Source organism: Moritella sp. F3, from assembly GCF_015082335.1.
Classification (GTDB): Bacteria; Pseudomonadota; Gammaproteobacteria; order Enterobacterales; family Moritellaceae; genus Moritella.
Genome location: NZ_BLRL01000001.1, coordinates 288358 through 346028 on the forward strand (window position 1 = coordinate 288358; position 57671 = coordinate 346028).

Here is a 57671-nt window from a genome sequence, read left to right on the forward strand (position 1 = left end):
GTAAAGCACCACCGACAATGTTAATCACTTTAGGCATGAAGCCAATATGGTACAACGCCGAGATTAACGCCGAGAAGAACACGATAATACCCAATACATTAATCGCAAAAACAAAAGTACCTTCGACTAAACTACCAAATAAAAATGAGATACCTTCTTGGCCATAATCAATTACATTCGATACACCAGCACTGAAACTGTTTAACGCTTCTTTGCCTGCTGGAAAATATAATACGATAAAAGCAAACGTGATCTGCAATGTAAACGCGAGTGAGACTGTTCTAAGGGGGATATTACGGCGATCATTAGAGAAGAAATACGCCGTTAATAGGATCACTATTATGCCTAAAATAGATATCATGGAACAAACCTGTTGGATGCTTAAAATTATAAAGACGCATATTGTAATCTGCGCCATTTTTACAGCAAGTCCAGTAAGTTACCTGCTTGTTACAATTAAATTAAGCCTGTGTCAGCTGATAGCTAGATAGTTGTTTTATAACGTTTCTATAATCATATTTAGGGCATTATTTCCATATGGAAAAGATATTTCCCCATGAAAAGATAAGTTGTTGAGATTAAATGGTGATCTGCGACTTTAATTTTTGATCCCAGTATGAAGGTTGACCAATATATTCTTTAAAAAAGGCGATTGCTGCGCTGATCTTCTTCGGTAAATGCTTACGACTCGGGTATACAGCATAAAAACGCATAGCCTGACTCGCCTGCCATTCCGGTAACAGTTGTATTAACTTACCCGTTCTAAACTCATCGGTAAGTAAATACGTCGCCAGGTAAGCAATGCCCCACCCCGATATTGCCGCATCGCGGATCGCTTCAGCTAGATCAACACGGTAATCACCATTTACATTAATGTATACCGCCTCATTACCTTGCTTAAATGACCATAAGCCATAGTTACGTTCACGACTTTGGTAGATAAGACAGTTATGCTGTTCCAGTTCTTGTGGATGTAATGGCGCACTATGATGCATCAGGTAATCTGGCGATGCCGCAACAACAAAACGGGTATCCGCTAAATGCTGGGCAACGTAACCTTCTGGAATATCTTCAATGTTGGTTAACCAAAGATCTAAACCATCATCAATCATATTGGTTTTATAATCGAACAGGCTCACTTCAACATGCAGGTCTGGATGTAACTTTCTAAATTGCTCAATCGCGGGAATGATATGAATCGTGCCAAACGATTGCGATACGCCTAACCGCAGAATACCGCTGACTTCATCTTGCAAATTAGCCATCATCACATCTGCGTCTTGCACACTACTAACCACGTCAGCGCAATAACGCGCAAATTGTTGCCCGGCATCCGTTAGCGTGAAACTGCGGGTGGATCGTTGCACCAACTTAACGTTTAAATCTGCTTCTAAGCATTTAAGGTGTTTGCTGACATGGGAAACCGACACACTGAGTGTATGTGCTGCAGCAGTAAAACTACCGGTTTGTACCAAGGTATGAAAGAGTGCCATTTGGCTAGCGCGATCTTGAATCAATGAAAAGTACCTAGTAACGTCCTGTCCGTGTGACTACGTAATAATAATTATCGTTATGGATGTTTAATTGCCGCCAGTGTATAGAAAAACGGGTATGCAATAAAGCACTAAGCCAAGGCGGCATTAAACTGCTGGCTTAGCATGCGATTCAACCACGCTTTATGCTTGTAAAAACAGCTGTATAAGTAGTACAGATGCATCCACACATGATTATTATCAACTAACTAATACACCAATTATAAGATAATATATCGTATATTACTCTACAGAGAATTTTAACATGGAAAAAACGTGGTTAAAAAATTACCCAAGCGATGTGCCTGAGTTCATTGATATATCCCAATATGACAGCATTTTAGATATCGTCGAACAAAGCTGCGAGAAACACGCTGATTCAATCGCCTTTTTAAATATGGGCGCAACGCTAACCTTTCGTCAACTAGAACAACAAAGCCGAGCTTTTGCGGCTTACTTACAGCACGACCTGAAGATGCAGCCAGGCGATCGCTGCGCTATTATGATGCCAAATTTATTACAGTACCCTATTGCGCTATTTGGCATACTGCGTGCGGGCTTAATTGCCGTTAATGTTAATCCGTTATACACCCAACGGGAATTACAGCATCAATTAACTGATTCTGGCGCAAAGATGATTATCGCCATTAGTAACTTTGGTGCCAACCTCGAAAAAGTCTTACCACAAACCAGCATCGAACACGTCATCATGACTAACATAGGCGACCAATTACAGCAGCCTAAACGTACTATGGTTAATTTCGCCGTAAAATACGTGAAAAAAATGGTCCCTCATTTTAATATTGAAAACGCAATATCCATGCGAAAAGTACTTACAGCAGGGCGAAAGTTAATTTATAGTCGCCCAAACTGTAAACCAGAGGACATTGCCTACCTACAATACACAGGCGGCACGACAGGCGTAGCTAAAGGCGCGATGTTAACCCACCGCAATATTGTTGCTAACGTATTGCAAGTTTACGGACAATTCTCGCCTCGCACCTTGTTGTCAAAAGACCATGTGGTGACACCGTTACCGCTTTATCATATCTTTGCCAACTCAGTCAGCTTGATGTTTATCATGATGATCGGTGGTCGTAATTTATTAATTACTAACCCAAGAGATATGGATGGCTTTATCAAAGAGCTAAAAGGCTACCCTTTCACTATCTTCTTCGGCTTAAACACCTTGTTCAGCGGCATGTTAAAGAATGAAAAATTCCGTGCATTAGATTTCAGTCATGCGCGCTTCACCATCGCTGGCGGCATGTCGACCCAAGAAGATGTAGCGAAAGAATGGCAAGAAGTCACTGGCATGCCCGTTGTTGAAGGTTATGGATTAACAGAATGCTCGCCAGTTGTATGCAGTGGTATTCACACCCAGCAAGCATATACTGCCGGTATTGGCGTACCGCTACCATCAACAGAAATGCGGGTGGTGAATGATGATAAGCAAGCATTGGATATCAACATTGTAGGTGAGTTACAAGTACGCGGCCCACAAGTGATGTCTGGTTATTGGAAACAAACACAAGCCACAGCTGAATCGATTGATGCCGACGGCTGGTTCTCAACTGGTGATATGGCCCGTATGGATAAAGATGGCTGTTTCTTTATTGTCGATCGTAAAAAAGACATGATCCTAGTATCTGGCTTTAATGTATATTCGGTCGAAATTGAAGAAGTGCTGCGATTACATCCTGATATCGAAGAAGCCGCAGTCCTAGGTCTTCCACATCAAGTAACAGGCGAACAAGTTAAAGCCTTCATCTGTAGCAGCAATAAAGCGCTAACGAGCAAAGATGTGCAAACTCATTGCCGCCGTTATTTGACTGCTTATAAAGTGCCACGTGATATTGAATTTCGTGATGATCTACCTAAAAGCCCTGTAGGAAAAGTACTTAAACGTGAGTTGTTACCGCCAGCACCTACAGCAGTGTAAATGCAACTAAAACAACAGTATAAATATAACTAAAACAACAAGCACGACTGTTAATACGCGAGTATTTACTGTTGTGCTTGCAACTGAATTACCGCGAATTGATAATCCACCAGCTAAAAATCTGCGAGAATGTCATTGAGCTTTTCCATAAAAATAGGCTGTTTAAGAATGTCAGCATGCTGAGCTTCAAAGCCATGAATTTGCGTCGCTTCCCGCTGTAGTGATTGTGACAACTGGCTATTCAATGGCACAACCCCATCACCATCTTCCCCAGGCAGATAAGAAAACACTAAATGATACGGTATTGTATCTGGCCAAGGCCAACTATGAACACGTTTTACGTAGGCACTATCTCGCGCAACATCGATCCAGGCTTGGAGCACTATGGGGGAATTTTTGACCCCCTTCGCTGCACTTTCCATACCATATAGCGGGCTATTAACCGTCACCACAAATTTCACATCGTAAGGCGCCGCTGATTGCTGTTTCTTCATTACGTAAGAGCGGATCATCAAGCCGCCCATACTATGAGCAATGATCCCCAATTGTTTAAATTGGTATTGATGGGACAACTGTTGCAGCGCTTCGAGCAGATAATCACTGACTAAATCTAAGTTAACACCACTGGGGTAATAAAGTATCCAAGGCTGGTATTTGTGCTGGTCAATACTCGCGACTATGTCAACAAACTCAGCACTCGAACCACCCATACCATGAACGAATAACAAGGGTATTTTATTCTCATCGTATTCTTGCAATAGCAATAAACCACCGCCGACTTGTTCGACAAAATCAAATGGGCGCCATAATCCCATGGAGGCAAAATCACGCCCGAACATAGCATCGTCTAGCGACACAACTCGGCCTATATTTTTAGTATTCTTGCCTAACTGTTTCATCACATCAATGTTAGGCCGTAAAGTTATCGGTCCTTTAATCACTAGTCGCGGCACTGAAACTTCTTCATCTACCGCAACAACTACGAATGTAGGTTCACCTTGGTCTTGACCGTAATAATTGACCCAGTCACCAGCAACATATTCACCATCGTTTTTAATAGCGCGATTAGCGGTACTATTATAAGAAACCGTTCCATCAGTATTGTTACCATCAATAAAGGCCGCAACACTGTAAGTCCCAGGCTGTACAGTAAATAAGTATTGCCCGTTAGACTGAACAGTGTTTTTATCGATCAGTTTGATGACCGCGTTTTCACGTCGGTATAAGTGCACATAAATGGGGGCGTTGGATTCACCTTGCACGCTGACTTCACCAGTAATATTGCCTGTCGAAGCCAGTGCATCTGACTGCCTACTTATCTCTTGCAAACTGCATGCAGGCAACGTAAGTACAGCCCACATTAGCGCCAGTGAGGACAACAATTTAGGATGTTGTATACACTTTCGCATCACATACTCCGATTTAAATTAGGTAACTACTTACTAAATAGAGACCATCATCCACTTTAAATCAATAATATAAGTGAATTAAATTACGGTTTGTGAGTTAAAATTGCACGCACAAAACTGCGAGTATTGGCATTATGATCAGACATAAACTCAGCCAGTAAATTAGTCATCTGAGTAATGCCCTCTTCACCGTGCTGCTCACGGATCATCTCCACAATCATGTCAATTTCTTTACTACCATCCACTTCAAAGCTTGGATCACTCACAAGCTGCTCAGGTACCCAACGCTCTAGATAATCCGCTAGTTTATCTGATTTGTCATATGAGTTTTTCGCAAACACTTCAACGAATGTATTATCAGTGTATTCGACGACCGCAGTCTCTTTCGTCAACGCTTTAAATAGCGCACTACTAAAATCATTATTCTCATAGGCTTGTTTGGTGATAATTTCTTGGAACTCTTCTAATACCAAATGGCGGTTGGACAACAACTGGATCGCATCAATCTTCGCTTGCGGATAACCCATCATGTCTTTCGCATTGGTCCATAAGCTCGATGCCGTACTCACACCCGGCTGTAAAGTCGAATGGTATGACTGGGCAATATCACCAACGTAATGCATGCCCCAACCCATAAAGCGCCACCCCCAATAATCATGACCAGTACTGAACGCATACTCAGACAACGCTTTATACATGTGAACACGGTAATCAGGGAAAGTATCACGCAAGAACGGGGCTAGCGTGAATAACACACTTGATTCATAGTAGAACCCCATGTGGAACGGTGCTTGTGTGCTGTACTCTAATGCCGGATTGCCGAAAGCTTGGTTACCAAAACCATACATTTTACCAAACTCAGTATTGCTGTCTTCAAACAAGCCAATATCAAGGCCATGATCAGGGTCGTCATTAGCCGATACTAATACTTCAATTGGCGTCACCATTTCACCACTTTTCACTTCAACAAAGGTGATAGCGTTGTAATGGTCAAGATTGCTAAATACAGCAACTTCAGCGGCATCTAATCGACGGCGACCTTGCTTATCTTGCCCCGGTAATAATTGCACGTATGGATTAATACGTGAATTGGGATTAATCCGAATAGCGTGAATGAAACTTTGCAATAATGCAGTATCGCTAGCGTTAAACGCTAAGGCATCAGGGCGCGGCTTATAATACGCAAAGTTTTCACGCAACCAGTTTTCATTACTGGCTAACAATTTTTCTAATCCTTGCGCCTCTGCAGTCACAAACTCCGCTAAAGTTTCAACCTTAATCGGTGCTTGATCTGCCACTTCAGGCATGGTGTTTAATATTGGAAAAGTGATGAGACTGTGTTCAGACCAGGCATTGGCGTTACTCACCAGCATAGTGCTACACAAGAGTGCAGCTAAAGTGGTTTTAAATAAAGTAGGGGTAAACATAACATTCCTTTGAAATCGTCTATTGATATTAAGATGGTTACAGATATTAAGATTGCAGATCAACATTCAACTCCATTGGGACATAACGGATGCTATTGATGCTCAGTTCTTCTGAAGTAGCCTTAAAGCCGACTTTTTGATAGAAGCCCAGTGCATAAATCGACGCTTTGACATGAATTAAACTTGCGCCACTCAGGGTTTTCATTTCATTGACCAGTCGTTTCGCAATACCGAAACCATGGTATGGCGTTTTAACATAAAGATGGCCAAGATAGTTATTATCACGCCAACCGATATACCCGACAATCTCGTTACCCACACTTACCTTAACGAGTGAGTAAACTTGGGGATCCTTGATTTTATCGATATCAGATTTAAACGCAATTCGAATGGCGTCTTTGCCCTCGGAATTAAGTAAAGGGACGACGTGTTCTTCATTGACTGACTCACCTAATGCAATAATGGCATTCAGATCTTTGTCTGTCGCACTGGCAAAAATAAATTCCATTTCGTCTCCACATATATAACGTTTAAATTGTCATCGCATTTCGGCTCAAACGCAACACTGCGCCTTTAAATCGAGCGTACTTTCAAATAATCTTGAATCATCAATTTTATCAAGCATTTCAATGCTCGGCAAACATTCGTCATCGACATAGTCGGCAAAGTCACCATCGGGATCAAATACTAAAATATCCAACGCTAATCTATCCATACCATACAGGCCACGGTGGATCATATCAGCAGAGAACACCAACAAATCACCTGCGGCTAAACCAATAACCTTACCGCCTGCGATACTGTCACAACTCACTTTACCGTTAATCTCCTGGCGTACATTAAATTCTTCTTCGTTATCCCAACGCTTATGCGTGCCGGGGATGAGCTCCATGCCGAGTTCATCAAATAAAGGTACGCGAAGATGGACGACTTGCGTCTCTTGAACGGCTATCTTTTGCTGCTCAACTCCAAAGTCATATTGACAATCACGATGCCAGAAATCTCTTTGTTTTGGATTTACAGGGTTAAAGAATAGCTGAGTATTCATGAATGCAGCATTTTCAGGTATCACCGATTCGACAGCATCCATCATTTTTTTACCACTGATGAAGTTGAAAAGCTTGAGTCGATCATCGCACTCTAAGTAGTCAATGCCGGTAATGACTGAAGAATTGAACGCTTCAGAGCGATAAAATTGTATGTTGTCCTCTTTCCAAGCCTCATGAAATCTCAATACTACTTCTCTCAGTGCTGAGATCTCTGCTGCACTGAAGTAATTTCTAATGACAAAGTAACCTTGCTCATCATATTCGCTGTTTAACTGCGTTTGCTTTAACACCCATTACCTCTGTTTATTATCACCGCTCGACTGTCCATGGATTCAATCGAGTTCGTTGTGTGTTCGTTTTATAAGAATAAATTCCATTTTTTCTCCAGTCCGTTCTAATGTATTAGTTACACCAGAACTTGTCGTGTGCTCTTGATGTAGTGATGGATCTGCCCTTCGACTTTAACGTCAATCATTTCTGCTGGTCGGCGCTCATTCGGGCAAGGCATTCTTGGCGTAGTGCCAAACAGTCGGCAGATCAATGGACGTTCTTCATAGACAGTGCAGCCTTTAGGGCCAAGGTGTACGCAATTATATTCATTTAATGCGACCTCATGCTCTGCATCCGTTTTGTACGGCAGGCGCGACATTTCTTCTGCAGACGTTGTCACTGGCCCACAACAATCATGGCAACCAGGTGTACATTCAAACGTCGGGATCTGCTTTCGCAGTCGAGCGAGATCTTGTTTATTATTGTTTTGTAAAAATAATTTTATTTGTTCGTATTCCGAATCCATTATAGCTCTCAACCTAACGCCACTCGAAGATGACAATGCCTGTAAATATGCTGCATATCTTAACATTTGTAATCGCTGCCCGCTTTGATTTCATAACGGAATAAATGCTGATTTCATCATTTCCAGCAGTAACTTCTTCATTTAAGTATATTTCACACCACCAACTCTAAATAACCGACACAAATTCGAATAAGCAGAACTCTGCTAGACTCATTGGTACCGTATAGAGACCTATTTACGAGCAAACTCAAGGAAGGAATTCAACGATGAAACCATTAAAGCCTTACATCGACCTAATGGCCACACCGACGGCAATGTTCGCGGTGTGGTTAAGAATATTGGCGGTATCTTAGATCAAATAGCCGACGACACTATAGTCGTACCAGGGCATGGCGCTATATCGAATAAGAAACAACTGATTGCGTTTAGAGACATTTTAGTCGGTACCACCAGCGAAGTTGAAATGATGATGACGCAAAAAATGAGCCTTGAAGCGATTCAAGAAAAGGGTTTGAGTGACCAATGGAAAATCTGGGGAAAAGGATTTTTAAATGAAAAAGTATGGATCAGTATCGTCCACAGCAGTTTGACGAAGGATGCAGCTAAGTAGTCGTTAATAAATAATAGTTAATAAATAGACACCTGTTATAGAAAGCCATTAAACCCAATGTTAATGGCTTTCACTTCCCATGTAATCCATTGAATTAATACTACCTATCCGCAGGGTGATTGACCCCATCATTAGTGACAACATCACCTAAATCAAATGGATTGACACCTTCCAAACAAGCTATATTAAAACCATATTCATTGGGATTTGAACGTCGCTGATGATGCGTATAAATACCACAATGAGAACAAAAATAATGTTTAGCTGTAGCCGTATTAAATTCATATAATTTTAGATATTCATTGCCTTTTACAATGCGAATACCGTCTAAATTAACAGAACCAACTATAGCTCCTTTACGGCGACATATAGAGCAATCACAACGGCGCGGATTTTCGATACCATTCGGCAGTGATAATTCAAGTTCAACAGAGCCGCAATGGCAAGTTGCTTTATGTCTAGGTTGGATCTTCGTATTCCCGACTTGCTTCAACATACTTTAAAGTCCCTTTTTTACGAACAAAATTGAAAAATAGCTGTCTCACCCGCGATGAATTCTTAAAGAAATTAAGAAATACATAAACCAAATGAAACATTACTTAAAGCGGTACTAACATAACATGAAGAAATTAAGTCTTACTATCACAATTTTCGTCCTTGCTATGCTGACGGGTTGCTCATCCACATTGACAACTGGCTCACCTAAAACGATAGCGTATTCAAAATCTCACGACCTTGTTGGTGATGCGTCTTGGTATGGCAGTAAATATCATGGCAAGCGAACGGCTAGCGGTGAGACATACAATATGAGGGCGTACACTGCTGCGCATAAAACCCTGCCATTTGGTACTGTCGTAAGGGTGACAAATACAGTCAATAACAAGTCTGTGGATGTAAAAATTAATGATAGAGGGCCATTTGTTCGAGGCAGAGTAATAGACCTATCTCAAAAGGCATTTGAACAGATAGGCAATACCCATAAAGGTGTCGTGCCAGTCAGAATAGACATACTGGACGATAGTAATACTTTTAGATACAAGCACTAGAAAGACATTCTTCACTGCATAGCGATAGATGCAATGCAGTGAATAGAAGTCATGTGATGTTACACGTTACTTTACTGTAATCCTTACTGCTCTTGCTTTTCTTCAGTTCGATTCAGGCAGCGGCCCCTTGGTTCATTGCCCTCATGCAGTACAACATCGGTATGCAAAAACTCAGCTGCATCTGCAGACTCTTTCACTTTCTTAGCACTGCGTGCTAGCATTTCGGCTTCAAATGTATTTAACACACTTGCCCGCACGCCTGCATCACGCCATTTCGATAAGGGTCTACATTCTTTGGTAATTTCTCTTGCGAGAGACAACGCATCAAGCAACGCTTGGTTTGCGCCCTGCCCTTTGAATGGACTCATCGGGTGAGCAGCATCACCGATTAGTGTTGCGTTAGTGCCTTTCTCTAATAGCTCAGCTTTGAGTAGCGCTCGATCATACACAGGATAACCAGAAACCAGTGAGTCAGGTGTCGCCGTTAATATCTCTGGAATAGGAGCATGCCACTGACAACGACGGATCGCATCTTCTTTCAATGCTTTAGGGCCTTGCGCACTTAGCGTCTTAGCGTCATCTTCTAACATTGGAAAGCTAAGCTGCCACATAACCGAATCCGCGTCATAAGGCATAATATAGATACGTTCATGGCCGTTAGCCGTTTGGAACACTGTTGCAGAGTCTAGCAGAGTGCGATCAAGTGTCTCATCATCAACTAAGCTTTGGATCGCCGACAAAGGACAAATACCTAGAATAGCGATACAACCTAAATAGTTAAGTGGTGATGCTTCATCACCCACCAGCAATTTACGTACCGAACTACGGATACCATCCGCGCCAACGACAAGATCAGCATGGGCGTGCTTTATCTCACCATCAACTTGAAAACTTAAATCAACACCTTCAGCCGCAGATTGTTTAAAATCAACCAACTGATGTCCCCATTCTACAGAATCGTGCCCACCTAATTGCTCAAGCAGCGCTAAACGTAAAGACTGTCTAGCGATATGCACGTTAGTACGTTTTGGTAGCTTTCTCTCGTCTGACGGTACCCACTTTCGGATCCCCCATTCGCCAATCACTTTGCCGTCGGTGGTGTGCACCACATGCCGAGTTGAAACAATACCATCCTCTAACGAAACGACACCCAAACCTTCAATCGCTCGGCTCGCTTGTTGTAACGTCAGTCCATAACCTTGAGAGCGGGCTTCAAAGCCGCTATCACGTTCATAAAGGGTAAAGGGAATTCCACGGTGTAAACAAGCAACAGCCAGCGCCACACCTCCGATACCGCCACCAATAATAGCGACATGTGGGTAATTTTTTGTATCTGGACCGTTTTCAGTAACAGGTTGAATAGCAGAACGGAGCAGGCCAGAACCTTTACAGTTAGAACATGCATCAAGGTGTGGTTTAGGTCGAACAGGCGCAATACCTTCGCTGTTATTCTTTTCAAATTGTTCCAACTCACGCTGATAGCTAAGTCTTACTTTCTTACGCAGACGCTTACTAACTTTACCGCGTCCCTGACAATTTGAACAAATGTGCCACTGGTTATCTTCAATTTTCAACTTTGCTACCTGCCCTGTGTTTAACCCGCTTAAGGATAATCGTTAAGCGGTGATTATAACGATCATTGCGGCCAATGGCTGTTTAACTGGAGGAAATTTGGATTTTTATTGATGCAGTCTGTATTTGCGGCGGTTTTGAGGTGAGGGGCGGATGAAGATTAACCGGTATAAACATCTCCAGTTCATCTTTATTTGATCACAATAGACTTAAGGTAAACCAACATCCCTGTTGAGTTATTGCTATAGATTCGTTAACAACTCTCCGTCGTGTTGAGCATTTTAATCAATGTAGCTGGCATACCACCAACAAGAGTATCAGGGGCTACATCTTTAGTAACCACTGAACCCGCAGCAATAATAGAACGAGCGCCAATAGTAACACCCTGACAAATAACAACATTGCCGCCAATCCAAACATCATCTTGTACAACAATTGGTAAGCACTGCACTTCCCATTTTCTGCGTTGTTGGTAATTAAGTGAGTGTGTTGGTGTATAAAACTGTGTGCTAGGGCCAATTAATACATTATTACCTATTGTTATAGGAGCATTATCTAGCATAGTAACGCCCATATTGATAAACGTATCATTACCTATTGAAATGGTTTTGCCGTATTCACATAAGAAAGGAGAACATACAACACTGTTCTCACCTATATGATTCAATAACTCTGCAACATAAGGTTTAGCCGCTTTAAACTGGCGTTGATTAATATTTTGCAGCAAATCAAACGCAGTATTTCTCAGCAGATCAAACTCTAGACTATCAGCATCATATTCAATACCTAAGCACATCTTTTCAAATTCACTCATTTCATTCCTAATAGATTTTTTATGAATACCAAAGTATCAATATCATCCATTTCACCTTCAAAGTATTGATATAGGACAATTAAACATTATCTACTTGGCAATTATTTTTATTCACAGTTATTTATACAGGGTTTCAACATACTTATGAGTTGGCTCTTCAAGAAGGTCTTGAGGATGATCACCTCCGAATGTTAACCACTTACTTTACCTGAATATGTAGTGTTACCAATTTCTGATTTTGTTTTAGTGTCATAAGTAATAATTTGAATTTCTACTTTATCAGATTTTCCAGACCACTCTGTTGCCCTATCTTCCCAATGTAAAATAATCGGTTCTACATAATAGCCATATTTACTAGCGACGATATGACAAGCTTTACTATTATGACCTGTCATAGTTTTGTGGTTAATAACCAAAGATAAACCTAAGGTACTGACTGTAGTAAAGTATGTTGATGTACTTCGTCTAGGTTAACAATGCTCTTAAGCAATACATTTACTGTCAATTCAATACTATCATTTGGGTTTTGAGTGACTTGAAAGTACCCGCCTTCGCGAGATAGCTGATGTACTTCTAATTGACGAGTTTCTAATTGCTCTGTTAACAGCTTGCTTGACCAATATGGCACCAATGAACATTGAGCAGATCCTGTCGCAATATCTTCATCAATGCCAATTTTAGGAGCGAAGAATCTGAGTACATAACCAGTATCACCTTTCTGCGCAGTCACTATCACTGCATGGTAATCATCGATTCCCTTAATGACTGAAAAGTCAGGCTTGAAGTTACGAACTTGGTCCTCATCCTCAAGTACTAAAATCAAATCTCTGGTTGCAAAAACATCGATAGGATCTAGACCAAGTCGCTTTCCACAAGCATCACCATAACAATTACCATCTAAGTCAAGACTCGGCTCAGCAGTCCAACTCGGCATAACCATTGAATAACCATCGGCTAATTTTTTGACGGTAATTATTCCATGCTGACTATGCAGTTTAACGTCTAATGCATGCTCTGGTGTTATTTCAAAAATAGCCGCCGCAGCCGCTAAACTGCCATGGCCACATAAGTCGATTTCGACGTTACCAGCAAACCAACGAATAGCATAACCCTGCTCGGTAGCAACAATAAACGATGTCACCGGTTGGCCTAAATCTTTAGATAACACCTGTAATTCCATGTCTGACAACCAGGTTGTCAACTTGACTACAGCAGCTGGATTACCCTGCGCGTGTTCACCTGTAAATACATTTAATATATATGCTTTATTCACTGATCATCCTTAAAGGGTTAACGCTGATGTATGAGGATTAGTATTGCTCGCCGCTATTTAACAGAATCAACATTCTGATTATTTAGTTTAATCATTGCAAACCCAGTTGCGAATGGTTATTATTAGCAACTAATTGTTTAACGATATGATATATAGGTCAATCATGAAGTGTTGTAAAGATTCGATAATGAAAAAAGTAAATAGAACCTGGCTTGAAAAAATGTTTTACAGCAGCGTTTATAAATGCACTAACTGTAATAGATTGGTTAAGCTTAAATAAAGTAATACATTTATTATAATCGATTCTGATTTTGCCAATAATCATACAGGCCACTAATATCAGATGAGCACATGAAACTCATTGCCCCTTTAATTTGCTCATCACTCCACTGCCACCATTTCATTTCTAATAACTGGACAATTTCACTTTCAGTAAAACGATAACGAATGTGTTTTGCTGGGTTTGAACCAACAATGGAATAAGGTGCTACATCCTTGGTTACAACAGCACGACTTGCGATAATAGCACCGTCACCTATTGTGACACCACTCATGATCATCGCTTCAGTACCTATCCAAACATCATTACCAATGACAGTATCACCTGATCGTTCAAAACCATCTTTAGCGTCAGAGAAGTTTTCATTATCCTGGTAAAAAAATGGGAAGGTACTAACCCAATTATTTTGATGCCCTTGATTACCGGCCATCATAAACACAGCGCCCGAACCAATTGAGCAATAACTCCCAATAATTAACTGATCAATATCAGTTCTATCGGGCAGTAAATAACGCGCGCAATCATCAAAACTATGATTATGGTAGTAGCCAGAATAGTAGCTGTGCTCTCCCACAATAATATTCGGGTTTGTTACTTGTTCTTTCAATGATTTACCCACAAAAGGGCTTTCAAAATAATTATTCAACTTAAACTCTCTTTTAAGTTTATGACTAACGCTACAACACACGGTCGATAGCGTCAGCAAAACAGTTTGGAATAGACTTTGTCACCGCAAAATCTCTTTTCTTATAGAACCTCTCGGTGTTCTATGGTTTATTACTAAGCACTACTTTCTTGAAGGCTCATACTTTTCATACATTGGTAATGTCGCATCTAGTTCCTCCCAGTTTCCTTTCGATGTAATGAAATTATGGGAAATTGGTCGCTCTATGATATCGCTATCAATCACACCTAAACGTATTCTTAGTTTGTCAGGCTTAGCGGAATTTGAGCTATAGATTGGAGAGCCGCACGTAGCACAGAAGTACTTTCGTTTTCCTTCACTGCTCTCATAGTATTTAAGTACATTCTTAATATCGGTAATTTCAAGTTCAGACGCATTCACAAATCCATTTGTAGCATAGGCACTCCCACTTGATTTACGACAACGTGAACAATGACAATAAATCGGATCTGAAATTGCACCATTCAATTCAAACTGAATAGATCCGCACAAACAACTTCCATTATACATCTCAAGTCCTTAATATTAAAAATATTAGAGTGAAAATCTAATTAGTTACGCCATACCCACGTAACCATCTGTTGATTGAATCCGACGACACCAATTTTGAATTTCAGGGTAACGGGTTAAATCAAAACCACCTTCATCAGCGACATGGGTATAAGCATAAAGAGAAATATCAGCAATCGTCATTTCATCACCCACTAAATACTGAGTTTTAGCTAATTGGTTTTCCATTAGTTGCAGCGCTTTGTTGCCGCCCTCTTGAAGTGAGGCGTATTCATCCATCCTTGCTTTAGGCATGTCTAAATATTTTTGAATAAAACGGGCGACAGCAATAAAAGGTTCATGGCTATATTGTTCGAAGAAAAGCCATTCGTACACTTTCGCTTTCACGTAAATATCGGTTGGCAGCAAAGGTGTGTTCTCGGCAAAATAACCTAAGATTGCGTTCGATTCACATAGAAAACGGCCGTCATCTAATTCTACCGCTGGAATTTTTCCGTTTGGATTTTTAGACAGGAACACAGCTGTTTTCGTTTCACCCGCTAAAATGTTCACCTCAACCCAGTCATGTTCAATACTTAAAAATGATAATAACATCTTCACTTTTAAGCAGTTGCCTGATTGTAAGTCACCATATACTTTCATTTTGCCTTCCTTGACGATTCGGTTCACGATTACATGAATATTAAACTTCGATATTCAATTCTGATATTAAACGTTAATAGTACCTTTCAGGTATAGTACCCCTTGACCAGATACAATGACATGCTGATTTGTCACCTGACACTTTAAAATACCACCTCGGCGAGAGGCCTGGTATGCCAACAAGTCAGTCTTGTTCAATTTATCAGCCCAATAAGGCGCTAAGCCCGCATGAATAGAACCTGTAACAGGATCTTCATCGCCGCCGTTGGCTGGCCAGAAATAACGCGAAATGAAATCGTATTGAGTCGAGGTCGATGTAACGACTACATCATAAGGGGCAAGTTGTTTCAGCTGTGCTGAATCATAACTAACATCCAATACATCTTGTTCACTATTTAAAATGGCAAAGTAAGCCTGCCTATTTCTCAGCACCAGCTTTGGTGTTTTCGAAAGCCCTAAAAGCAGTTGCGCTGGTATCTCTAGAATAGGCTCTGGCATTTGAACAGGGAAAGTCATTTCTATTTCATTGTCCTGATTCAGCACGACCTTTAACCTACCGACTTCAGCGGTAATAAACTCAATTTCGTTTTTAACACCAAATTCATGAAATAGCACAAAAGCAGACGCTAATGTCGCATGACCACAGAAATCAATTTCTGTCAGCGGTGAGAACCAACGGATCTCGTACTTATTCCCTTCTACCTGTTTTACAAACGCCGTTTCTGATAGGTTGTTCTCTATCGCAATACTTTGCATCAATTCCGCGGTTAGCCAATTATCCACTGGAATAACGGCGGCTGAATTACCTTTGAACTGTTGATCTGTAAACGCATCAACGACAAATATATCCATTTTCAATGTATGAACTCCCTTTGCTTTTTTATAGGCGATCTACTTGTTAATAACTTAAACAGATTTCATCACCCGACAAGGGTTACCAACTGCAACGCTATTATCTGGGATGTCACGGGTGACAACACTGCCAGCACCAATAACACAGTTATCACCAATGGTGATACCTGGTAAAATAGACACATTACCACCAACCCAAACATCATTGCCGATGGTTATCGCAGAACCGTATTCCGTTTTTTGGCGTTCAATCGGATCCAGTGGATGTGTACCTGTCGAAATCATGACATGAGGACCAAACAAGACATTATTCCCTATCGTCACTTTGCATACATCAATAATGGTTAAATTGTGATTGGCATAAAAATCATTTCCGATTTCAATGTTATAACCATAATCGCAAAAGAAGTTAGGTTCCATATGAGCGGCACCTTTTATGGATAATAGCCCTTTCAAAATAACCATTCTTTCATCTAATTTAACCGGATCATGCATGTTAAACTGATGACAAATAGACTTAGCTTTCATCCTATCTTTTAACAGTGTCTCTTCCCATGCATCATATGGTAGACCTGCAAGCATTTTCTCTTTTTCTGTCACCGTCATTTCTCTCTTTAAAAAGTATTCGAATTGAATTTCTGTAACCACGCTTTCACCACTAACCGCACTTCAGGACCTACTACTATGCCCATATGTGAAACTTCAGGTAACAGTTCAACTTTAACTGATGTATATGGTGACATGACAGACTCAAACTGCTCCGCAATAAACGCATCATCACACTCACCGACAGCGACAAGAACCGGTTGTTTGATCGCAGCAAGGTCTTTTTTATAATGTCGCGGGACGTAGGCGGTATTAAGCCGATGAGAATACAATAAGGTTTCTGTACCATCTTGTGCTGATGCAGGCATATTGAATTCGATAGCAGTCAGATGATCAAACCGATGGATCCCCATCATATTGAACATGCTTAACCCGATAATACGAGCAGTATGTACATGAGCCCAACCGCCCGAATTAGTGCGCATCGTTGGGGCATTATATTTTAGGAAAGGCGATAACAATAAATATGCATCGATTTTCTCGGCATAACGACTGCCAGCAAAACGTATCGCCAATCCACCGCCGGATGAATGGCCACCAAGGATCAGTTTACTATTGGGATGACGATCTTGAATATGGATAAGGAAATCAGCTAAATCATCTTCTAATTGATCGATATAGTCGACATCTCCTCGCCGTTCAGGCGTCAGGCCATGCCCGCGTAAATCAGGCGTATAGACTGCGGCTAGCCCGTCATCACTGATGGACTTAGCTAAAGGCAATAAATACTGGCTATGCCAACCTGAGCCATGCAGTAAAATAAGCACCGTATCAGCACCAGCTGGATAGTGTCGATAGATTATCTCTTTACCATCCCTTGCTTTACAGCTTTGTCGTGGTGGTAAACATGTGTAATCAACGACATAAAGTTCATTAAAATTCAGACTGCTGTTATCCAAATCACGCGATTTTCGTTTACCAAAAAAAATCAATAAGGCGGCAATACTCAATTGAATCGCCACCGGAATGATCACAAAGTAAATAACCGTTAAAAACACTGTCTGCATAGCCATCGGCGCCCTCTTTATAAACTGATATCAGACCATACTGCAAATTCATTACCGCTGGGCTCTAAAAAATGGAAACGACGGCCACCAGGAAAGGTAAATATAGGCTTAATAATCTCACCACCCGACTGCTCGACTTTTAAAAGTGTCGCCTCGATATTATTGCTATAAAAAACTAATAACGCCGCACCATTGCTTGTTAATGAAGATTGCGCTGACTTGAAAAAGCCACCATTAAGACCTGCGCCAGAAAATGCGCTGTATTCAGATCCAAAATCTTCAAACGACCACCCGAAACAAGCCGTGAAAAATGCTTTTGTAGCAGGAATATCACTAGCGGAAAATTCGACATAATTCAATTTTTCATGTTCGTGCATATACTATCTCCTATATTCTCATCCGATACTATCTCCCATGACATGGCTTATAAGGTCAGGAAGCCCTTCGGTGTTAGTGTTAGCCTGAGACTAAGTTATAGCCCTTTCGACAATTGCTCTGCAATGAATTTCTGTTGTTGAAAATAGCGGTACACCTTTATGTTCAGGCGAAGCTAATAGTATTGGTATTTCTGTACAACCTAAGATCACACCTTGAGCCTTCATGTCGATGAGATCTTCAATGACGGATAGAAAGCCCTGTTTTGTGTCGGCACTGAATTCATTTCGTACCAACTCTGAGATTATTTTCTGGTGAATGTATTTTCTTGATGTTTTCTCTGGAACAACAGCTTCAATACCATAGGCTTGCAAGGTCATTTTGTAGAAATTCGTTTCCATGGTTTTCTGTACGCCAATAAGACCAACGCTATCCAGCCCCATCGCTTGAATGGACTTTGCTGTTGCGTCTCTGATATCAACAATGTCCACATCATACTTAGCTGTGATGGTGTCCATAAAACGATGCAAACCATTTGCACATAACGCGACGACTTCAGCGCCACCAGCAACAAGAACCCCGACAGCGTCAATGATCATGTTTTCACACAATTGTTCTGTCGGATCTTTATCCTGATTATCAAGAAACGCCCCTTCATCAAGGCTTTCGATTAGAACATGCGCGCTGCGGTGCCCACCGAGCTTTTCATTTGTGAATGTATTAATTAACTTATAATACTCAAGTGTCGATACCCAACCCAGTCCACCGACAAGTCCTATTTTTTTCAATTTCGTAATTCCTTTTAGCTACAGCGTAATGATGCGTTAGGTATAAATGGCCTCAAAGTGTGTCCTGACAGAATCTAAATAGATAACCATCAGGGGTTTGAACGATAAATTGCTGTTGAACCGCTATCTTATTACCACATTCATATGACTTAGATTCTAAGTGTAAATATATCGCATCCAAAGCGAGTGATTTAACACTGCGATATAAAGTCTCGATATTTTCAACATCCCACTGGAAATTAATACCACGTCCTAATGGAGCCTCAAGCTTATCGGAGATCCACTTACGGCTCTCACCATTAATACCTTCAAGCATCAAATCAACACCATCGAGCGTGAGATAAGCAAACTCTTCTTCTGGGCGTTCGTATTTTATAGCGAAGCCCAATACAGTAACAAAAAATGATTTGCTCACATTGATATCGAAACAGTAAAGCTCTGGTACTACTCGTAACGTCATCATTCCCCCTATTCAGACTAGCTTGCTACTAGGTAAGTAACGTGTGCCACACTTAAATTAAACTAGTTGAAGCACGATTTTTCGAGTCTATCGGGATATTTTTAGAGAGCAACGTCACTTGGCAGGAAGTGTGTCGTGCATATTTTATTTCCATCAGGATCACGTAAATATGCAAGGTACAATTGGCGTTCTCCAGTTCCACGTACGCCTGGTGGTTGCTCTATCGAAACACCACCATTTGCTAAACCGATTCGATGCCATTCATTGACGATTTCAGGGCTATCGGCCAAGAAACCAATTGTCATCCCATTGCCATGGCTTGCCTCTTCACCATCGATTGGCTTAGTTAATCCCAGCACACCTGTTGGGGTGAAATACATACAACGCCCTTTTTCATCAACGACGCCTTCGTTGTAATTAAGCACTTTCATAATGGCATCATAAAATGCTTTTGAGCGAGCTACATCATTCGAACCGATCATTATATGGCTAAACATACACTTCCTTTTTTGACTACTTTGTAAAACGTTGCTTAATATGAACGGTAAGAAGAAAAACAAGACGCCTATGGTTTGCGTCGTTCATAATGAATTACACATCTTTGACCTACCAGTGATACTAACCAACAGCATCACTATTGAATAATATCTTATTTTATTTATCTTTATGAACAACACTTTATCAACTTAATACAGCAAGGTAAACGAACGATAGGGATTAAAACCAAATTGATAATTTACGGTATCAGGGTCAGAAACAGTCATCTTGAATACGTCTTAAATATGTTAAAGCATTCTGTTAGAATAATAGGTTATTGATTAAAGAATACTGAGTCAGCATGTCAGAGTTTAAAGAATTTTCACTTTTAGAGTCAATTATTGACCGCGTTAGTCTTAAAGGCTATAAACAGCCCACACCAATCCAAAAAGAATGTATCCCTGCGCTTATTAATGGGCATGATCTTCTGGGTATAGCGCAAACGGGAACAGGAAAAACGGCGGCCTTTTCACTGCCTATTATCAATAATTTTGGCCGCAATAAAATAGATGTCAAAGCTAAGAGCACGCGTTCACTCATACTTACTCCCACGAGAGAGCTTGCTTCGCAAATAATGCAAAACATTGATGACTACGCTGATGGTTTAGGGCTTAAAACTAAAGTTGTTTATGGTGGTGTAGGAAGACAAACTCAAGTTGACTCTATCGCGCTTGGACTTGATATTTTAGTGGCGACCCCAGGCAGGTTATTGGATTTAATTAAAACCGGCGATATTAATTTTAATGCGTTAGAAGTATTCGTATTAGATGAAGCAGACACAATGCTTGATATGGGGTTCTTTAAGGATGTTCAACGCATCATATCTAAACTGCCAAAACACCGACAAACACTCTTGTTTTCAGCAACTATGCCTGCTGAAATAGAAATACTTGCACAGGCAATTTTAACGGAACCAACAAAGGTTCAAATTGCGGCAGAAACGGTGACTATCGATTTGATTAATCAAAGTGTATACCATCTTGAAAAATCGAATAAAGTACCTTTGCTGTTTGATATCCTGAAACAATCTGATTATAAAAAAGTGCTAATCTTTTGTAAAACAAAGCCAGGCGCTGACATCATAGTTCAAGCTCTAGAAGAAGCATCCATCACTGCAGCTAGCCTTCACAGTGGTAAAACACAAGCAGCGAGAGAAGAAGCGTTACAACAGTTTAAAGATGCTCATTTAAGAGTACTAGTGGCTACTGATGTTGCTGCTCGTGGCATTGACGTTGATAATATTACTTTAGTCATTAACTATAACCTACCTGAAGATCCAAGAAACTACATACACCGTATAGGGCGAACTGCGCGTGCAGGGAAAAGTGGCATGGCCATTTCATTTGCTGTCAAAAATGATATCGAGCTATTAAAGAGTATTGAAAAAAGCATTGGGCAAGCTATACCTGTTATTACAGAACAGCTTTTCCATAAAGAATTTGCAGCAGCGCCTAAAAAAGCCAAAAAAAAGGTTAAAAAAAGAAATAGAAGATAAGGATGTAAATATAGCGATAAACGCGCGTTCAGTACTTAATACTTGTCACCATAAATATTAACTACTGAACGCCCTGTTGTATTTATATGCCTAATATTAAATTTTACTCCCAAATCATTGGCTTGCTAGCAGCGAAAAAACGTTAAGCCTGATAATCAAAAACAATGATATCTTCGATTAATGGTCTAAAAACGTCTTTCAACGCTTCGTGTTCAGGATGTGGAAGATAATTTTGCCTGCCATTTTCATCAGTAAATGTCATTAATACTGAATGTGTATACCCTTTATTTTTACCTTCAGGGCTATCATTTACACCCCACTCTACTGAAACTACACCCTCAACTTTCTCAGGCATAGATTCAAATAAGGATTTCAACTTCACTATTTCAGATACTTCTGAGTACTCTTTGAATTTTATAAGTAAAACATGTCTAATCATTCATTCCCTCCTAGCAACTAATACCCCATTAAAGGGGAATTACTGGTTATATGCCGTAATCTCGCTCTACTTTTGATATACGCACTTTAAAAGACTCATACCAAGACTTACGTCCAGTTTTTTGAGCTTCTAAATGCTCAGAGTTTGCTTTCCACCTTTTAATTGAATCAAGATCAGCCCAGTAAGAAACAGTTATACCTACATCTTCTCTTGCTGACTCCACACCCAAAAATCCAGATTGTTGTGCTGCTAGCACAGTCATTCTATTGGCCATTTCACCATAGCCATTTTCACCTTCTGTTCGTGTAGATGTGAATATGACAGCATAATATGGTGGTTTAGGCGTATCAGCGATAACGGACATTGGTGCTCCTAGGTATATAGACATAATGACTCCTCACGAGAGTTAGTTTTTATTGGCATGAACCTCTGTGTTTTACTTGACGTCGGGAGTCATACTAACGCCGTCTTAAATGCTTTATTATGCGCGTACTAATTGGTGACGCATTTCTATTAATTGATGCTCACCAACAACTTCTACTTCTTGGATAAATTCAAAACCAAATCTTTCATAGTAGCTTCGCAAATAGCCGTGAGCATGAATTTCTATAGATCTTACACCTTTCTGATTAGCATGTTCCATTAATGCTTTCACTACAACTGAGGCAATACCACAACCTCGATAAGCATCAAGCACTGCAACTCTAGCCATGACCGAAGAACCATCAGTATTAGTAACCAAGCGAGCAGTTGCTACAGGTCGCTCAACTTCCATAACAAGGGCGTGTTCTGACACACTATCTAGACCGTCAAGATCCAACTCACTTGGAATATTTTGCTCGACAGTAAATACTTGATAACGAATAGCTTGGGCCTTTTCTATGAGCTCAGCGGACTTTCCAATAGTAACTTCCATGCCAACTTCCTTTAAACACATAACGATTCAATAAGGGATAAGCTAACGCAATACCTAAGCAATTGCAGCCACCTTAAACACTAAAACCCACACATACTAAAATGCCACCGTTGCGAATCCCTCTTAAACAACTTGCTACGTGCGTGGCTCATGAGGGCTTAGAACTTTCAGATATATCACCCAACGACTTTAAAGCTGATAAAGTACAGACTATTTTCTGTTGGATAGATCTTACGTAAGATCCATTTGAGTATAAAAACAAATGGTAGATTCTCAGCTTTTGCATGCATTCTATGTAGTTGATCAAACTCCACATACTCAATACCAAGTATTTCTAGCTTACAAATCTTTCGATTGTCTTCATGAGCAAAAGCCTCCACTACCTGCCCAACAGAGTAATGACTCTCTAATTCATCACGAATCGTTGCAGTCTTTTTACCTGATAGGATTTGACGCTCCATCCTTGCAAAAAATGTGATTTTATCCAATGAATTACGCCTACTTTCTTACTGATTAGTCCAAGTACACAACGCCTTATTCAGAGGCAAAAAATAGTTGGTTAAAATAAGCGACGCAGGAGCAAAAACCAACTGTTTTTGTCCTGTTGAATTGACTTGTTATGCATTATCTCCGCTTATACATCAGACCAAATGAACCTTTTGACCAAGACTCTGAAAAGTAATCTCCCACTTTTAATGATTCAAAATGTTTCTTTGAAACGTCAAGTTTAGTTGGTTCATTTGAATGAGTTGTCTGAATATAAACATAGTAACTCATACCACCCTTAGTACTTTCATATGTGTCTAGCTCCACAACTTCACCAGTTAGTTGAACTTGTTGCTGATCGCCAACCATTGCGTTTAAACCCATAACATAGCCACCACTTATCAAAATAAGCATTGCGGCAATAATTGACGTCCACAATAAACCTTTTATTTTTCCCGCTTTCCGACGGTATTCAGGGACTTTACATAGGTAAACGTAGAAGCAAAGTATACCGATTGGAAAAGATAAGTATTTAAATGCCCAAATAAATGATTCGTTAAGGATTGTGTCGTACATAAATGTTGGAACAACACCAACTAAGATATATACAAGAAAAACCCAATCACCATATTTTTTAAGATAATACTCCACGCTACATCCATAATTCATAACGCCTCACTAAAAGGCAAATAATAGTTGGTTAAAATAAGCGACGAAGGAGCAAAAACCAACTGTTATTTGTCCTTTTGAGTGACTTGTTATGTTTGTGACAACTGATACTCATAAAAATCTGTTTCATCGTTTTCACTAGCACTCTTAACAAAACCAAGTTTATGGAGCAATTTGGATGAAACGATGTTGTTAGTGGCTACACCTGCAATTAATCGCTTTATTTTGTTCTCATGCTTAATAAAATCAATTAACCCCTTCAGTAACTCAGTAGCGTAGCCTTTGCACCAGTATGACTCACCAAGAAGATAACCAATATGAGCATCCGCATCATTTCCGACAAATACGAAAACAAAACCAATTGTCGTATTTGTGCCTGTATGCTTCACCATAAACAAACGGCTTTCCGACACCATTTTTTTATACCAGTCTTGAGCATCTGAGAGCGAATTAATATTTCGAAAATATGGAGGAAGGCTCTCTACTACTTTGGTAGTTAACAATTCCGTGATGGAAACTAAAGTTTCAGTTTCCAGTGTACCACTGAAAACTTCGACCACGGATAACCTTGAGGTTTGATAGATAAACGTCAAAATTGACACTCCATTTCAATAGCAAACATAACGCCCCAAGCAGGGGCAATTTAAAGCAGGCTAAAATAGGAGCCAAGCGACGGGAGCCTACTTTAAATTGTCCCGCTGACTTGGCTTGTTAGTTGTACGTTTACTCTTCGGACTCTGCAATCATTTGGCCACGCCACTCAGACACATTTGCCCACTTTTCGTTAGTAACGCCGTTATGTGACCAAAACACAACTTAACCATAAGAGTTTAAGCAATAGTAGTCTGAGTTATCTTCACAAATGGGCAGCAATTCCGTTGGTAAGTCGTAAAACTCTCGTGCACTTTCCAAAACTTCAAATATGTCTGCGTAGCTCGGAGGACCGACAATCTCAAGTGCTTCCAATAGTGCATAGCCTAAATCATAACCCGATTTTATAAATGCTATATATTCCGTTGAAAATCTGAACCCGAGCTTTTCTTGAGCTTGGGCTATTTCAATATCAGTTGGTATTCTTGGTGCTAACTCTTCCATTAACTCAGATTCTCAGTAAGTACAACTAACGCCTCGTTAAGCGGATAATAATGGTTGGCTATAATCGCGGAGCGATGGCCAACCATTATTGTTCCGTTTAAACGACTTGTTAGATTTTTATTTAAGCTGTCATTTGCTTAAACATGCATATGTATTTAACAAAAAGATCGGCTATATAGTGTGCTTTATTAAAGAGAATGTGCCTTTCTTCTTTGCTAGGTACTTCACCATGTGCTCTATCATTCCTTTCTTCTCTTAGCGTGTTTAAATGATGTCCTTTTGTTACGACACCTTCACGGACGACACAGTTAATCATTAAAAACAGTTTAGATAGATCTTTTGAGTTAACAGTCATTTTTCCAAGAGTTTTTTGTTGTTTTAAATATGCTTTAAGTGATGTCTCAAATAACAACCCTAATTCATACAGGGCAAGGTCAACTTTTTCAAGTGTCAACATTTCCAGAGGCCTTTCTAATGCACTTAATATTAAATTGTTTGATGTATATTTTCCTACATCAACTGCTATTTTCTCAACAGTTTCGTGGTGTGAGTACATAGCATAGTATTTGTTATTTTCTTGGTACTGCGTGATACCTTTCATTTTATCTAGATACTGATAAAACGTTGGCCTTTGACATTCAATTACTTTTAAGACTTCGAGATACAAGTTTCCTTTAAGCATTGGAATATTCGGCTGCTCAAACAAAATAGCTTTAATTTCATCCTGAACACGATCGCGTAGAAGTACTCGTTTTATTCTGGGTTTAATTAAGTCTAAGTTTGAACAAGTTACAAGCTTTGATCTTTTTCCGCTTTGCGCATTGATCTCTAATCCTGATGTTACGAGTAATCTTTGTCTGATACTAGCTTGAGAAAGCTTTGTCGTAGTTTCAATTGATTTAATCAAGGAAGATAAAACAATTGGGTTTGAGGTTAATAAAACGTCCTTAATCGCATTCGTGAATTCTAATTCAGAAATACTTCTGTTTACTTGTCTCTTTTGTGCGGCAGGTAAACGCCATGCATTTAATGCAAACTCATTAACTCCAACTCTCGTAAATAGTTTTTGATCATTAAGATAAACTTTTAATGATTTAACTGATGCATCTGGTCGGATATTTTCAATTTCTTCTACTATTTGATTAAACTTAAGTGGCTTACCTGATAAATGGAGGACTTTTTCAATAGCTTGAATAATAGTTAAGTTTGAAGTGTTTTCCCACTTTGAGAGAGCCCATTCACCACTTCTACCAATAGGGGTAAAACGTGTATCTGCGACTATTTGGTTTTTCAAGTTAGTTTCTAAAATAGGTGTAAAGTCACTATTACTCTTACACAATAAATTGATTTCTTTGTTTATTTTTGAAAAATGCATAGATTTTTCATGAGACTCCAAAACTCTATACGCTTTGTCTGCGGCACTCCTCAATCTTGAAAATTTAACTGTTACAAACTCACCATCATAATCAATATCTTCTATTGATGATATTGCAATAGAAATTGATTGATTGATCGTTTTAGAAGGTTTTTTTAATTTTTTCTTAACTAGAACAGTCAGTTCAAAAATAGGAATAGAATCTACATTGTCATAAATAATATCTAATGCTTGAAATATACTCTCTAGGTCTTTCTTTTTATAATTTGCAGTTTGAATCCATGATTCAGTTATTTCCCCTCTAAAGCCAAGAACCTTTCTAGGTGTTTTGGTATAACCTAATACCTTCATAAATAAGTTAAAATATTCTATTGGAAGTGTTTCATTGTATTTATCTTGAAGAATACGCTCAGCATCAACTTTTAGCAGGATAGGGTTGAAACCTTCAAAGCACTCTAAAGCCTCATTAAAGTTTTCTATAAGTAGAGAACATAACTTCCATCCTTTGGTTTTAAGCTCCCCTTTCAATAATAGAGCTAATTGCTTTATTATTTTTGATTCAATTTGCTCTATTCTCTGCTTGCTAACATTATAGAAAGTACCTATGTCTTCAAAGGTATACTGCTTGTTACCGTTAAGTCCGAACCTCTTATTAATAATATCCAAATCACGTTCATAGTTCTTTTTATGTTTTTCAGTTAAATATAGTTCAAGAACTGCTGGAAACGCTTCAACAAGGTTACCTTTTGCAGAAGATAACAATTCATCACAACCTGCTATCAATTTTTTCAATTGAGGCTCAGTCGCCTTCTCTACAGTTTGAATGAATTGTCTTATAGATGATTTACTATCCAAAATTGTTTTTTCTCCAATACCATCCATGGTAGGGAGGTCTTTAAATATTATTGAAATGGCTTCGTGACTGTTTTTTGCCTTCTGGGCTTTAACTATATTTAAAGCTCTTTTAGGTAGCCCTATAGATTCAACAGGGATACTTTCAGCTCTTGTAATGAATAATGTTGAAAAATATTCCTTGTCTATGTTCTCGATTAGCATACATACATCCGGTTATGTTTAAAATCTAACGCCTCATTAAGAGGCAATAAAATAGTTGGTTAAAATAAGCGACGAAGGAGCAAAAACCAACTGTTTTTTGTCCTGCTTTAATGACTTGTTAGGCAAGTTTAGCTTCAATAGCTTTGGCAATGCGCCTTAATTCATTGTTAAACGATACCCCATCCAACGCATAGTGGGCTCTCCTGTGACAAGTTGGGCAAAGTGCAATAACATTTTCAGGGCTGTCTGCTCCACCATCTGATAGCCTAGTTAAATGATGCACCTCTAAATAAGGACCGGATTTAGTCTCAAATGCTGATTTAGTGTCGCAACCTTCACACAGACCATTAGCCCGTTTTTTTGCATATAACTTAATTGCATCACTTCGATATTTTACATGAATGAGTTTTTCTTTTGCCTTTGCTTTAGTTGGCGTATTACTTAATGCAATTTCACGTAATTGTTTTAGTGATTTACTTTTTGTCGGCTTTATTAGGTACGGTGCTTTAGGAGATTCAACTCCGTTACCTTTTGTTTGTGGAACAATGTCTAGGTGAAATATAAAAGCAGCTCTTTGCTCTGAGTTTTTATCAGGTCTTTCTTCGGTGTGATGGATTATAAAATTACAATTACCGACAAAGCGAACCATACCTTGAGAAGCAGCTTCAAAAAGAAGAATTTCTTTATTATTCTTTTGATGATCACGAATGGCCAAATTACCTTTAGACATTATCATGTCACCTTCTTGGCCTTCTCCTGTATATCTGAAAGTTCCATCGGGGCTAAAGCCATCAGAATAACCATATTCTTCACCAGCTTCACTGGTAAAAATAAACACATAAGGGTGATTTGCAGGAGTTGCAATACCACCATATTGCTGGCCTTTATAAACTCCATGTATATCAGTTCGACGATTATAAATTTTTCCAACTTCGAACACTGGACTCTCCTAGTCGCATAACAGCTTATTATACTGACGTCTCAATAAAGCTCTTCTCAACGCCAATCAAAAAACAACTCTAACATATAAAACAACATTTAAAATCAATGCATTATACATTTTTAATCACCGGTTAAACTAATACCTTATTCCGCAAAATGGAGCGTTTTATTTATAGAGGTCTCTATAAATAAAAAACAAAAATTAAGACCTCAAAAATCAATCACATAAGTTACACATTAAATATAATTAAGACCTTTTATCGCAAAATAGAGACTTTATTTGGCAAAAAATTAGCACTGATATGAGAACTAAACATTACAGTATCAAAATATAAATAACCCAAGGTCATTTACAAAACAAACAACACCGTATAGCCTAAGTAACTCAAGGTCACTTAATTGACCTTGATCATATTTAACCAGATAAAAGGAATTACAATGAGCTATACAGTCATCACAGGCGCAAGTGCGGGTATCGGTAGCGAGTTCGCGAAACAATTAGCGGAAACAGGTCAGGATTTAATTTTAGTGGCTCGCCGTAAAGACAAATTAGAAGAACTCGCTAAAACATTACAAGCCGAGCAAGGTATTAACGTGGTTTGCTTTGCAGTGGATCTTGCCGATCCTAAAGGCAGTGAAATATTAGCGACAGAGATCAGCACTAACAACCTAGCTATCAACGGCCTGATTAACAACGCTGGTTTTGGCGACCGTGGGGGCTTTATTGATTTACCGCTCGAACGCCAAATGCAGATGATCCAATTAAATGTAACAACCTTAGTCGAGCTGACTCACCGTCTAGCGCCAAACATGCGTCAACAAGTAAAACCTTTCATCATCAATGTCGCATCAACCGCAGCGTTCCAGGCTGGCCCGAACATGGCGATATACTACGCGACCAAAGCATTTGTACTGTCTTTCTCTGAAGCATTACACGAAGAGTTACGCCCTCAAGGTATCGCCGTTAGCGCACTCTGCCCTGGCCCAACGTTATCTGAGTTTGCCGCTGAAGCCAACATTACCGACTCAAACCTATTCAAAGCAGGCGCAATGACATCAGCTGAAGTAGCAAAACAAGCCCTTGCTAACCGCAACAGTGCCATTGTCGTTACCGGGCTTAAAAACCAAGTTGGCGTATTGTTTGGCAAGGTTTCACCCCGTTTCATGACCCGTAAAATTGCTGGATGGTTACAAGCATAATGCAATGTATTATTAAATGCCGCGCTACAACGCCAGAGCAAAAAGCACTACGTTTAACGCAGATAATGGACGTCACCGCGGCACGTTTCTCAACTCTGAGTTATGAAGAGGTAAACTTAAAACATATCGCCGCCGATGTGGGGATGACCAAAGCCGCTTTGTACCGTTATTTCAGAAACAAAGAAACCCTGTTTCTAGCCGTTTATATCCAGGAGTTCGAACGTTTAGCACAGACAGCTAAAACTGAAATGGGGCAAGTACAACTCACCGATTCGATTTGTAATACCTTAATCAAGCATCCGTTATTTTGTAAGCTCAGTGCCATCATGCATACAGCATTACAATGTAACTTAACCCTTGATGAAGCGCGGGAGTTCAAAACCACGCTATTGCACTTTATTGAGCAATACGCAGTGATGCTAAACGAACATTACGCATTAAGTATCGAGCAAACTACTGAGCTGTTATTACAGGTGCAGCAAGTCATTATTGGCTGCTGGCACATGAGTCATTCTGTAGGCGCTGTTGCAGAGGTCATTAGAGAAGGGCCACTACAGCTATTTGAAGTGAATTTTGCCGATATACTACACAGCCACGTTGCGCGGCTTGTCGGTAGTTATCAATAGACTTACGAGTAGTTATCAGGCTTTAAACGATTCTGGCTAAGATCTGATTCTTGCCTGAACGTTTGACTTTATACAGCAAATCATCTGCCATCTTATACAGTTCAAGCATACTGTTATCGCTACGCTTAATCGTCACTAAGCCCAATGAAATAGTGACGTAGCGGTTGTTGTCGTTCGCTTTGTGCGGGATCGCCAGTTCTTGTACTGCCAGACGGATATCACTGACAAGTTGTGATGCCATAATTTCATCATCAGCATAAAACAATAAACCAAACTCTTCGCCACCTAAACGAAAGATATAATCATCAGCGCGGAGTAACTTACTCTGTAACAGCCCCGCTATCGTGACCAAAGCATCATCTCCAGCTACGTGACCGTAGTTATCATTGTATTTTTTGAAATTATCAATATCAATGATCGCAAAGTTTAATAAGCGCTTGCTGCGTTTAGCCACCCGTAAACAGTCTGGGAACACAGCGTTAAATTTACGGCGGTTATACAGGCTCGTTAATGGGTCTGTCATTGAGTAGGTTTCTAAACGACGGTTTGTTTCTTTTAACTCATGCTTTTGATTTTTTAGCTCAGTGACATCGAGCATCACTCCAACCACACCCAATATCTTGCCATTTTCAGCAAGTACTGACGCTTTATAGAATGAAAAGATGCGTATAGAACCATCAGCACACTTTACTGATGTTTCATAAACCTGTTTGCCTGGATTCTTAAGTAAGATGAGATCTTTGGCGTGATAAATCTTCGCTAGTTCATGCGGTATATACTCACCTAAATCAAATAAAGACTTGTTCATAATCTTGTCTTTATCAATACCGAATATAGTTTCAGCAAACGCAGCATTACACTGCTCGTAGACACCATTAATATTTTTATAAAACAATGGGCTAGGTATCGTATCAACTAATGTTTGCAATAATCGCGCGGTCTCACGAGATTGAGTTGCAGACTCCTTAGCTATCTCCAGCTGTGATTGTAGATCAGCCGACTGAGCTTTAAGCTCTTCGATTTGCAATTCTAATTCTTGGTAGGTTAATTTTTTTGTCATCGTACACCAGATAAAAACAACTCAATATACATCCTTCATAACACAAGGTTATACCACCATTTGGTTATTAATGCGCTATATTATATAAATAAATGCCCTTTATTTCAGGTCAATAAAGATAGGATCGTGATCTGAAGAAGAAAAAACTTCGTGACTTGCAGAAAAAATAGTTTTCGCGTTATTAATCAAATAGCTCTCTGCGGCATTGATATGCCACACCTTTTTCTTTACTAAGCTCGGCACCAGATCAGGACTCAGTAAAATATAATCCAATCGCCCTGGCGCTTTAAAAGAATAGGTCCAATTCACATCTGGCTGATTGTCGAATGGATCGTGATAACCAAATCCAGTGTCGGTATGCAGCGCCAATAAGCTTTTACCCAAGTAATTGTGTTCACTGTGGGCTATTTTATAATAGCTATAACGCGTAGGATCATAGTCTGTTAACACTAACAAGGGGTCTTCTTTCGGGTAACTGTTCAAGTCACCTAAAATAATCTTGCTGCCTGGTACAGCCGCTAACGCTTGCCCCAATACACTTGCCGCTGAGGCTCTGAATTGCGCGCAATTGCCCTGCCTACCTTGTGCTAATTTGTGTTTCGCCTTTTGCCATGCGCGTAATGATTGTGGATCTTTATGACGCTGAGTCTTTTGTTTTTTCAGTGTGGCCGCACCGCGTTTGTCTTCAACACATTTAGATCCCTTGGATTTGAAATGGTTCACGCTTATGGTCAGTCTGTTATTGTTATTCGTGCTATCCATACGGGTAAATGTCGGTGTCAGTGCAGGTCGATGATAAGCGTAACCAAGGCGATGACGTTGTATCGGCAACGGAATAACACGGGTATTAACCAGTTTTAGTTTACGCGGGCGATAAAAACCAGCGACGGTGATTGCGCCAGTACCGAGATAATAGTTCTGATGTAAGTCTGCTTTATCAGGTTTGATCAAGGCATAATGTTTACTGGGGTCAGTTATTCCCCGATTCACCAGGTCTAATAACCGCCTGATTGCTGAATTCTGGCCAAAGCCATTATTCTCCATTTCCATCAAACCAATGAAATCAGCGTCTAATGCGAGTAAGGTATCTCGCAGTTTTATTTCTTGCTTATGCAGTGCCGACAAGGTTTTAGCACCACGATTTTGCCTTAACGGGTTATTCACGCCACCCGCTTCGCGATTGAAGTAATTAAGTAAATTGAAACTGGCAATGCGCAGGTTATCCCTGTCGCGCACAGCTAACGGCTGTCTGTCGCTGCTATGTCGATTACTACCATGCCTGTCACTATGATGCGTACTTTCATGCAAAAAACGAGCTTGTGCCAAGCCATTATCCACCAGCAACCGATACTCGCCATAACTAAACGTTAGCACGCCAACAATTCCCGTTACTTTGTCATTGACCCGCATGTAATCCAAGTCTGAGAGCGCAGATAAGCCAGCTTCTAACTGCACATATAATCGCCGTTGCTTATTGTTTAACGCGAGTGCGTCAGCTGCAATGCTAGCAGGAAAGGCCGTGGTATTTGGGTGGATGTTAATCTGCTTGTGACTGAGAATAATGTTATAACGTCGCCAACGCCGCTCATAATATAAAGGTTTGGTTACGCGCATATTGGTGATGCTTGCCACGCGGACTTTCATGCCTTCATAACGCTCTAATGTGTCACTAAAATTAGCATCAGCTGTGGCCGAGATGATATCGGTTGGCGCTATATTACTCGCTACTGTTTGTACACTGCCAGTTTGCATCGTCTTTATATGCACATTTTTTGTATGAGACGTCGGACGTAATCGCGTCATGCCATAATATTCTTCTACAACGCCAGTCACGCACACGCTGCTATTAGGTGTGATATTTGCAAGTTTATCTGTACTGACAAAGATCCCCGTTGAAGCAAGACTCAATTTGGGCTTGGAACTTTGCTGCATAAAGAACCCCGGATCTTGACCGCGTTTCAACTTAGTCACCCACCCTTGCACTGTAAATGCCCGATCACTGCGATATGTACGTTTGCCTTTATCCTCAGCTTTATTTTTAACTTCAGGCGAACGCTTGCCCTGCCCTTGTAATTGACTGATCGAGCTATTTTCACCCGCGCATAAAATGGGCTTATTTTTATGCCTTTTGTTATGCATGACGTCACTGGCGAATACACTATTCACCACGATGATCAGCAGGATTACCCCGCGTGATAAACCCGCTAGCATTCTCTACATTTCTGTTTTAGAATCATCACCATCAATCCTTTCATTAGACCCCGCGTCTTGTGTTGTATGAGTGTAGTTATTATGGATATAAAATCGCTTACTTCAGAACAAAGAAATTTAGCAAGTGCTAACCTGGATCAACTTTCAACATTAGAACTTGTTAAGCTATTCAACAGTGAAGATGAAAAAGTCAGTCACGCCATTAAACTCGAATTACCGCTAATTGCTGCCGCTATTGATGTTATTGCCCATGCATTTCAACAAAATGGTCGATTAATTTATATTGGCGCAGGGACGTCAGGCCGTTTAGGTGTGCTTGATGCCTCTGAATGTCCACCGACCTTTGGTGTTGGCCACCAGCAGGTACAAGGTATTATTGCCGGTGGTGAAGCGGCGATGTTTAAAGCACAAGAAGGCGCTGAAGACGATTTAAACATGGCACAGATCGACTTAGAGCGGATCCAATTAACCCCGCAAGATGTGGTGGTAGGTATCGCAGCATCTGGGCGCACGCCTTATGTGATCGGTGGTTTATCGTTTGCGAATAATGTAGGTTGTGACACGATTGCAATTAGCTGTAATAACGACGCCCCGATATCGAGTATCGCGAAGATTGCCATTACCCCCGTGGTTGGCGCTGAAGTCTTAACAGGCTCAAGCCGCATGAAAGCAGGCACTGCACAAAAGCTAGTGCTGAATATGCTCAGTACAGGCGCGATGGTCAGAACCGGAAAGGTGTATCAAAACCTGATGGTTGATGTGAAAACTTCGAATGAAAAACTAATCACCCGCAGTGAAAATATCATTATGGATGTGACGGGTGTAGAACGTGAACGCGCAAAAACACTATTAATTGCCGCGAATCAGCACGTGAAATCAGCTATCCTCATGGAATTAAATGAAGTTGATTATGCGACCGCAAGTCGACAGTTAGCGGATAACCAAGGTTTTTTACGCCAAGCATTAAATCAATAGCCTTCCTATTTTCAATACTTTGCACACTTTTGAATTTTGTACACTTTGCACAACATGAGACTGAACATGACTGAACACAAAACTAAACTACAAGAAAACGGACTACAAATAACAGACATCGTCATTGGTGATGGTAAAGAAGCGGTAAAAGGCGCGTTGATCACGACTCAATATCGTGGTTTTCTGAGCGATGGCACGCAATTCGATTCGACTTACGACAAAGGTAAAACGTTTCAATGTGTGATTGGTACTGGCCGTGTTATTAAAGGCTGGGATCAAGGCATTATGGGCATGAAGGTTGGCGGTAAACGTAAACTGTGTGTACCATCAGCATTAGCTTATGGTGAACGTAGCATGGGCACAGTGATCCCAGCGCATTCAGACCTTAGCTTTGAAATTGAATTACTTGAAGTACTCACACGCGACGATTAATCAGTGTGACGTGAGGCTTCAATAGAGACTTCAATAAATAGTTCATGACATTCATAACCGATATTAGCGTGTTATGAATGTCATCTTAGCTTTTGGCTTAGCGGCTACCGTTTATGCAACAGCTTATACCGCTATTATATCCTAATCTATACAGCAACTAGCTTATGCAATAAGGCTTCACACTGTGCTCTATTCATCAATTTTGGCACAGGGTAATCACAATATGCTTCACGTACAGCACGTTTAGCAAGTTCTGGAATATCATTCGCTTTAAGCTCTGGGAAGTCGGCTTGAATATTTAATGTTTTATTCAATGCTTTCACACCCGCAACAAACTTATGCGCTGCTGCAACTTGCGTATCTTCTTTACTCGCTAATCCTGCTGCAATCGCTAATTCAGCATAACGGCACAATGCATTCTCGAACGAAAAATCAAGGATGTGCGGTAAAATAACAGCATTAGCAAGTCCGTGTGGCACATGATAATAACCCCCCATTTGATGGGCAATCGCATGCACATAACCAATCGAAGCTCGAGTAAACGCAACGCCAGCATTAAAACTGGCAATCGACATTTGGCGTCGTGCTTCAATATCACTGCCATCAGCATAGGCTTTCGGCAAGTTTTCAAAAATACGTTTCACCGCATCATAACCATACGCTTTGGTTTGCTCTGTCGCATAATAACCAATATATGATTCAACCGCGTGTGTTAATGCATCAATGCCTGTTTCAGCGGTAATTTTAGCCGGAAGTCCAAGCATTAATAATGGATCTAGAATAGCAACAGCTGGCACTAAGCTTGGGTCGACGATGGTAAACTTTTGCTTTTTATCTGGGTCAGTCACAACAGCAACAACTGTCGCTTCAGAACCTGTGCCTGCCGTTGTTGGAATCGCGACAAAGGGGGGTAATGCTTTACGCACACGTAATAGACCAACCAACTTTCTCGCATCTACATTTTTAACGGCTGCTGCTGCAATCGCTTTTGCGCAATCCATTGGTGAACCACCACCTAATGCGATCACACTATCACAGCCATCTTGCTTATACTGTTTCCAGCCATTGGCGATAAGCGGTAACGTTGGATCTGGCGTGACTTGATCAAACAGTGAATAAGCAATATTTGCAGCATCTAACGCGTCAGTTAAATGCTTAGCAATGCCTAACTTGACTAACATTGCATCTGTAACAATCAGTGGTTTAACGCCACCTAGCTCTGCTAATGCCTGTGCAGTTTGCGTGATAGCGCCTTCGCCTTCAATCAGCTTCGGCAGTGGGATCGGCACTAATTTATTGACTTGCCCGCGGATTTGAATAACAGTTTGATGCAACATAAATTTTCCATTTTAATTAATACGTCATGCGAGTAACGAGTTGAATAGGCACATACTTCGACATTACTTGTACTTGTTTAACGAATACGAGGTTAATAGTACTGTGTTAATTGAAGTAATAACACTAATTCCACTCGAATAACCAAACAAAGCGACTCGCTTTAAACAGGTATAATTTACATTATATATAATTGCTATTTTTCTTTGTTATCATTATCCGCCAATAATAAGTTACAGCCTTTACTATCGTATTCTTCGTTGTACATACCAAACTGCGAACATTCCGAAGACAGCGCATTGATCGTAGACGTTGTCGTTATGGGCGTTGCGCTAGCTAAATCAGCCACATCCGTCATCGCTGCAGATGCTGTCGCTGTTTTAGCGGTTGTAAATACTACCGAGTGATTTGTTTCATTCCTCTCAGTCACTTTAACCAATTTATCGGCAAGTATTGCATCCTGGTCTGTTTTACATTCAGTTTGTTTAATCAGTTTAAAAGCTAAGTAGATAGACGCTATACCAAAGAATACCGACCCTAAAGCCTGACCAATCAGAATACCTTTAACACCCCCAATTTCAGCACCTACAAGCACAAACGGGATAGTACCCAACGTCGCTTTGCCCATATTGAACCAGGTTGAGTACTTTGGTTTGCCAAGGTTGTTAAAGCTGGCGTTCGCAATGAACATCATGCCATTGAAGATAAAGGTAAGTGCTAATAAACGGCAGAACAGTGTCACAACTTCAACCGCATCCCCTGTCAGGTTAAAGCCACTGATTAAGTAATCTTCAATTAAGAATAAGATGAAAGAGACAACGACCACATAGCCGGTACAAAACCATAATGCGTCTTTAAGGCTTTTACGCACCCGAGGAATTAATTTTGCACCATAATTCTGCCCCAAAATAGGCCCAATGGCACCAGACAAAGCAAAGATCATCCCAAATGCCACCGGTAAAACACGATTAATCGTGGCGTAACCGGCCATGTAACTGTCGCCGAATTCAGCAATGCTACGGGTCACAAAGGCGTTACCAATCGGCGTTGCAATATTGGTTAGCATGGCAGGTAGTGCAATCGCCATAATAAACGGCAGTTGGGCTTTAAAGCTATCGCTATACCAGTCGCCAAGTAGTTTATGCTTGGAATAAACCCCATAAAATGACAGCGCAAATACCGCGCATCGAGAGAGTACACTCGCAATCGCTGCGCCTTCGATACCCATGCCTAATGCGAAAATGAAAATCGGATCTAATACCGCGTTGACGATACCGCCACCTATGGTTGATAACATAGACAGCTTGCCATCACCTACTGCACGCAAACTTGCGCCAAGCGCCATTGCCAAGGACATCAGTGGCATCGAAGGTACCAGAATTTGTAAGTACACTGTGCCTAAACGTAAGGTTTCACCTTTGGCGCCCAACAAAGCAAGCAGGTATTCAATATTAAACCAGGTTAACAACATGATGATCAGGGATACAAAAATGGTCACAACGCTGATGTTGATCACATACGAGCGTGCACTATCTCGCTTCCCCTGCCCTAAGGCTTTAGACACCAGCGCGCCCATCGCTATAGATAAACCAATAGAAATAGAAGTGGTAAAAAAGGCCACCGTCCCCGCATAACCAACAGCCGCAGCTAAGTGTTGCTCGCCAAGTAAACTGAGATAAAACAGATCCAATAAATCGACTAAAAAGAGGCAGGTTAAGCCGATAGCGCCCGTCGAGCTCATATAAATAATATGAGACAAAGTAGAACCTTGGGTGAACTTAGCAGTGGTCATAAGGGGTCTGAATATTTAATAATGAATAGAGTTACTATTAGTAACATTGTGGTTTAAGTATGGCAACACAGAAAGTAAAAGTTAATATAATGGGTTTTCTTCAAACAACCACATCTTATTAGAAGAGGTGGATACCCACAACGATTGATTCCCCCATTCTTCAACTTTCCAAATGACACGTCGTTCTGTCGTTTTTTTTCTACATTTATCTTTCATAATTTGATTAAAAGGGATGATGTCTATCGTTCTATTTTGCATCACTAACGCTGTGGTACCGACGTTGTGATCAAAACTAAACGTAAAATCACCGCTACGGCTAACAAAGGTATTTTTTGTATCTGATTCCTTTGAATATAATACAGAGCCTTTATACTTCCCTGCGTATTTTTGGTCTTTAGCCTTGAAGTTTTTAAATCCGCTTTCGACCTGATTGTTAAAATCAAAAATGAAGCGCACTTTATCCGTTACGGTGAGCTGTTCATCAACAAACATATAGTTAGTCGAGCTCATCATTACCCCTGTAAATAGCGGTAGTTCACTTTTAATGCCTTGTTGCAATGAGAACCATTCATTCACTTGATGAGCTGCGATGTTCTCTTCATTGGCAGCTAATTCTAATACTTTGCTGACAGTACTGTCACACACAATGGCATTATCACTTAATGGGCAAGCTAGAATATACGTTTTATCATTGGTCATAAAAGAAAATACCTTACTTTTAGTTGGTATTTTATCCGAGAACATTTCAATCAGCACTTTTCTATCTTGGTTTATATCCTCATTAGAGATAAATGTAAGGTAGTTACCATTATGTATATAGCTTGTTTTAGGAGACAAGAAACCCAATTCTTCATTATACCGTTCACTGTGTATAAGCTGGTCATAGATGATGTAGGGTAAGAGTAAACAAATGAAAAATGGCAATATATTGCTCGCTTTTATCTTACCTATTTTAAACTTGTAGCCTTTTAACTTAGAGAAAGGGGGCGGTCGTAAAGATAATGCATCGTCCGATAATAGCACCGCATTTTTAACGCTATAACCCTGATTAAATACAGTCGCAATGACATCATCAGCACCACATAACGTTAATTTTTTTCTTAGCGAGTAGATAGCTTGCGTTAAGGATTGATCGGTTACCTCCAATCCAGGCCAGCCTATAACTTTCAGCGCATCTTTAGAAACAACAGCGCCATTTTTACGACATAGTAAGTCTATAATTTCTTTTTCTGATGAACTTAATTTCTGTGTACTTTCTGGACTTTTAAGATCCGCTTTCATTTTACAAAAAATGACATCATTTGAAATTTGGTATGTCATGAAAGCAACCTTCTATTAGAATAGTGAATTAATTACATAGGAATTAACACCATAAGAATTAATATCTTAGATACTATTTAGAATATATAACCTGAAAAGAAAAATATAGCTATAGATTTTTTCACTAGGTATTTTATAAAAGAGTAATGTTCTAATCTAGATCGTCAGCATTTAAACTATGCCTCATAGGAGATATTTTTGGATTTACAATGTTAAAAACAATTTTATATTTCTTTTCTTAAATTCCCCCTGTTTATGTATTCGAGCTGTGTTTAACGGTCCTCGTTAGCAATAATAATTGTGTTTTATACATATTTGAAATAAAAATAAAACACTTATAAATCAATGTTTTTATATTCATAAATAATATTGAATATAATAAAAACTTTTTGATACATATCAAATTTCGACCTGTGTTCCAAAAACAATCATACCGCTCTGGCATATTTCTATCGCGGAAAAGGCTTAATATTTCTTAAACCTTAAAAATAAAATGATATTTATCTAAGGGAACAGACAAATGAAAACAAACACAACTCATAAACGACTACGTGGCTTCAAAATGAGCTTACTTGCTTTATCTATTGTTGGCTCAACATTATTGCATGCACAAACCGTCACTGAAATTCCTCCTCTGGATTATGATACGCTCCAAGGTGATTTTGAAGGTGACTCATTATTCCTTGATACTGGCTCAGATACATCCTTACTTTCAACTGCAGAGTGGTATCAAATTCAAGCCTATGCAACAGCGGCTGTCGCATTGCCAAAAACAGAAGCATCTTTACGTACACTCACAAAATTTCCGGCTAATGATGAATTTACGTTTCAATATCAAAATTTGCTCACTGAATTCACCAACATTAATCAGTCAGGTCATGATTGGAACTCAAACATTTACCCAAGTATTGTTGATTTAGCGCTACAGCTTGCAAACTACGGCGAGATACACCCACAACTTATCCTGCCCTTGATGAATCAACTTACCCAGCTACAACAAAATGCCCTCGCGTTTAACCTTTCCGCTGCCGCGACCAATCGCGATGCAGCACTCTCATTTTTAAATGTATTAAAGAACTTTACACATCAACAGCAACAGGCGACAACAAAAGCCGTTGAGGATTTAAAACAATTTTCCGCAGAGGTTGAAGCACAGAAAGCACAACTTGATGTTATTGAAGGTGACTTTTCTACATTACTCAACAGTGATGCGATTAGTACGTTAAGAAATAACATCAGCCTACTAAACACTGAAATAGCAGGTTACAGGAGCGATCTAAGTGAAGCGAAACGTAATATTGGCCTCTGCGCAATAGGTGGTCCGCTTGTTTTAACTATTTGTGGCAGTATTGAAGGCGCTAGAAAAGTCAGGTTAGATAATTTGATTGAAGATGTAAATAATCAAATAAATGCGGCAAATGCAAGTTTAGAACATGCGGTTAACCTTGGCGCTTCTTATGAAATCGCGCACTCAAATATCAATGAAATGCTGACGCATATTGAAAATGCATTACCTCATCTTAAAAAGGTACAACTGCATTGGCAAGGTCTAGAAAGTGATTTCGACGCGCTTACCACATCACTCAATTCTTTAGACAGTGAAGATGCCTTACGCAATGCCAACTTACTGGTCGCTGGTATTGTAAGTAGCCCACTTGCAGGAGCCGTAGGACCTAAATGGCTCGAAATAAGCAACAAAGCAAGACAATTTGCGCAGAACGCTTATGTGATCATGGAATAGAAATATTTATTAACACGCTTTGTCTGGTCCTATTTATCTAACGCTATATAAGGTTAGACAAAGCGCGGTTACAACCGATAGCAACTCAATCAATATTATTCATACTTCTATGATGATAAGGACATAAGATGAAGGTTTTAAACCATTTTATTATTACGCTCAGTTTATTATTTAGCCTCAGCGCCAGCGCCACGGACTGGCTTAATTATTATAAGCTAGCACCACCTAAAAATTTACCTGATAGCGTGACTGAAAAAAAAATTAGCAATGATGGGCAGACTTATTTAGCCTCTGGGATGTTATTAGATTTGAGTACAGTTTTAAATGATTATTCGTTAACCAGTGGGACTAATAAACCCAATGTGATCGTGATTGTTGCAGATACACTGGTTGTTACTGAAAGTGTTATCACAAACTTAACGAATCAGCGCTTATTTATATTTGCGAGGAATATTACCGGCGATAGCGCCGTCACATTGAATATAGATGCAAGAACATCAAACTCAGTGAGTTTGGGTATATTTGCAAAAAACATTAATGATAATATAAACGTGATAACCCTACTCCCGTCTGGTTATGAATTTGATATTGTCGTACCCGCAACAGATGGTTTTGGTGAAATTTATACCATATCAGAAACGTTATATAATAAGACCGTCATAAAAAGTGAAATCGACGGTTTGATCGCCATAGACAGTACCCCGTACTTAGCGGTTTTTAATCATTCTTTTGATATGGCAGCTGCTATTTTTGATAACGATCCAGAACTGAGTATTATGATGCTTGACTGGGTTGAAAGTGTATTAAGGTTCATGCCGGCCGCAATTGCTGAGAACGTAGAATTAAAGTCACTCTATTTACAAGCCTCGAACTTAAAGCAATTCATCCAACTATCTAACAACAATCCCAATTATGTACCGGGCTTAAACCATGATATGTATGAATATACCTATGCCAGTTATTTAGATGCGATGGGCGCCTATGAAGATAAGTATCAGAACTATATTGATCGCAGTATCGTGCTTGCAGATCGTAAGCAGCTTGCCGTTCTTATGCTTGAAGATTTACAAAGCGCCAGTAATGCTGAATTTGCGATTATTGAAAGGTCCGTTAACCAAGTCAATCAATTAAGAGAATCCCTTATTAAGCAAACGGCTAATTATCAAGGCCAGGATACCAATATACTTAAAGCTCAAATTGCGTTTAGGCAAGGTTTAGAGACTTTTGAAGACCGTGCAACCATACAAACCGTGTTTGATGTAGTCAGTGCAATAGCCAATGCCGGTACCGCGATTGCAGGTTCTGCTGGCGGCGATCCGAGTGGTTTAATTAAATTTGTAGCAACTCTGCCAGACTTAGGCACAAAAATAATCCTGTTAAAGAAACAATTAGATTATATTGCGAAAAAACAGCGTGAGATTCAAGAATCACTAGCAGCTGTCAACTCTTTCTCTAACGATGTTAAATATCAAGTTGTGGTCGATGATATCGCAAAATTCTATAATTCGATCCAGCATACAGTACCAACGCTGGAAGCATCTAACCTAGTGTGGGATGAATTCCTCATTGATGCTCGCGCTAACTTTGCACCAGTGATTAGCGCTGGCGTTCCGGGGGCTACGCCATATCTTGCAGAGCTAGAAAGGCTTGCAGCGCAAGCAAAAGCGATTTCAGCAACAGAGATTAATTTAGCTCAAGAGTTATCGAGACAGATTGATTTAAGAATTGCGAGCCAAGTTAATGCGGCGAATATCAACCGGGTATCAGCGCTTATTGCGTCAATTGATGACGATGCCAGTGCTGCCAACGCGTTAGAAGACGCATTTTTCAGAACCTTAAGCAACCTTAAACGCCCTATGTTTATCGCCCTTGCCAATTATCAATCTGCGTTTGCTTACTGGTCTTTAGAAGAGAGTGTTGTCACTGCTTCTTTAAACAAGTCATTTGCTGCCTATACACGAGATCTTGCTTTTATGCGTGAGCAGGAAGCGGCTAGTCTGGATCGATTTTACCCTCGTCCACAAGACTTTTCGTCAATTACACATAACATAAATGACCTCGATAAATTAGCTGAATTTAAAAATACTGGTATTTTACACTTTACCCTACCCTTGAATAGCACCATATTTGCAGATTTTGATAGAGTCAGGTTAGATGAAGTCAGTGTATTGATAGAGGGAACTGAACTACCGACAGGTTTGTATAATATTGACCTACTATCGAGTGGTACTTATCAAGATAGAAGATATCAAGATCACTACACTTTTACAGCCATGCCATTGTTTAGAAGAATCATTTACAATCTAGTCAATAGCCAAACACAAGAGGTGGATGTGCTAACAAGTGGTGCGATAGCATCTGATTATGCGCTAAACTATTTTATGCCAACGCCTTTTACAACTTGGACCATAAAATTAAATAATTGGGAAGATATCGATCTCAGTACCATTGATAACATTAAAGTGAGCTTTTCTGGCAATGGGATTCCAAACTTTTAGCTTAGTCTTGGTATTATCCTAGAAAGCAAAAAGCCGGTACTTAAATGAATAAGTACCGGCTTTTCTATATAGATGGCGGAGGAGGAGAGATTTGAACTCTCGAGGAGCTATTAACCCCTGCTGGTTTTCAAGACCAGTGCATTCGGCCACTCTGCCACCCCTCCGCAGCAATGAGGTAGATAGTATATAAGCTTGGCTATCTTGTAAATATCAAAAATGTAATTAACCCAAACTGTTCATTACATGGTGCAATAAAACCTAATCATGTCGCAAATCAACCCAAAATGCCGAGAAATCATGCACGCGCCATTTCAACTGAGTAATTGCCATCGTTAAGTATATTTACTGACTATTTGCACTGTTATCCGTATAATGCCCGGAGTACTGTTATTTCAACATTATTATTTTAAATACAAAGAGAATCTCATGACAGAAACAAATCCAATAATAACTAAATTCTTTGCTGACGTTAAACCTAACCAACAAGTTTGGGGCTTACAAGACAAAACAGGTGAAGATTGGGTTGTATGTGATTCAGTTAACTTCGAAAACACAGATGCTATGCCACTTTGGTCTTCAGAAGAACTTGCAAAAGTACATTGCTGTGAAGAATGGAAAGACTTCAAACCAACCGCTATCTCTGTATCTGACTTACTTGAATTTTGGATTGAAGATCTAAACGAAGATAACGTTATCGTTGGTCTAAACTGGGAATCAGAAGGCGAATGTGCTGAACTTGAACTAAATGATTTCACTCAATCAGTTGTAGAAATCGAAAAGCTTTAATTCAGCCGTTCGATTAACACAATAAATGAAGTGCTTAGCTTATCTGTTAAGCACTTATTCCTCTCTAATCGTTTTCCTCGACCTGCGCGCCCCATCCTACCCAACTCAGTCAAGCCGCTCATGCTATAAAACACCCATACAATACTTTATACCGTCATATATAATTCGTTTTTCAGTATCATTTAATACCATAATACAGTCGTTTATATAACCTGCACGAATTAGCTATTCCATGATTGAAAGTTCGATCTGTTGTACTTACTATGTAGCCAAGAATCGTTATCCAATTAAAGATAACATCTACCAATATCGCGATTATCAACAAAAAGTGAGTATCTAATGAAAGTTTCAGGGTTTATTTTATCAGCTGTTGTACTTGCTAGTTCAGCATCATACAGTGTTGATGTAGCCGCTGCCCGTATGACCGATAACGGGATCTGTAAAGCTGCGTTAGCGTTAACGCTAAACAAATCGCCAAAAGCAATCAACGCTGTTGGCTTACAGGGTCCTAAAGTTTTATTATCACTTAAAAACAAGAACAAAGATAAGTGGGAATACAGCTGCCGAGTAAACAAAAAAACAGTTGATCTTGATGCGAGAAAAAGACGTCAAGATGCGTTCGTTGATGGCGTGATCACATACGATGTATTACGTGGCAAGCAGAAAGTAGCAGTCACACGCGACAAGAAAGCGACAGGTATTACCCGCAAGACTTATCGCTTTGAAGAATTAAGATAGGCCTATTTGCTATTAGGTTATATTAAACCCGTCTTATCGACGATCATATTGAGCACGTTAACCATAACGAGCTCAATATATTCACTCGACGAGGCAGAGCTAAACCAGATAAAGTGAGACCAATCACCGAGCATATCTAGCGTGTGCTGAATCTCTGGTGTCGTGTTCCACAAGATCCCTACCGCAATCATCATCGCCAGCATCAACAACTTACTGTCCAAATCCACTAACTTCAGTGCTGTGCCAAATGACCGTTTTATTCTGATATTACGCAAGTCGACACTGTATATTTCATCCAACAACAAATGAATCAAGCCACCTAGAAATACAAAGCCGCCTGACAGCCAAGCAAGACTATCCGCCTTATTTGAATCGATACCATCAACGTTGGCGATGAGCTGTGTCGTCATTAGTCCACACAAGACGAGAAACAATAACGAATGGCAGCTGCCTCGATGAATTGTCAAACGTTCAAACAGAGTCCTTAACCCATACTTCATCACCACATAAGTCAAGACCGGAATGCCTATAACCTTTAGAAAGCTCAAGTCCCCGATGTCCTCATCAATGATGTAGCGCATGATGATCAGAATGATCGCAAAAGAAAACAGATTAAAAATGGTATCCAGTGAGGTCGAATTATCAGAATCAATATCCGGCAGCAAACCACCCATTGTGCCTAAGAACCAAAGCCATACAGCGGTATTAAGGTCAACATGCCCAGCCGCAACTAAACTAGCAGAAGATAACCCTGTTAATAGCGCTGCTACATTCAAGTGTGTATTAAAGTTTGCCATTACGGCCTTTCATTATAGAGTTTAATGCTGCTATTATATGATAGATAAGAATCAATTAATCACTGAAATGGAATTATTATGTTTAAAATTATAGCAATCGCGTTAATCGGTTTTGGGATTTACCTTGGCATTAACTATACCGACGAAATTAATAGCATTGTTGAGAGTGATGGCTTTGAGCAAGTACAAGAAAAGCTTGGCGATCTTTTTGAAAATAAAGACGCGATCATAGAGAAGTTTGAAGAAATTAAAGGCTAAATACGTATTTAGTAATCGAAAATGGGCCAGTTACTTTAACATGACCCAGTTACTTTAGCAGAGCTCGGTATACTCGACTTATTTTCGCTAACAAGCCTATCGCTCGTTAGCTATTAGTCAGCTTATCGACCGTTATTTCAGTGCTATTTGTTTAACACAAACTCTTCAATAACAAGAGCTACGCCATCATCATTATGATGGGCAGTAATATGGTTTGCGATAGCTTTAATGTCATCACTGGCATTGTCCATTGCGACACCCAAACCAGCATATTCTAGCATTTGCTTATCGTTACCGGCATCACCCATACAAATCACTTCGTCTGCGTTAATACCAAACTGATCGGCAATTGCTTTCACACCGATACCTTTGTGGCTATCGTTATGTAAAAATTCTAAGAAAAACGGCGCACTTTGTAAGATATTATATTGCTGATAGATATCTGTTGGTAATTGCGCAATCGCAGCAGATAATTTTTCCGGTTCATCGATCATCATCACTTTTAAGATCTGTTCATCATCACTTAAGGTACTAAAATCCACTTCAGTGATAGCCAGACCATTAATTTTCGCTTCATGATCGGTATAGTAATTATGTTTCGGTGTGATAAGTCCAGCTTTTAATGAAAATGCATGAACATGAACATCCAGTTTTCCAGCTAATTCAGCTAATCTTTTAGCATCAACGCCCATCACTGTCTGGCTGCGTAATAATTGCTTATCTGCGACTTGGTATACTAAACTGCCATTGTAACAAGCAACGTAATCCTCTTCACCAGTCAAGCCTAACTCTTCCAGAGCCCAGTTCATGCCCTCTAACGGACGACCTGAAGCAAGTACAACACGTGTACCTTTTGCGATAGCAGCAAGGATAGCTTGCTTGTTTCGTGGAGAAATAGCACCTTCAGAATTAAGTAAAGTACCATCCATATCTAACGCGATTAATTTATACATACAACCTCAGGAAATTACGAGCAATAATATTGTGGTTATATTACAACAATGAGGTAGAACGTTCAGCAGTAAATACAAAATACACCAGATACATCACACTTTATTGTAATTAACACACATAAAAAAACGGTGATATCGAGTCACCTCAATACCACCGCTTGATATTTAAATCATGTCATTGACACATCAAATTCACTACCCTTTGTATAATAATAGCGTCACACAAACAGGTGATATGATGGTATTACAGAGATAATGTAGATAATGCGAACAGCGCACCGACAATCACTACACCAGCGACGATTAGTCGTGGATTAGATTTACGTAATTGTTTTGCTTTCGCTTTAATTTCAGTATTATTTACACGCTGAAACTGACCTGCTACGGCTGTAACCTTGGCTTCAATGATTGCGACAGATTCTGCACATTCCGTATCGATATTACACGGAACATCTTCTGTAACTAATGCAAAGTCACCACTAAATGAATGCATTGTGAAATCTTCGCCACCTTCAGAAAAGGTAACTTTTTCCACATTTGTATTTAAAATAGCATTACAACCTATGTCTGCCGCCAACTGTTTAATGTGGCTACGACCTTCGTTTTGATCTTTAAAGAAACGTGTGCTTAGTGTATGTCTTGCAACAACATGCCCGTATCTTGGTTGGTTGCTTTTCGCTGTAAAAAAAGCAACTAACTGTTTTTTAAAGTTAACATCCGGTACGTGTACTTGTTTTGCAGCAAGGCCTTTTGGTGTTTCTGTTGGTTCGAACTCAACAACCACATCCTTCACCAATTTAGATTCATTGGCTTTATCGAGCAAGCTCGACACATGTAAGAAATAACTCTCGCCATCATCGCCACAAATAAAACCAAACTTCTTTGCAGAAATGTACGATATAATTTTTCCTTTCACTTAACTTAGCTCCTTCAGTCTTTCTCAGACCTTATTAGTCCATTTCTTTGATTGTTTTTTTAACTTTTTTTAATGCCATTTTCTTTTTCAACGGCGATAGATAATCAATAAAAAGCGTACCTTTAAGATGATCAATCTCGTGTTGCATTGCAATCGCTAAGAAGCCATCGTCATTAATCTCAACTGCGTTGCCTTCACGATCCAATGCTGTTACTTTCACTTTTGTATAACGTGCAACATCAGCATAGTAGCCAGGAATAGATAAACACCCTTCTTGACCCGATTCGATGTTCTCACCTTCAACAACAACTGGGTTGATTAATACCATAGGTTCATCACGACCCTCTGAAATATCAATAACAACAACGGCTTCTTTACGACCAACTTGCGTTGAAGCAAGACCAATACCGTCGTCTGTTTTGTACATAGTATCAAGCATGTCATTGATCAATGTTTGAACTGTACTTACATCCGTTACTTGTTCAGCTGGTATCTCTAATTTTTTGTTTGGTGCCGTAAGAATTGTTAATACTGCCATAAGTCTCTGAATCCCAGTTTTTGTTAATTTTTACAAACGTGTGCAATTTAAGCGCCGCATTATAGCCCATAATTGGCCTAGGTTTCTAGTTGATATAGCGCCTTAACGTAGAGATATTTGAAACTTATGTGTATTTCTTTCACATAGACGGAAAATCTGTGCGTTAATAGCATGTTTTTTGACAATAAACATTTTCTGACAGGACTTTTTAACTAAACTTAATAGTATTACCTCAATATCGTATTAGTGGCAAACAGGTCGTATCTAGCAGTATAAAGGTGCAGATACGATAACTGTAAATAGGCAAAATGATGAAAACATATTATCTACTCTTACCTTTGTTGTTCATAAATACCATCAATATTGGCTGTTCAAGCAATCCTTATGGCGATAGTTACGATGTGGCAGACACCCGAAAAGTACAGACGGTGAATTATGGTGTGGTGCTCAGTGCTAAGCCTGTCAATATAGAGGGTGATAAAGGCAGCAGCGCTGTGGGTACAATTGCAGGGGGTGCTGTAGGCGGTATATTAGGGTCTAAAGTCGGAGGCGGTTCAGGATCTGATATTGCCGCTATCGGCGGAGCTATCCTAGGTGGCGTAGCTGGTAATAAAGCAGCGCAAAATATAACTAAACGTCACGGTGTTAATTTAACGATTAAACTCGATTCGGGGAAGATTATTTCTGTCGTTCAAGAAGTTGATCCGAACATGATCTTTAGAGTCGATCAACAGGTGCAAATCAACCAGCAAGGCAGCACCGCACGCGTTGTGCCACTTTATTAAGAGCTTAATACAAATCTATAATACAACCTGTAATACAACCTGTAATACAAGCCGATAATAAAAAGGATTAATCCCATAGTGGCAATTAATCCTTTTAACTAATAGCTAGTCGGCTGCGAGTAATAGCGAGCTTAAATAGCGGTTACATTAGTAGCGCATGGCCCTTTCTGACCGCTACCTACTTCAAATTCAACTTTTTGGCCATCTTCTAATGTGGCATAACCTGATGTTTGAATTTCAGAATGGTGTACAAACAAATCATTACCGCCTTCATCAGGGGTGATAAAGCCAAAACCTTTGTCTGCATTAAACCACTTAACTGTACCTCGACTCATAGTATATTTTCCCTTCACTTCTTTTGTATTCGAATTAAGCTTAGTTGAGCGCGGTATTTTGTCCAGTTTAGTAATTTAAAGTAGCGTAAAGCTCAGTATAGAAATAACCACTTAGTGGTACTATAATAAACATGTATCTAAGACTATTTTCTTTAAATACAGGTAAGCGAATATATTCTTAGTTGTTTTTAACATGATGAGGGAATGATCGTGGATAAATCACTACACACAAGGGTTCTGAATTTTAAGCATTTATGCGAAAAAGATTTAATAAACGATATTAAAGAAGCAGCAACTTGTGAAGTACACAGCGTCTGTCGCTTTGTTTGCCATCGCTGTCCGAGTGTGCCGAAGTATATGGACGTTGAAAAAATAAAATTAAAAGATTTGAGTTCATATACATTGCAGCTAAAAAAAGCAAAAAGTGGCGAGTTATTAATTTTAGTCACTGTACCTGGCATTGATCATTGGTTAATGATCAATGACCTGCCATTGGCAATACCAAAAACATAAAACGAGTAAGCTGGCCCACGATTACGCCTCAATACGCGATGGCAAGGAATACACCAATACGATTTTCTACATGCTGATACGACAGCCCGCACGGCTTTGGCGTGCACCTTATTCATGTTCAGTTCATTTTACCTTGGTAAACTCGTGCCATAATAATTGAGAGATATTTTATGAAAACTAGCTTTAAACTAGCCCTGTGTGTACTACTCGGTATATCCACAAATGCGTTAGCTTCTGATTGCAGTGCGCTAAAAGCATGTGATAAAAAGATTTGTGAGATTAATAACCAACTGTCGATGGCTAAATCTGATAACAATCAATATAGGATTGATGGCTTAAATAAAGCGTTAAAATATACTACTGAATATTGCACAACCGATGGCTTACGTGATGATATACAAGATAAAATAGATGATGCGATGGAAGATATTGAGGACCATCAATCAGACCTCAGTGAAGCGCTATCCAATAATCGAATGGATAAAGTTGAAAAATATAAACGTAAGATTGAAAAAGAAAATGACAAAATATCGATGCTTAAGCTTGAGTTAGCTGATTTAGAATAAAAAAGTTAAAGGCAATGATGAATTAACAGTACCCAAAATGCTTGAGCAGTGAGTATATTAATTTGCTCACTCCATTGCATTTGGCGTTAGCAGTTCTCTTAACTGGTTTAGCATCAAGCTTTTAAACCATTTGTGGGTACTATTATTCCTATTTCTTTCATGCTGAATTAAAAATAGATCGATATGATATTCAGCTTCATTTTCAAATGAATATATAGGAAGTAACTGCGACGAAGATTGAAAATAATCAACATGAAGGTTAGAGCCAAACAGCAAGGCATCTGAAGAACCCGCTACGTCGAGTAATATCTGTGTTTGGCTACTTCTCAATACTGGCTTTTTAAACTTTTGAGACAGCTCAAGTAATTTGTGAATTGGAGAAGTAAAAGCATTACTCTGGCTCTCTTCTACATTCATGCTTATAAATGGATACGACAACAGCGATTCAATCGTTATTACCTCACCATCAAAAAGCGGGTGCTCTTTACGTGCATAAACGATCGGATAAATATGCCCAAGATGTTCAGAGAAATATTTGGGGTGACTCTCTTGCGCATAATGCATCGCAAAATCCAGTTCACCAGCATCAAGCAATGGGAATGGGTTAGACTTTACATTTGCTTCTGTTACCGAGACGGTCGGCGCAACCTTCATGACCTCACCGATTAAACATGGCATTAAAAAAGATGAGATATAAGTAGGCACTGACAAATTGAACGCAGCCTCACTTTCAAAAGGGTCAAACTCTTTTGGTATTAATAAACGGTGGAGATCACTTAAAAGTGGCGTAATAAGCAGTTCTAATTCAGATGCTTTGGGGGTCGGAGAAATACCGTTAGATGTTCTTATAAATAGTTCATCATTAAACATGTCGCGAAGCTTAGCCAGTGTGCGGCTCATAGCCGATTGGGATACACACATTTGCTCAGCTGCGCGTGAAACATTACGCTCCTTTAATAACACATTAAGGGACACGATTAAATTAAGATCGATTCTCGATAATTCAAACTCGATACTGTTTTTCATTTCATATTTGTCATTGTAAGGACACCCACTTGTACTGCATGAACTACGTTGAAAATCATTGCCATATTAATATTTATCTCACACTAATATGGCATATGCCCGACCTACTAAATTAGCACTATTTTGTCACAGTAGGAAGTACTCGGATCTCGCCAGAACGTACTTTATTACTTGGCATGTAATGACGAACACCAAGGTTGAAAACGCCGGATTCATTGGTAGTCTCGATATTATTTATCGATTTTTCACCACAACCAAATGAAACAGTGTAACTGCCATCTGCATTTTGTGTGGCGTTGTGTGAATTCACATTGGCGATGTCATTAAACATAAAGCCTGCTTTATCATAAACAGTGATAGACCAAAATGCTTTATTCTTTGGATCATCAAAGTTAGCCGTGTAACAAGTGTCCGCAGGGTAATTTCCTGATACTTCATATACGTTGTCTTTTGTCTGCGCACCACCCCAGCCTATTGCAGCGCCAACTTGATATTTTTCTTCTGTAAATTCAGCACTGCTACTATCTGTTGGGTCGGTAAACATACCGTATAACGCAGTAGCACCATCCCGTGTATTAATTGCAGGCATTTTTGCTTTTAACGCATTCTCAACAGTTTCAATTGCATCGAAATCAAACGTATCGGCAGTAAAAGGTACAGATGAACCCGCGTCTATTTTCATCCCATTTTGAATAGATGTAACTTGTGCTTTATTTAAACGTGAATCTAGGCGGACCACCAAATATACATAGTCACCTTTATGCGTTGTGATTTCGAACGTACCGGCCCCATATGTCATCGCTTGTATTCTGTGATCTTCTGTTACTGGTTGCACCGAAACATACATACCTTCCGGTACTTCAGGGATAGTGTATGTCGCACCTTTAGATACATTAACAACTGCCATTGAATAATAAGTATCGCGGTTCATTCGAACGACGGGTTGATTGTCAGTTGGCGTCAGCATATTTTTGTGTTGAAACTGGTTAATGCCACCAGCATTGTTTTGCGCTATCACCATTTGGCGATGGGTTTCGGCTGTTGGATAGTTTGCAGCTGTTATAGGTATTAGCGTTTGCTGATTAGCATTTACCATTACTGGTGAAGCAATTAAAATACTTAGTGCAATTTTAGTTAGTATTGATTTCATATTAGCTCTCATATAATTAATGGTTAAACCTGAACTGGTATGCCAACCACTTTATTCGAAACTACATTATCCATCCAATGACTTATATTTATATCATGATATGCGTAAGGCGGGTAACACTATGTTAAACATAGCTCGTTCGAGGTGATATACAAGATAAAATAGATGATTTTATGAAAGATATTGAGGACTATAAATCAGATCTCAGTGAAGCGGGATCCGATAATAAAATGACAAGATATCGATGCTTAAGCTTGAGTTAACTGATGTAGAATAAAACATCATTTACTTTACAGGCTCAACGGCCTGGCTGGTGTTGTTAGCCCCTAACTAGATAGTGAATCTACAAGGGGCTTACATTTCAAATAAAGACTATATTTTAAACGAACCCACGTGTTGATCTAAAGTGTATGCAAGGTCGGTTAAATTTCGACTCGTCACTTCTAATTCCTTACTCGCAGCAGCCCCTTCAACGATTGAGTTATTCACCGTATCCATATTGATATTAATTTCATTAGATACACTAGATTGCTCTTCGGTCGCCGTGGCTACTTGCGTATTCAAATCAAGAATGGCGATAACCTGATTTGAGATCCTAGTCAGTGCTTCCTGCGCTTCTTCAGTGGCTTTTGAACCTTCAACTGTTAAAGACTTACTGCAACCCATCGCATCAACAGCGCTTTTTGCTTCACGTTGCAATTGATCAATCATATTCTGAATTTCACCTGTCGATTGAGCCGTTTTAGTCGCTAACGTTCTCACTTCATCAGCAACGACTGCAAAGCCTCTTCCAGCTTCACCTGCACGAGCGGCTTCAATGGCCGCATTTAAAGCAAGCAGGTTCGTTTGTTCTGAAATACCATTAATCACTTCAAGTATCGAGCCTATGGATTGCGTTCGTTCCGCTAAAGAAGTAATGACGAGAGAGGTACTGTTAATTTCTTCAGACAGATTGCGAATTGTCCCAGCAGCCTCTTGCAATACATTGTTACCCTCTTGAGTTTCATTATTCACATTTTTAGCGGCGTCAGCAGCGCCTGATGCATTTGAAGATATCTCATTAATCGTCGCGATCATTTCATTCATAGAGGTTACAACCAATAAAGATTGTTCACTTTGCATTTCACCACGAGATAAAGAACGTAGTGCCTGGTCTCTAACATCTGTTGCAGAGTGTCCTAGATCCAAACCCGTTTTAACTACCTGTGTGATGATCTCATTAATATTACCAGCAAAGGCGTTAAAGGCTTTAGAGATATTCGCAATTTCATCATCACCCTTTACAGGTAATCTTACGGTTAAGTCACCATCGCCTTTAGATATATCTTCCAACGCTAATTGTAGGCCTGAAAGCGGCTTGAAAAGACGCCCCATCAACCAAATAAGTACACATATACAAATGAGGAATATCCCCGAGATTGCAATGAGCTGAGTAATTAGAATATCAGATGCGGCTTCACTGACTTCAGTAATCGGAATACCAATATCGACAGTACCGTAGAGTTCACCATTAACGTAGATCGGCGACATTATGTCGTAAACCCATACTTGTTGTACGTCGGCATACCATTTTGAATGTTGTGAAACGCCTTGGCTTGCGCCTGCTACGCTATAACTGTCATCATAAACTTTGTTGATTTTTTCTTTATCACTGTGCGCAACTGCTTTAACGTCTTTATTAATCACAATCGCATAAGAAATATCGGGACGCACTTTCAGAGCCGTTACTAATTTTTGTAGATCAATAATGGGTTGTGATGATTTCTCGAGAACATATTCAACATTGGTCGCGAGTAAAGAGGCTTGCTCTTGGGATTTTTTTAGAATTATTTTATCTATTTCTTTATGCGAAATATAAGATGTAGACACAATGCTTGTTATCGCAGCAATGACAAACATTGCAAATACTACTATTAGTATTATTTTTTTCATTATTTACGTCCCTGATGTTGTTAATAATCCCTTTAGTTAATGAAGGATTAATTAAAAATAGTATAACGGTCATGTCTGTATTCGAACAGACACTAACGTTCAATTTAAGATCTGCGATACTATTATTTTATTTAATTAATTCTAAGCGCAACGTTAAAGCGCTTTTACTTTGCTATTCAACCAGTTCCAAATCTATCCAGGTATAGTGACCTTCGTTATTCAGCTCCCCAGTTTTAATATCAATCGGGTCTGAAAATAGCGGGCTATCAAATACAAAGGTATGGAATTCGCCATTCTCACCGCAAGGATCAATACCTTCAGGTAGACTCGCGATAAACGTGCTATCAAACACTTTACCAACATAATCAACAGACAAACGACGTGGGTCTACGCAAGTAACTATCGCCTGCTGGCCACCTGCAATCATATCTTCGGCCAATTGTTGAGTATCCAGCTCCCACAACGGGAAGATAGCATTAATCCCTGTACCAACAAGGTTATTAACCCGGTAGTTTTTAATATCAGCTAAAAACAAATCGCCATACGCAAAATTAACTACGTCACGCAGTTTCGCTTTTGCAACAAACGCATCCATAATCGCTTCATATTCAACATTACTACACGGATAAGGAATTTCAATGATATCCAAAGGCAAGTTCAATGCAGCAGCCTGACGTTGCAACAATTCAATACGTACAGAATGTACTGCAGTGCGTTGATATTGGGCATTCACCGAACAAAAAATACCGACAATTTCGATTGTTGGGTCTTGCGCCAATTGCAAACAAGTCCAAGAAGCGTCTTTACCCGTGCTCCATGAAATTAATGTTTTTTGCTTTTCCATATTTACGACTCTTATTTTCGACGCTTATTTTCGACGCTTATTTATAAGCGCAATGACGACAACCGTTACCACAACAGCGAGCACGCTTTAAGTGATACCATTCACTAAAAACATAACGACCATCTTCGATAGTAAAATCGATGTTCTCAACGAGTTCTTTTTGATGACGAAACGGTTCAGCAAGAGCAAGACGTGCTTTGGGTGATCCAGCTGCATTTAGCTGTTTCAAAATTTCAGCACCAATGACTTTAGCTAAACAAGTTTTACACAAGCAATCGCTCAGCGTATCAAGTGGCATAATAGCCGGTAAATCCTCACACCAACAACCACCCTGCTCGCTTGCTGCGACGACGCCACAACCAAATTCAGCTTTGCACTCAGAACATTGCTTCGCAACTTGCTCTGCTGGTTTCAATGAGCCTTGTGCCACTGATCCTGTATTCTCTTCGATCTTTACAATTTGTTCTTCAACAACTGGTTTCGTCATACTTTCAATATCCACGTTATACATTCTCGTTTGCGACCTGCTGTTGCCAAGCTTCAATAATTGCAACAAGTTGGTCTAAACCATCCGTTAAGGCAGCTGGACCCGGCTGTAATATATTTGCTGATTTAACTTCGAATAATTGTTTGTTTTTCACTGCGCTTATCGCATCCCAGCCATCGCGACTAGTAACCTGCTCAGGTTTAAATTTACGCCCACACCACGAACCAATAATAATATCCGGGTTAGCATCAACCACGATACTTGGATCTGCAATAATACGGTTTTTCGCTAATGATTCTTTGGCTAAGTCAGGGAAACATTCGTCACCACCCGCTATCTCGATCAGTTCTGAAACCCATTGGATCCCAGACATTAATGGCTCGTTCCAGAGTTCAAAGTAGACTTTTGGACGTTTACTGTATTTCGTCGCATTTAACTTAATACGCTCAATCTTACTTTCAATATCAGCTAACCAAATAGCGGCTTTATCACTAGCGCCAACCAAACTGGCTAACATCATGATCATGTTAAAGACTTCATCAACAGAGCGCTGATTAAAGATATGAACTGCAATACCCTGCTTGATTAATGCACCAGCGATATCTGCTTGAATATCAGAAAAACCGAGCACCAAATCAGGTTTTAAATCGAGGATCTTGTCTATTTTGGCGGATGTGAATGCAGATACTTTCGGGTGCGCTTGGCGCGCATGTGGAGGACGAACAGTGAAACCTGAAATACCAGCAATACGGGACTCTTCGCCCAGTATATACAGCATCTCGGTGGTTTCTTCTGTTAGACAGACAATCCGTTTTGGGTAATAGTCCTTCATTTTATTTAATCCGTCACTTGGTTCTAATAGCGGAAGTATATCTTGTTTATAACAAAGTGAAAACCCAGTAATCATAGGGTTATAGCTACCTTAAATTACTGGGTTTGTTTATATTACATACCCATCACATAACCAAATGCAATAAAGCTAGCAACGACAGCCATAATCGGTAATTTCAATGTACGTAGCGCAAAGAAACCAACAATCACCGCAGCCATATCGACAGGGTTAATGATCGCAGAAGTAAATACCGGACTGTAAAGCGCTGACATAAGCAAGCCAACAACCGCAGCATTAATACCCCATACAGCACCCGAAACTTTAGGTTTAACCGCTAACG

General features: G+C 39.7%; 63 protein-coding genes, 1 tRNA gene and 1 pseudogene (2 of these 65 only partly in view). 16 read left to right on the forward strand and 49 right to left on the reverse strand.

The genetic code is table 11. The features are described from left to right. Positions 1-361 carry the 5' end (the start) of a NupC/NupG family nucleoside CNT transporter gene (locus JFU56_RS01215; protein WP_198435467.1) on the reverse strand. The gene continues 839 nt to the left of window position 1, outside the view, so 361 of the gene's 1200 nt are visible here — the first part of the coding sequence; the start codon lies at positions 359-361; its stop codon lies off the left edge, out of view. Positions 362-578: 217 nt separating this feature from the next. Further along, entirely contained in the window at positions 579-1517 is a 939-nt protein-coding gene (locus JFU56_RS01220; RefSeq protein ID WP_198435468.1) for a LysR family transcriptional regulator, read from the reverse strand. Between the two features lie 280 nt (positions 1518-1797). On the opposite strand from JFU56_RS01220, the gene JFU56_RS01225 reads away from it, so the two are divergent. After that, complete coding sequence (locus tag JFU56_RS01225) at positions 1798-3474, forward strand: AMP-binding protein (RefSeq protein WP_198435469.1); 1677 nt, start codon at positions 1798-1800, stop codon at positions 3472-3474. Between the two features lie 113 nt (positions 3475-3587). Here the strand turns inward: JFU56_RS01225 and JFU56_RS01230 are convergent, their stop codons facing one another. From JFU56_RS01230 to JFU56_RS01250, 5 genes are all read right to left on the reverse strand, one after another. Further along, positions 3588-4883: an alpha/beta hydrolase gene (locus JFU56_RS01230; protein ID WP_198435470.1), complete on the reverse strand. Its 1296-nt coding sequence runs from the start codon at positions 4881-4883 to the stop codon at positions 3588-3590. Between the two features lie 83 nt (positions 4884-4966). After that, positions 4967-6310, reverse strand: coding sequence for a hypothetical protein (locus JFU56_RS01235; RefSeq protein WP_198435471.1), 1344 nt, complete (start codon positions 6308-6310; stop codon positions 4967-4969). A gap of 46 nt (positions 6311-6356) precedes the next feature. Further along, the gene (locus tag JFU56_RS01240; protein WP_198435472.1) at positions 6357-6818 is read right to left on the reverse strand and encodes a GNAT family N-acetyltransferase; all 462 of its coding nucleotides are present in this window, start codon (positions 6816-6818) and stop codon (positions 6357-6359) included. Between the two features lie 45 nt (positions 6819-6863). After that, the gene (locus JFU56_RS01245) at positions 6864-7649 is read right to left on the reverse strand and encodes a phytanoyl-CoA dioxygenase family protein (RefSeq protein WP_198435473.1); all 786 of its coding nucleotides are present in this window, start codon (positions 7647-7649) and stop codon (positions 6864-6866) included. A 116-nt stretch (positions 7650-7765) separates the two neighbouring features. Beyond that, positions 7766-8155 (reverse strand): YkgJ family cysteine cluster protein, encoded by a 390-nt coding sequence (locus JFU56_RS01250; protein WP_198435474.1) that lies wholly within the window; start codon positions 8153-8155, stop codon positions 7766-7768. 325 nt (positions 8156-8480) lie between these two features. On the opposite strand from JFU56_RS01250, the gene JFU56_RS01255 reads away from it, so the two are divergent. Next, positions 8481-8765, forward strand: coding sequence for a hypothetical protein (locus JFU56_RS01255; RefSeq protein ID WP_242065789.1), 285 nt, complete (start codon positions 8481-8483; stop codon positions 8763-8765). A 100-nt stretch (positions 8766-8865) separates the two neighbouring features. On the opposite strand, the gene JFU56_RS01260 is transcribed toward JFU56_RS01255, so the two are convergent. Continuing rightward, positions 8866-9261 (reverse strand): GFA family protein, encoded by a 396-nt coding sequence (locus tag JFU56_RS01260; RefSeq protein ID WP_198435475.1) that lies wholly within the window; start codon positions 9259-9261, stop codon positions 8866-8868. A 124-nt stretch (positions 9262-9385) separates the two neighbouring features. Here JFU56_RS01260 and JFU56_RS01265 point away from each other — a divergent pair, with 124 nt between their 5' ends. Further along, complete coding sequence (locus tag JFU56_RS01265; RefSeq protein WP_198435476.1) at positions 9386-9811, forward strand: septal ring lytic transglycosylase RlpA family protein; 426 nt, start codon at positions 9386-9388, stop codon at positions 9809-9811. Positions 9812-9894: 83 nt separating this feature from the next. Here the strand turns inward: JFU56_RS01265 and JFU56_RS01270 are convergent, their stop codons facing one another. From JFU56_RS01270 to JFU56_RS01335, 14 genes and pseudogenes are all read right to left on the reverse strand, one after another. Further along, the gene (locus JFU56_RS01270; protein ID WP_198435477.1) at positions 9895-11385 is read right to left on the reverse strand and encodes an NAD(P)/FAD-dependent oxidoreductase; all 1491 of its coding nucleotides are present in this window, start codon (positions 11383-11385) and stop codon (positions 9895-9897) included. A gap of 251 nt (positions 11386-11636) precedes the next feature. After that, complete coding sequence (locus JFU56_RS01275; RefSeq protein ID WP_198435478.1) at positions 11637-12197, reverse strand: sugar O-acetyltransferase; 561 nt, start codon at positions 12195-12197, stop codon at positions 11637-11639. A gap of 117 nt (positions 12198-12314) precedes the next feature. After that, positions 12315-12592 (reverse strand): annotated as a pseudogene (locus JFU56_RS01280) (DUF4823 domain-containing protein). Positions 12593-12621: 29 nt separating this feature from the next. Next, entirely contained in the window at positions 12622-13470 is an 849-nt protein-coding gene (locus JFU56_RS01285; RefSeq protein ID WP_198435479.1) for a PhzF family phenazine biosynthesis protein, read from the reverse strand. Between the two features lie 293 nt (positions 13471-13763). Next, positions 13764-14396, reverse strand: coding sequence for a type B chloramphenicol O-acetyltransferase (gene catB, locus JFU56_RS01290; RefSeq protein ID WP_198435480.1), 633 nt, complete (start codon positions 14394-14396; stop codon positions 13764-13766). Between the two features lie 141 nt (positions 14397-14537). Then, positions 14538-14945 carry a GFA family protein gene (locus JFU56_RS01295; protein ID WP_198435481.1) on the reverse strand — a complete coding sequence of 136 codons (408 nt, stop codon included), beginning with the start codon at positions 14943-14945 and terminating at the stop codon, positions 14538-14540. 45 nt (positions 14946-14990) lie between these two features. Then, on the reverse strand, positions 14991-15587 hold the full coding sequence (locus JFU56_RS01300) for a glutathione S-transferase family protein (RefSeq protein ID WP_198435482.1): 597 nt from the start codon (positions 15585-15587) through the stop codon (positions 14991-14993). 66 nt (positions 15588-15653) lie between these two features. Continuing rightward, on the reverse strand, positions 15654-16445 hold the full coding sequence (locus JFU56_RS01305; protein WP_198435483.1) for a PhzF family phenazine biosynthesis protein: 792 nt from the start codon (positions 16443-16445) through the stop codon (positions 15654-15656). A 48-nt stretch (positions 16446-16493) separates the two neighbouring features. After that, positions 16494-17045, reverse strand: coding sequence for a sugar O-acetyltransferase (locus tag JFU56_RS01310; RefSeq protein ID WP_198435484.1), 552 nt, complete (start codon positions 17043-17045; stop codon positions 16494-16496). Positions 17046-17053: 8 nt separating this feature from the next. Continuing rightward, positions 17054-18058: an alpha/beta hydrolase gene (locus tag JFU56_RS01315; protein ID WP_242065790.1), complete on the reverse strand. Its 1005-nt coding sequence runs from the start codon at positions 18056-18058 to the stop codon at positions 17054-17056. An 11-nt stretch (positions 18059-18069) separates the two neighbouring features. After that, positions 18070-18429 carry a VOC family protein gene (locus JFU56_RS01320; RefSeq protein WP_198435485.1) on the reverse strand — a complete coding sequence of 120 codons (360 nt, stop codon included), beginning with the start codon at positions 18427-18429 and terminating at the stop codon, positions 18070-18072. 90 nt (positions 18430-18519) lie between these two features. Further along, positions 18520-19215 carry an aspartate/glutamate racemase family protein gene (locus JFU56_RS01325; RefSeq protein WP_198435486.1) on the reverse strand — a complete coding sequence of 232 codons (696 nt, stop codon included), beginning with the start codon at positions 19213-19215 and terminating at the stop codon, positions 18520-18522. Positions 19216-19267: 52 nt separating this feature from the next. After that, positions 19268-19675, reverse strand: coding sequence for a VOC family protein (locus JFU56_RS01330; protein WP_198435487.1), 408 nt, complete (start codon positions 19673-19675; stop codon positions 19268-19270). A gap of 101 nt (positions 19676-19776) precedes the next feature. After that, positions 19777-20172, reverse strand: a complete 396-nt coding sequence (locus tag JFU56_RS01335; RefSeq protein ID WP_198435488.1) for a VOC family protein — start codon at positions 20170-20172, stop codon at positions 19777-19779. A 341-nt stretch (positions 20173-20513) separates the two neighbouring features. Here JFU56_RS01335 and JFU56_RS01340 point away from each other — a divergent pair, with 341 nt between their 5' ends. Continuing rightward, the gene (locus JFU56_RS01340; RefSeq protein ID WP_198435489.1) at positions 20514-21707 is read left to right on the forward strand and encodes a DEAD/DEAH box helicase; all 1194 of its coding nucleotides are present in this window, start codon (positions 20514-20516) and stop codon (positions 21705-21707) included. A 142-nt stretch (positions 21708-21849) separates the two neighbouring features. Here the strand turns inward: JFU56_RS01340 and JFU56_RS01345 are convergent, their stop codons facing one another. From JFU56_RS01345 to JFU56_RS01385, 9 genes are all read right to left on the reverse strand, one after another. Next, on the reverse strand, positions 21850-22146 hold the full coding sequence (locus JFU56_RS01345) for a Dabb family protein (protein WP_198435490.1): 297 nt from the start codon (positions 22144-22146) through the stop codon (positions 21850-21852). A 46-nt stretch (positions 22147-22192) separates the two neighbouring features. Next, complete coding sequence (locus JFU56_RS01350) at positions 22193-22510, reverse strand: antibiotic biosynthesis monooxygenase (protein ID WP_198435833.1); 318 nt, start codon at positions 22508-22510, stop codon at positions 22193-22195. A gap of 117 nt (positions 22511-22627) precedes the next feature. Then, a complete protein-coding gene (locus tag JFU56_RS01355) occupies positions 22628-23062 on the reverse strand; it encodes a GNAT family N-acetyltransferase (RefSeq protein ID WP_198435491.1) in 435 nt (144 codons plus the stop codon). 176 nt (positions 23063-23238) lie between these two features. Further along, positions 23239-23550 carry a N(4)-acetylcytidine aminohydrolase gene (gene yqfB / locus JFU56_RS01360; RefSeq protein WP_198435492.1) on the reverse strand — a complete coding sequence of 104 codons (312 nt, stop codon included), beginning with the start codon at positions 23548-23550 and terminating at the stop codon, positions 23239-23241. Positions 23551-23686: 136 nt separating this feature from the next. Further along, a complete protein-coding gene (locus tag JFU56_RS01365) occupies positions 23687-24199 on the reverse strand; it encodes a hypothetical protein (RefSeq protein ID WP_198435493.1) in 513 nt (170 codons plus the stop codon). Positions 24200-24306: 107 nt separating this feature from the next. Next, a complete protein-coding gene (locus tag JFU56_RS01370; RefSeq protein ID WP_198435494.1) occupies positions 24307-24777 on the reverse strand; it encodes a GNAT family N-acetyltransferase in 471 nt (156 codons plus the stop codon). Positions 24778-25033: 256 nt separating this feature from the next. Then, positions 25034-25312 (reverse strand): SMI1/KNR4 family protein, encoded by a 279-nt coding sequence (locus tag JFU56_RS01375; protein WP_242065791.1) that lies wholly within the window; start codon positions 25310-25312, stop codon positions 25034-25036. Between the two features lie 121 nt (positions 25313-25433). Beyond that, positions 25434-27743 (reverse strand): sigma factor-like helix-turn-helix DNA-binding protein, encoded by a 2310-nt coding sequence (locus tag JFU56_RS01380; protein ID WP_198435495.1) that lies wholly within the window; start codon positions 27741-27743, stop codon positions 25434-25436. 118 nt (positions 27744-27861) lie between these two features. After that, positions 27862-28683 (reverse strand): HNH endonuclease signature motif containing protein, encoded by an 822-nt coding sequence (locus tag JFU56_RS01385; RefSeq protein WP_198435496.1) that lies wholly within the window; start codon positions 28681-28683, stop codon positions 27862-27864. A 440-nt stretch (positions 28684-29123) separates the two neighbouring features. Between JFU56_RS01385 and JFU56_RS01390 the strand changes: the two genes are divergently transcribed. Beyond that, the gene (locus JFU56_RS01390; RefSeq protein WP_198435497.1) at positions 29124-29885 is read left to right on the forward strand and encodes an SDR family oxidoreductase; all 762 of its coding nucleotides are present in this window, start codon (positions 29124-29126) and stop codon (positions 29883-29885) included. Beyond that, positions 29885-30511, forward strand: coding sequence for a TetR family transcriptional regulator (locus JFU56_RS01395; RefSeq protein ID WP_198435498.1), 627 nt, complete (start codon positions 29885-29887; stop codon positions 30509-30511). The genes JFU56_RS01390 and JFU56_RS01395 overlap by 1 nt, the downstream gene beginning before the upstream one ends. Positions 30512-30533: 22 nt before the next feature. On the opposite strand, the gene JFU56_RS01400 is transcribed toward JFU56_RS01395, so the two are convergent. Both JFU56_RS01400 and JFU56_RS01405 read right to left on the reverse strand, forming a co-directional pair. Further along, positions 30534-31571: a GGDEF domain-containing protein gene (locus JFU56_RS01400; protein ID WP_198435499.1), complete on the reverse strand. Its 1038-nt coding sequence runs from the start codon at positions 31569-31571 to the stop codon at positions 30534-30536. A gap of 99 nt (positions 31572-31670) precedes the next feature. Beyond that, positions 31671-33782 (reverse strand): ExeM/NucH family extracellular endonuclease, encoded by a 2112-nt coding sequence (locus JFU56_RS01405; RefSeq protein ID WP_198435500.1) that lies wholly within the window; start codon positions 33780-33782, stop codon positions 31671-31673. A gap of 81 nt (positions 33783-33863) precedes the next feature. Between JFU56_RS01405 and murQ the strand changes: the two genes are divergently transcribed. Both murQ and JFU56_RS01415 read left to right on the forward strand, forming a co-directional pair. Next, on the forward strand, positions 33864-34757 hold the full coding sequence (murQ, locus tag JFU56_RS01410) for an N-acetylmuramic acid 6-phosphate etherase (RefSeq protein WP_198435501.1): 894 nt from the start codon (positions 33864-33866) through the stop codon (positions 34755-34757). Positions 34758-34823: 66 nt separating this feature from the next. Next, entirely contained in the window at positions 34824-35189 is a 366-nt protein-coding gene (locus JFU56_RS01415; protein ID WP_198435502.1) for an FKBP-type peptidyl-prolyl cis-trans isomerase, read from the forward strand. A gap of 146 nt (positions 35190-35335) precedes the next feature. Here JFU56_RS01415 and JFU56_RS01420 read toward each other — a convergent pair whose 3' ends face one another. The 3 genes from JFU56_RS01420 to JFU56_RS01430 all read right to left on the reverse strand — a co-directional run bounded on the left by JFU56_RS01420 (position 35336) and on the right by JFU56_RS01430 (position 39636). Beyond that, positions 35336-36526 carry an iron-containing alcohol dehydrogenase gene (locus tag JFU56_RS01420; RefSeq protein ID WP_198435503.1) on the reverse strand — a complete coding sequence of 397 codons (1191 nt, stop codon included), beginning with the start codon at positions 36524-36526 and terminating at the stop codon, positions 35336-35338. 194 nt (positions 36527-36720) lie between these two features. Further along, a complete protein-coding gene (locus JFU56_RS01425) occupies positions 36721-38316 on the reverse strand; it encodes an MATE family efflux transporter (RefSeq protein ID WP_198435504.1) in 1596 nt (531 codons plus the stop codon). Between the two features lie 81 nt (positions 38317-38397). Continuing rightward, on the reverse strand, positions 38398-39636 hold the full coding sequence (locus JFU56_RS01430; RefSeq protein ID WP_198435505.1) for a winged helix-turn-helix domain-containing protein: 1239 nt from the start codon (positions 39634-39636) through the stop codon (positions 38398-38400). Positions 39637-40156: 520 nt separating this feature from the next. On the opposite strand from JFU56_RS01430, the gene JFU56_RS01435 reads away from it, so the two are divergent. Beyond that, positions 40157-41377, forward strand: coding sequence for an alpha-xenorhabdolysin family binary toxin subunit A (locus tag JFU56_RS01435; protein ID WP_198435506.1), 1221 nt, complete (start codon positions 40157-40159; stop codon positions 41375-41377). A 128-nt stretch (positions 41378-41505) separates the two neighbouring features. Beyond that, positions 41506-43875 (forward strand): hypothetical protein, encoded by a 2370-nt coding sequence (locus tag JFU56_RS01440; RefSeq protein ID WP_198435507.1) that lies wholly within the window; start codon positions 41506-41508, stop codon positions 43873-43875. 73 nt (positions 43876-43948) lie between these two features. Here JFU56_RS01440 and JFU56_RS01445 read toward each other — a convergent pair. Beyond that, positions 43949-44039 (reverse strand) — tRNA-Ser (locus JFU56_RS01445). A 262-nt stretch (positions 44040-44301) separates the two neighbouring features. Between JFU56_RS01445 and JFU56_RS01450 the strand changes: the two genes are divergently transcribed. Further along, positions 44302-44661 carry a DUF2750 domain-containing protein gene (locus JFU56_RS01450; protein ID WP_198435508.1) on the forward strand — a complete coding sequence of 120 codons (360 nt, stop codon included), beginning with the start codon at positions 44302-44304 and terminating at the stop codon, positions 44659-44661. A 339-nt stretch (positions 44662-45000) separates the two neighbouring features. Then, the gene (locus JFU56_RS01455) at positions 45001-45399 is read left to right on the forward strand and encodes a hypothetical protein (RefSeq protein ID WP_198435509.1); all 399 of its coding nucleotides are present in this window, start codon (positions 45001-45003) and stop codon (positions 45397-45399) included. 17 nt (positions 45400-45416) lie between these two features. Here JFU56_RS01455 and JFU56_RS01460 read toward each other — a convergent pair whose 3' ends face one another. Next, positions 45417-46196, reverse strand: coding sequence for a metal-dependent hydrolase (locus JFU56_RS01460; protein WP_242065792.1), 780 nt, complete (start codon positions 46194-46196; stop codon positions 45417-45419). A gap of 78 nt (positions 46197-46274) precedes the next feature. Here JFU56_RS01460 and JFU56_RS01465 point away from each other — a divergent pair, with 78 nt between their 5' ends. After that, positions 46275-46454, forward strand: coding sequence for a hypothetical protein (locus JFU56_RS01465; RefSeq protein WP_198435510.1), 180 nt, complete (start codon positions 46275-46277; stop codon positions 46452-46454). A 143-nt stretch (positions 46455-46597) separates the two neighbouring features. On the opposite strand, the gene JFU56_RS01470 is transcribed toward JFU56_RS01465, so the two are convergent. The 3 genes from JFU56_RS01470 to def all read right to left on the reverse strand — a co-directional run bounded on the left by JFU56_RS01470 (position 46598) and on the right by def (position 48861). After that, positions 46598-47407, reverse strand: coding sequence for a Cof-type HAD-IIB family hydrolase (locus JFU56_RS01470; RefSeq protein WP_198435511.1), 810 nt, complete (start codon positions 47405-47407; stop codon positions 46598-46600). A 244-nt stretch (positions 47408-47651) separates the two neighbouring features. Further along, positions 47652-48323 carry a cold-shock protein gene (locus tag JFU56_RS01475; RefSeq protein WP_198435512.1) on the reverse strand — a complete coding sequence of 224 codons (672 nt, stop codon included), beginning with the start codon at positions 48321-48323 and terminating at the stop codon, positions 47652-47654. A gap of 34 nt (positions 48324-48357) precedes the next feature. Continuing rightward, a complete protein-coding gene (def, locus tag JFU56_RS01480) occupies positions 48358-48861 on the reverse strand; it encodes a peptide deformylase (protein WP_198435513.1) in 504 nt (167 codons plus the stop codon). 311 nt (positions 48862-49172) lie between these two features. Between def and JFU56_RS01485 the strand changes: the two genes are divergently transcribed. Next, positions 49173-49646, forward strand: coding sequence for a glycine zipper 2TM domain-containing protein (locus JFU56_RS01485; protein ID WP_198435514.1), 474 nt, complete (start codon positions 49173-49175; stop codon positions 49644-49646). A 131-nt stretch (positions 49647-49777) separates the two neighbouring features. Here the strand turns inward: JFU56_RS01485 and JFU56_RS01490 are convergent, their stop codons facing one another. Beyond that, a complete protein-coding gene (locus tag JFU56_RS01490) occupies positions 49778-49981 on the reverse strand; it encodes a cold-shock protein (RefSeq protein WP_006033612.1) in 204 nt (67 codons plus the stop codon). 210 nt (positions 49982-50191) lie between these two features. Between JFU56_RS01490 and JFU56_RS01495 the strand changes: the two genes are divergently transcribed. Together JFU56_RS01495 and JFU56_RS01505 are read left to right on the forward strand one after the other, a co-directional pair. Beyond that, positions 50192-50494 (forward strand): hypothetical protein, encoded by a 303-nt coding sequence (locus tag JFU56_RS01495; RefSeq protein ID WP_198435515.1) that lies wholly within the window; start codon positions 50192-50194, stop codon positions 50492-50494. Between the two features lie 170 nt (positions 50495-50664). After that, positions 50665-51060: a DUF1090 domain-containing protein gene (locus tag JFU56_RS01505; protein ID WP_198435517.1), complete on the forward strand. Its 396-nt coding sequence runs from the start codon at positions 50665-50667 to the stop codon at positions 51058-51060. 66 nt (positions 51061-51126) lie between these two features. Here JFU56_RS01505 and JFU56_RS01510 read toward each other — a convergent pair whose 3' ends face one another. The 7 genes from JFU56_RS01510 to chrA form a co-directional block, all read right to left on the reverse strand. Further along, the gene (locus JFU56_RS01510; RefSeq protein WP_198435518.1) at positions 51127-52086 is read right to left on the reverse strand and encodes a LysR family transcriptional regulator; all 960 of its coding nucleotides are present in this window, start codon (positions 52084-52086) and stop codon (positions 51127-51129) included. A 118-nt stretch (positions 52087-52204) separates the two neighbouring features. Then, positions 52205-53236, reverse strand: a complete 1032-nt coding sequence (locus tag JFU56_RS01515) for a DUF1214 domain-containing protein (protein WP_198435519.1) — start codon at positions 53234-53236, stop codon at positions 52205-52207. A 372-nt stretch (positions 53237-53608) separates the two neighbouring features. Next, complete coding sequence (locus tag JFU56_RS01520) at positions 53609-55168, reverse strand: methyl-accepting chemotaxis protein (RefSeq protein ID WP_198435520.1); 1560 nt, start codon at positions 55166-55168, stop codon at positions 53609-53611. Between the two features lie 172 nt (positions 55169-55340). Further along, the gene (locus tag JFU56_RS01525) at positions 55341-56012 is read right to left on the reverse strand and encodes an ATP-binding protein (RefSeq protein ID WP_198435521.1); all 672 of its coding nucleotides are present in this window, start codon (positions 56010-56012) and stop codon (positions 55341-55343) included. A 37-nt stretch (positions 56013-56049) separates the two neighbouring features. After that, complete coding sequence (locus tag JFU56_RS01530; RefSeq protein ID WP_242065793.1) at positions 56050-56499, reverse strand: DUF5522 domain-containing protein; 450 nt, start codon at positions 56497-56499, stop codon at positions 56050-56052. 16 nt (positions 56500-56515) lie between these two features. Next, positions 56516-57331, reverse strand: a complete 816-nt coding sequence (locus JFU56_RS01535) for a cobalamin-binding protein (RefSeq protein WP_198435523.1) — start codon at positions 57329-57331, stop codon at positions 56516-56518. Positions 57332-57444: 113 nt separating this feature from the next. After that, positions 57445-57671: the final stretch of a chromate efflux transporter gene (gene chrA / locus JFU56_RS01540; RefSeq protein WP_198435524.1), read on the reverse strand. It continues 925 nt past the right edge of the window; only the last 227 of its 1152 coding nucleotides appear in the window; the start codon falls outside the window, past its right edge; its stop codon occupies positions 57445-57447.

Bases quoted from the DNA above. Each gene is read 5' to 3' on its own strand.
- JFU56_RS01405 (WP_198435500.1), bottom strand. From the start codon at position 33,782: ATGCTAGCGGGTTTATCACGCGGGGTAATCCTGCTGATCATCGTGGTG.
- JFU56_RS01490 (WP_006033612.1), bottom strand. From the start codon at position 49,981: ATGAGTCGAGGTACAGTTAAGTGGTTTAATGCAGACAAAGGTTTTGGC.
- JFU56_RS01455 (WP_198435509.1), top strand. From the start codon at position 45,001: ATGAAAGTTTCAGGGTTTATTTTATCAGCTGTTGTACTTGCTAGTTCA.
- JFU56_RS01225 (WP_198435469.1), top strand. From the start codon at position 1,798: ATGGAAAAAACGTGGTTAAAAAATTACCCAAGCGATGTGCCTGAGTTC.
- JFU56_RS01530 (WP_242065793.1), bottom strand. From the start codon at position 56,499: ATGACGAAACCAGTTGTTGAAGAACAAATTGTAAAGATCGAAGAGAAT.
- JFU56_RS01380 (WP_198435495.1), bottom strand. From the start codon at position 27,743: ATGCTAATCGAGAACATAGACAAGGAATATTTTTCAACATTATTCATT.
- JFU56_RS01350 (WP_198435833.1), bottom strand. From the start codon at position 22,510: ATGTCCGTTATCGCTGATACGCCTAAACCACCATATTATGCTGTCATA.
- JFU56_RS01260 (WP_198435475.1), bottom strand. From the start codon at position 9,261: ATGTTGAAGCAAGTCGGGAATACGAAGATCCAACCTAGACATAAAGCA.
- JFU56_RS01485 (WP_198435514.1), top strand. From the start codon at position 49,173: ATGAAAACATATTATCTACTCTTACCTTTGTTGTTCATAAATACCATC.
- JFU56_RS01395 (WP_198435498.1), top strand. From the start codon at position 29,885: ATGCAATGTATTATTAAATGCCGCGCTACAACGCCAGAGCAAAAAGCA.
- JFU56_RS01435 (WP_198435506.1), top strand. From the start codon at position 40,157: ATGAAAACAAACACAACTCATAAACGACTACGTGGCTTCAAAATGAGC.
- JFU56_RS01390 (WP_198435497.1), top strand. From the start codon at position 29,124: ATGAGCTATACAGTCATCACAGGCGCAAGTGCGGGTATCGGTAGCGAG.
- JFU56_RS01430 (WP_198435505.1), bottom strand. From the start codon at position 39,636: ATGACATACCAAATTTCAAATGATGTCATTTTTTGTAAAATGAAAGCG.
- JFU56_RS01465 (WP_198435510.1), top strand. From the start codon at position 46,275: ATGTTTAAAATTATAGCAATCGCGTTAATCGGTTTTGGGATTTACCTT.
- JFU56_RS01310 (WP_198435484.1), bottom strand. From the start codon at position 17,045: ATGACGGTGACAGAAAAAGAGAAAATGCTTGCAGGTCTACCATATGAT.
- JFU56_RS01275 (WP_198435478.1), bottom strand. From the start codon at position 12,197: ATGAGTGAATTTGAAAAGATGTGCTTAGGTATTGAATATGATGCTGAT.
- JFU56_RS01300 (WP_198435482.1), bottom strand. From the start codon at position 15,587: ATGAAAGTATATGGTGACTTACAATCAGGCAACTGCTTAAAAGTGAAG.
- JFU56_RS01375 (WP_242065791.1), bottom strand. From the start codon at position 25,312: ATGGAAGAGTTAGCACCAAGAATACCAACTGATATTGAAATAGCCCAA.
- JFU56_RS01335 (WP_198435488.1), bottom strand. From the start codon at position 20,172: ATGTTTAGCCATATAATGATCGGTTCGAATGATGTAGCTCGCTCAAAA.
- JFU56_RS01525 (WP_198435521.1), bottom strand. From the start codon at position 56,012: ATGGAAAAGCAAAAAACATTAATTTCATGGAGCACGGGTAAAGACGCT.
- JFU56_RS01320 (WP_198435485.1), bottom strand. From the start codon at position 18,429: ATGCACGAACATGAAAAATTGAATTATGTCGAATTTTCCGCTAGTGAT.
- JFU56_RS01515 (WP_198435519.1), bottom strand. From the start codon at position 53,236: ATGAAATCAATACTAACTAAAATTGCACTAAGTATTTTAATTGCTTCA.
- JFU56_RS01265 (WP_198435476.1), top strand. From the start codon at position 9,386: ATGAAGAAATTAAGTCTTACTATCACAATTTTCGTCCTTGCTATGCTG.
- JFU56_RS01440 (WP_198435507.1), top strand. From the start codon at position 41,506: ATGAAGGTTTTAAACCATTTTATTATTACGCTCAGTTTATTATTTAGC.
- JFU56_RS01505 (WP_198435517.1), top strand. From the start codon at position 50,665: ATGAAAACTAGCTTTAAACTAGCCCTGTGTGTACTACTCGGTATATCC.
- JFU56_RS01415 (WP_198435502.1), top strand. From the start codon at position 34,824: ATGACTGAACACAAAACTAAACTACAAGAAAACGGACTACAAATAACA.
- murQ (WP_198435501.1), top strand. From the start codon at position 33,864: ATGGATATAAAATCGCTTACTTCAGAACAAAGAAATTTAGCAAGTGCT.
- JFU56_RS01250 (WP_198435474.1), bottom strand. From the start codon at position 8,155: ATGGATTCGGAATACGAACAAATAAAATTATTTTTACAAAACAATAAT.
- JFU56_RS01240 (WP_198435472.1), bottom strand. From the start codon at position 6,818: ATGGAATTTATTTTTGCCAGTGCGACAGACAAAGATCTGAATGCCATT.
- JFU56_RS01450 (WP_198435508.1), top strand. From the start codon at position 44,302: ATGACAGAAACAAATCCAATAATAACTAAATTCTTTGCTGACGTTAAA.
- JFU56_RS01400 (WP_198435499.1), bottom strand. From the start codon at position 31,571: ATGACAAAAAAATTAACCTACCAAGAATTAGAATTGCAAATCGAAGAG.
- JFU56_RS01345 (WP_198435490.1), bottom strand. From the start codon at position 22,146: ATGATTAGACATGTTTTACTTATAAAATTCAAAGAGTACTCAGAAGTA.
- JFU56_RS01330 (WP_198435487.1), bottom strand. From the start codon at position 19,675: ATGACGTTACGAGTAGTACCAGAGCTTTACTGTTTCGATATCAATGTG.
- JFU56_RS01355 (WP_198435491.1), bottom strand. From the start codon at position 23,062: ATGGAAGTTACTATTGGAAAGTCCGCTGAGCTCATAGAAAAGGCCCAA.
- JFU56_RS01460 (WP_242065792.1), bottom strand. From the start codon at position 46,196: ATGGCAAACTTTAATACACACTTGAATGTAGCAGCGCTATTAACAGGG.
- JFU56_RS01520 (WP_198435520.1), bottom strand. From the start codon at position 55,168: ATGAAAAAAATAATACTAATAGTAGTATTTGCAATGTTTGTCATTGCT.
- JFU56_RS01230 (WP_198435470.1), bottom strand. From the start codon at position 4,883: ATGCGAAAGTGTATACAACATCCTAAATTGTTGTCCTCACTGGCGCTA.
- JFU56_RS01315 (WP_242065790.1), bottom strand. From the start codon at position 18,058: ATGGCTATGCAGACAGTGTTTTTAACGGTTATTTACTTTGTGATCATT.
- JFU56_RS01425 (WP_198435504.1), bottom strand. From the start codon at position 38,316: ATGACCACTGCTAAGTTCACCCAAGGTTCTACTTTGTCTCATATTATT.
- JFU56_RS01295 (WP_198435481.1), bottom strand. From the start codon at position 14,945: ATGTATAATGGAAGTTGTTTGTGCGGATCTATTCAGTTTGAATTGAAT.
- JFU56_RS01420 (WP_198435503.1), bottom strand. From the start codon at position 36,526: ATGTTGCATCAAACTGTTATTCAAATCCGCGGGCAAGTCAATAAATTA.
- JFU56_RS01470 (WP_198435511.1), bottom strand. From the start codon at position 47,407: ATGTATAAATTAATCGCGTTAGATATGGATGGTACTTTACTTAATTCT.
- def (WP_198435513.1), bottom strand. From the start codon at position 48,861: ATGGCAGTATTAACAATTCTTACGGCACCAAACAAAAAATTAGAGATA.
- JFU56_RS01340 (WP_198435489.1), top strand. From the start codon at position 20,514: ATGTCAGAGTTTAAAGAATTTTCACTTTTAGAGTCAATTATTGACCGC.
- JFU56_RS01510 (WP_198435518.1), bottom strand. From the start codon at position 52,086: ATGAAAAACAGTATCGAGTTTGAATTATCGAGAATCGATCTTAATTTA.
- JFU56_RS01535 (WP_198435523.1), bottom strand. From the start codon at position 57,331: ATGAAGGACTATTACCCAAAACGGATTGTCTGTCTAACAGAAGAAACC.
- JFU56_RS01235 (WP_198435471.1), bottom strand. From the start codon at position 6,310: ATGTTTACCCCTACTTTATTTAAAACCACTTTAGCTGCACTCTTGTGT.